The organism is Candidatus Frackibacter sp. WG13, assembly GCF_900114655.1.
Lineage (GTDB): Bacteria > Bacillota > Halanaerobiia > Halobacteroidales > Acetohalobiaceae > Frackibacter.
Genome location: NZ_FOTT01000023.1, coordinates 1 through 49567, shown reverse-complemented (window position 1 = coordinate 49567; position 49567 = coordinate 1). Strand labels below are relative to the sequence as shown.

The 49567-nt window shown below is 33.6% G+C and carries 47 protein-coding genes and 1 riboswitch; of the genes, 5 read left to right on the top strand and 42 right to left on the bottom strand.

The window, feature by feature from the left end; translation table 11 throughout:
* Nucleotides 1–369 precede the first annotated feature (369 nt).
* Together BM077_RS11330 and recO are read right to left on the bottom strand one after the other, a co-directional pair.
* Complete coding sequence (locus BM077_RS11330) at nt 370–750, bottom strand: DUF4342 domain-containing protein (RefSeq protein ID WP_089750438.1); 381 nt, start codon at nt 748–750, stop codon at nt 370–372.
* A gap of 14 nt (nt 751–764) precedes the next feature.
* Nucleotides 765–1523, bottom strand: coding sequence for a DNA repair protein RecO (gene recO, locus BM077_RS11325; protein WP_089750435.1), 759 nt, complete (start codon nt 1521–1523; stop codon nt 765–767).
* A 196-nt stretch (nt 1524–1719) separates the two neighbouring features.
* On the opposite strand from recO, the gene BM077_RS11320 reads away from it, so the two are divergent.
* Complete coding sequence (locus BM077_RS11320) at nt 1720–3075, top strand: PIG-L deacetylase family protein (RefSeq protein WP_089750433.1); 1356 nt, start codon at nt 1720–1722, stop codon at nt 3073–3075.
* Between the two features lie 21 nt (nt 3076–3096).
* The gene (locus BM077_RS11315) at nt 3097–4944 is read left to right on the top strand and encodes a patatin-like phospholipase family protein (RefSeq protein ID WP_089750431.1); all 1848 of its coding nucleotides are present in this window, start codon (nt 3097–3099) and stop codon (nt 4942–4944) included.
* Between the two features lie 86 nt (nt 4945–5030).
* A riboswitch (cyclic di-GMP riboswitch) is annotated at nt 5031–5107 on the top strand.
* 191 nt (nt 5108–5298) lie between these two features.
* Here the strand turns inward: BM077_RS11315 and BM077_RS11310 are convergent.
* The 36 genes from BM077_RS11310 to BM077_RS11135 all read right to left on the bottom strand — a co-directional run bounded on the left by BM077_RS11310 (nt 5299) and on the right by BM077_RS11135 (nt 43839).
* Nucleotides 5299–5733, bottom strand: a complete 435-nt coding sequence (locus tag BM077_RS11310; RefSeq protein ID WP_089750429.1) for a hypothetical protein — start codon at nt 5731–5733, stop codon at nt 5299–5301.
* A gap of 246 nt (nt 5734–5979) precedes the next feature.
* Entirely contained in the window at nt 5980–7599 is a 1620-nt protein-coding gene (locus tag BM077_RS11305; RefSeq protein ID WP_089750428.1) for an HD-GYP domain-containing protein, read from the bottom strand.
* 240 nt (nt 7600–7839) lie between these two features.
* A complete protein-coding gene (locus BM077_RS11300) occupies nt 7840–8034 on the bottom strand; it encodes a DUF3006 domain-containing protein (protein WP_089750426.1) in 195 nt (64 codons plus the stop codon).
* A 13-nt stretch (nt 8035–8047) separates the two neighbouring features.
* Nucleotides 8048–9280 (bottom strand): MBL fold metallo-hydrolase, encoded by a 1233-nt coding sequence (locus BM077_RS11295; protein WP_089750423.1) that lies wholly within the window; start codon nt 9278–9280, stop codon nt 8048–8050.
* A gap of 155 nt (nt 9281–9435) precedes the next feature.
* Entirely contained in the window at nt 9436–12552 is a 3117-nt protein-coding gene (locus BM077_RS11290; RefSeq protein WP_089750421.1) for an efflux RND transporter permease subunit, read from the bottom strand.
* Nucleotides 12552–13847: an efflux RND transporter periplasmic adaptor subunit gene (locus BM077_RS11285; RefSeq protein ID WP_089750419.1), complete on the bottom strand. Its 1296-nt coding sequence runs from the start codon at nt 13845–13847 to the stop codon at nt 12552–12554. The genes BM077_RS11290 and BM077_RS11285 overlap by 1 nt, the downstream gene beginning before the upstream one ends.
* A gap of 41 nt (nt 13848–13888) precedes the next feature.
* The gene (locus BM077_RS11280; protein WP_089750417.1) at nt 13889–15214 is read right to left on the bottom strand and encodes a TolC family protein; all 1326 of its coding nucleotides are present in this window, start codon (nt 15212–15214) and stop codon (nt 13889–13891) included.
* Between the two features lie 18 nt (nt 15215–15232).
* The gene (locus BM077_RS11275) at nt 15233–15817 is read right to left on the bottom strand and encodes a TetR/AcrR family transcriptional regulator (protein WP_095206365.1); all 585 of its coding nucleotides are present in this window, start codon (nt 15815–15817) and stop codon (nt 15233–15235) included.
* A gap of 222 nt (nt 15818–16039) precedes the next feature.
* Entirely contained in the window at nt 16040–16753 is a 714-nt protein-coding gene (deoC, locus tag BM077_RS11270; RefSeq protein WP_089750415.1) for a deoxyribose-phosphate aldolase, read from the bottom strand.
* An 82-nt stretch (nt 16754–16835) separates the two neighbouring features.
* A complete protein-coding gene (era, locus tag BM077_RS11265; protein WP_089750413.1) occupies nt 16836–17741 on the bottom strand; it encodes a GTPase Era in 906 nt (301 codons plus the stop codon).
* A gap of 51 nt (nt 17742–17792) precedes the next feature.
* Nucleotides 17793–18248, bottom strand: a complete 456-nt coding sequence (locus BM077_RS11260; protein WP_089750411.1) for a GNAT family N-acetyltransferase — start codon at nt 18246–18248, stop codon at nt 17793–17795.
* A gap of 3 nt (nt 18249–18251) precedes the next feature.
* Nucleotides 18252–18662, bottom strand: a complete 411-nt coding sequence (locus BM077_RS11255) for a cytidine deaminase (protein WP_089750409.1) — start codon at nt 18660–18662, stop codon at nt 18252–18254.
* 40 nt (nt 18663–18702) lie between these two features.
* Entirely contained in the window at nt 18703–19305 is a 603-nt protein-coding gene (locus BM077_RS11250; RefSeq protein ID WP_089750407.1) for a DUF502 domain-containing protein, read from the bottom strand.
* 50 nt (nt 19306–19355) lie between these two features.
* A complete protein-coding gene (locus BM077_RS11245; RefSeq protein ID WP_089750405.1) occupies nt 19356–20630 on the bottom strand; it encodes a hemolysin family protein in 1275 nt (424 codons plus the stop codon).
* Between the two features lie 30 nt (nt 20631–20660).
* Nucleotides 20661–21089, bottom strand: coding sequence for an rRNA maturation RNase YbeY (ybeY, locus tag BM077_RS11240; protein ID WP_089750403.1), 429 nt, complete (start codon nt 21087–21089; stop codon nt 20661–20663).
* A complete protein-coding gene (locus BM077_RS11235) occupies nt 21073–23253 on the bottom strand; it encodes an HD family phosphohydrolase (RefSeq protein WP_089750402.1) in 2181 nt (726 codons plus the stop codon). Before BM077_RS11235 ends, ybeY begins: the two co-directional genes overlap by 17 nt.
* Before the next feature lie 23 nt (nt 23254–23276).
* Complete coding sequence (locus BM077_RS11230; protein WP_089750400.1) at nt 23277–24233, bottom strand: PhoH family protein; 957 nt, start codon at nt 24231–24233, stop codon at nt 23277–23279.
* Nucleotides 24234–24239: 6 nt separating this feature from the next.
* A complete protein-coding gene (gene yqfD / locus BM077_RS11225) occupies nt 24240–25475 on the bottom strand; it encodes a sporulation protein YqfD (protein ID WP_089750398.1) in 1236 nt (411 codons plus the stop codon).
* Between the two features lie 14 nt (nt 25476–25489).
* Entirely contained in the window at nt 25490–25777 is a 288-nt protein-coding gene (yqfC, locus tag BM077_RS11220; RefSeq protein WP_089750396.1) for a sporulation protein YqfC, read from the bottom strand.
* Between the two features lie 113 nt (nt 25778–25890).
* Complete coding sequence (locus tag BM077_RS11215) at nt 25891–26424, bottom strand: hypothetical protein (RefSeq protein ID WP_089750395.1); 534 nt, start codon at nt 26422–26424, stop codon at nt 25891–25893.
* 25 nt (nt 26425–26449) lie between these two features.
* Nucleotides 26450–27442 carry a flotillin-like protein FloA gene (floA, locus tag BM077_RS11210; RefSeq protein WP_089750392.1) on the bottom strand — a complete coding sequence of 331 codons (993 nt, stop codon included), beginning with the start codon at nt 27440–27442 and terminating at the stop codon, nt 26450–26452.
* Between the two features lie 100 nt (nt 27443–27542).
* On the bottom strand, nt 27543–28847 hold the full coding sequence (locus BM077_RS11205) for an NfeD family protein (RefSeq protein WP_089750391.1): 1305 nt from the start codon (nt 28845–28847) through the stop codon (nt 27543–27545).
* Between the two features lie 99 nt (nt 28848–28946).
* Complete coding sequence (locus BM077_RS11200) at nt 28947–29393, bottom strand: GatB/YqeY domain-containing protein (RefSeq protein WP_089750389.1); 447 nt, start codon at nt 29391–29393, stop codon at nt 28947–28949.
* A 23-nt stretch (nt 29394–29416) separates the two neighbouring features.
* Complete coding sequence (locus tag BM077_RS11195; RefSeq protein WP_089750386.1) at nt 29417–29761, bottom strand: histidine triad nucleotide-binding protein; 345 nt, start codon at nt 29759–29761, stop codon at nt 29417–29419.
* Between the two features lie 139 nt (nt 29762–29900).
* Nucleotides 29901–31208, bottom strand: a complete 1308-nt coding sequence (gene mtaB / locus BM077_RS11190; protein WP_089750384.1) for a tRNA (N(6)-L-threonylcarbamoyladenosine(37)-C(2))-methylthiotransferase MtaB — start codon at nt 31206–31208, stop codon at nt 29901–29903.
* Nucleotides 31208–31957, bottom strand: coding sequence for a 16S rRNA (uracil(1498)-N(3))-methyltransferase (locus tag BM077_RS11185; RefSeq protein WP_089750383.1), 750 nt, complete (start codon nt 31955–31957; stop codon nt 31208–31210). Before BM077_RS11185 ends, mtaB begins: the two co-directional genes overlap by 1 nt.
* Before the next feature lie 4 nt (nt 31958–31961).
* The gene (prmA, locus tag BM077_RS11180) at nt 31962–32843 is read right to left on the bottom strand and encodes a 50S ribosomal protein L11 methyltransferase (RefSeq protein ID WP_089750381.1); all 882 of its coding nucleotides are present in this window, start codon (nt 32841–32843) and stop codon (nt 31962–31964) included.
* A gap of 57 nt (nt 32844–32900) precedes the next feature.
* Nucleotides 32901–34031 (bottom strand): molecular chaperone DnaJ, encoded by a 1131-nt coding sequence (dnaJ, locus tag BM077_RS11175; RefSeq protein WP_089750379.1) that lies wholly within the window; start codon nt 34029–34031, stop codon nt 32901–32903.
* Between the two features lie 103 nt (nt 34032–34134).
* The gene (dnaK, locus tag BM077_RS11170; RefSeq protein WP_089750377.1) at nt 34135–36012 is read right to left on the bottom strand and encodes a molecular chaperone DnaK; all 1878 of its coding nucleotides are present in this window, start codon (nt 36010–36012) and stop codon (nt 34135–34137) included.
* Between the two features lie 213 nt (nt 36013–36225).
* Nucleotides 36226–36822, bottom strand: a complete 597-nt coding sequence (grpE, locus tag BM077_RS11165; protein WP_089750375.1) for a nucleotide exchange factor GrpE — start codon at nt 36820–36822, stop codon at nt 36226–36228.
* Nucleotides 36823–36846: 24 nt separating this feature from the next.
* Nucleotides 36847–37893 (bottom strand): heat-inducible transcriptional repressor HrcA, encoded by a 1047-nt coding sequence (gene hrcA, locus BM077_RS11160; protein ID WP_089750373.1) that lies wholly within the window; start codon nt 37891–37893, stop codon nt 36847–36849.
* A gap of 165 nt (nt 37894–38058) precedes the next feature.
* Nucleotides 38059–39195 carry a radical SAM family heme chaperone HemW gene (gene hemW, locus BM077_RS11155; protein ID WP_089750371.1) on the bottom strand — a complete coding sequence of 379 codons (1137 nt, stop codon included), beginning with the start codon at nt 39193–39195 and terminating at the stop codon, nt 38059–38061.
* A gap of 73 nt (nt 39196–39268) precedes the next feature.
* Nucleotides 39269–41074 (bottom strand): translation elongation factor 4, encoded by a 1806-nt coding sequence (gene lepA / locus BM077_RS11150; RefSeq protein ID WP_089750369.1) that lies wholly within the window; start codon nt 41072–41074, stop codon nt 39269–39271.
* Between the two features lie 103 nt (nt 41075–41177).
* Nucleotides 41178–42356 (bottom strand): stage II sporulation protein P, encoded by a 1179-nt coding sequence (gene spoIIP, locus BM077_RS11145; RefSeq protein ID WP_089750367.1) that lies wholly within the window; start codon nt 42354–42356, stop codon nt 41178–41180.
* A gap of 114 nt (nt 42357–42470) precedes the next feature.
* A complete protein-coding gene (gene gpr / locus BM077_RS11140; protein WP_090003538.1) occupies nt 42471–43481 on the bottom strand; it encodes a GPR endopeptidase in 1011 nt (336 codons plus the stop codon).
* 22 nt (nt 43482–43503) lie between these two features.
* Nucleotides 43504–43839 (bottom strand): phage holin family protein, encoded by a 336-nt coding sequence (locus BM077_RS11135; RefSeq protein ID WP_089750364.1) that lies wholly within the window; start codon nt 43837–43839, stop codon nt 43504–43506.
* Between the two features lie 221 nt (nt 43840–44060).
* On the opposite strand from BM077_RS11135, the gene rpsT reads away from it, so the two are divergent.
* Nucleotides 44061–44327 carry a 30S ribosomal protein S20 gene (gene rpsT / locus BM077_RS11130; RefSeq protein WP_089750362.1) on the top strand — a complete coding sequence of 89 codons (267 nt, stop codon included), beginning with the start codon at nt 44061–44063 and terminating at the stop codon, nt 44325–44327.
* Between the two features lie 43 nt (nt 44328–44370).
* On the opposite strand, the gene holA is transcribed toward rpsT, so the two are convergent.
* Complete coding sequence (gene holA, locus BM077_RS11125) at nt 44371–45399, bottom strand: DNA polymerase III subunit delta (RefSeq protein WP_089750360.1); 1029 nt, start codon at nt 45397–45399, stop codon at nt 44371–44373.
* A 205-nt stretch (nt 45400–45604) separates the two neighbouring features.
* Here holA and BM077_RS11120 point away from each other — a divergent pair, with 205 nt between their 5' ends.
* Together BM077_RS11120 and BM077_RS11115 are read left to right on the top strand one after the other, a co-directional pair.
* The gene (locus BM077_RS11120) at nt 45605–45904 is read left to right on the top strand and encodes an alpha/beta-type small acid-soluble spore protein (protein ID WP_089750358.1); all 300 of its coding nucleotides are present in this window, start codon (nt 45605–45607) and stop codon (nt 45902–45904) included.
* Between the two features lie 58 nt (nt 45905–45962).
* Complete coding sequence (locus BM077_RS11115; RefSeq protein WP_089750355.1) at nt 45963–46262, top strand: alpha/beta-type small acid-soluble spore protein; 300 nt, start codon at nt 45963–45965, stop codon at nt 46260–46262.
* Nucleotides 46263–46431: 169 nt separating this feature from the next.
* Here BM077_RS11115 and BM077_RS11110 read toward each other — a convergent pair whose 3' ends face one another.
* Genes BM077_RS11110 through BM077_RS14225 form a run of 3 tightly spaced genes read right to left on the bottom strand, consistent with a single transcriptional unit; the run spans nt 46432 to nt 49552 of the window.
* Nucleotides 46432–48768, bottom strand: coding sequence for a DNA internalization-related competence protein ComEC/Rec2 (locus tag BM077_RS11110; protein WP_089750354.1), 2337 nt, complete (start codon nt 48766–48768; stop codon nt 46432–46434).
* Nucleotides 48768–49427, bottom strand: a complete 660-nt coding sequence (locus BM077_RS11105) for a ComEA family DNA-binding protein (protein WP_089750352.1) — start codon at nt 49425–49427, stop codon at nt 48768–48770. The genes BM077_RS11110 and BM077_RS11105 overlap by 1 nt, the downstream gene beginning before the upstream one ends.
* Before the next feature lie 32 nt (nt 49428–49459).
* Nucleotides 49460–49552 (bottom strand): hypothetical protein, encoded by a 93-nt coding sequence (locus BM077_RS14225; protein ID WP_445082267.1) that lies wholly within the window; start codon nt 49550–49552, stop codon nt 49460–49462.
* Nucleotides 49553–49567: the final 15 nt, after the last annotated feature.

The window sequence follows — 49567 nt, the reverse complement described above, 5'->3', positions numbered from 1 at the left end:
TATCTTCTTTTAACGCTCTAGAAATTTCACTTAATAAAACAGTTTGGTTTTCTAATAGTCCATATAGTACCTGAAAGACAAATTTAGATTTAGGTTTAGATAACTTTTTAGTAATTTTTTTAGAAAAACTTGATAATTTCCTTTTCAATTGGTATATAAGTTTGGTATAATTAATCATAGGTGGAATTCCTCCTTTTTGGTTTTGGTGTCCAACCTAATTATACCAAAAAACGGAGGTAATTTCACCTTTTTTGCGTAATCTGTGGATAATCTATTTTAATCAATTGTTAAGGTTAATTGTCCACAATTTTAGGTGTTGATAATTTTCATATTATTTACTTTAAAAAATGGGGAAACTCTATTTATTAATTATGCTTTTCCATATTCTACTTCTAATGTATACTTCCCAGCTACGGTAATTAACATTCCTAAGACCGCTAAAGGTGGGTAAATCATCGTGCCTAAGACCCCAACGGTTACGGGGATGCTAAAGATTATCTCTTTACCTTTCTTAACCTTAATTTTGGTTATATTCCCCCGTTTGATTAGCTCTTTAATCTTTTCGATTAAATTATTCCCAGCTACATGAAATTCTTTTTTACGTTCTACCTTATCTTCTTCTATCTTAACGATGGCTTCTACAACATCACCATTGGCTTTGATCAGAGCTTCTTTAGCAACTTTATAGCCTACTCCTGTTCTTTCTCTGATTACGTCTATTTTTTCTAATTTTTCATTAGTTTCTTCCATGATTTCACCTCACTCTAAGTTTCTACTATAGTTAAGGTTTTGATAAAATCTAAACTCTTTAATTTCTTCTCTATAATAGACTGTAGGTAATTAGGTAGTATCTTTGCTAATTCTTTCTTCGATCTATTAGGAACTTTTAATCTATCTAGCTTCTTATAATCAATAGTAAGCAGACGTTTCATAATTGCTGCTGTTCCTTTACTAAGCCGCATAGCGTACTGATCAACTTTAGAACATTGAGGACAGATTAATCCTCCGGCTACTGAACTAAATCTAAGCTGTTTAACTTCTGCTAACTCCTTATCACATTCTACACAGATATCAATTACTGGACGGTATCCTAATAAGTTTAGTAATCTCAATTCAAAGAAACGAGTTATTATTTCTAAATCCCCGCCATCATTTAAAAGATGAAGTGTAGCTAATAGCAGAGCAAATACTGATTCATTCTTTTCTTCCTCAACTGTAAATTCGTTAACAACTTCTGCTAAATAAGATGCATAGGCCATCTTAAAAAGATCAGACCGCAATTTAGCAAATGAATTTTTAATTTCACATTGACTGATTGTTGATAATGATTTACCTTGATAGAGTAAGAGATCATTATAAGTAAATAGCTCTACTCCTCCAGCCAAGCGACTCTTTGTCTTGCGGGCACCATTAGCCACTGCTTTTACTTTACCATAGTCTCTTGTATATAGAACGATTAATTTATCTGCTTCATCAAATTCATAATGTCTTAAAACGATAGCATCTGTCTTATAGAGGGACATTTTAAATCAATCCTTTATATTATTAGTCATTCTAATCTTTTCTGCATCAAATGTCAAATCCCTCTTTTTTATGGTTGTACATTCTTAATATTGCCTAATTAAAGATTGATTATTCTATTAATTATTCTCTTATTCGCAGGAGTTTATATTCCTTGCAATAAAGAATATAATAAAGCAAAGGAGGCAAGATAAAAGCATGACTATTTCTAATTTAGACGATTTTCATGAATTAAAGTTAAACGAAGATGAAGATAGCATCTTAATTTTAGCACCCCACTGTGATGATGAAGCTTTAAGCTGCGGAGGCATTATTCAAGACGCTTTGGATAAAGATATAGCTGTGCAGGTAGTTTTTTTGACTAATGGTGATGGTTTCCGCTGGGGAGCTGTCAGGAATTTTTTGCGTCCTTTTCTTTCTCATAAAAGCTTTAAAAAATTTGGTGAGTTAAGACAGCAGGAATCAATTAAAGCATTGCAGACTCTTGGCTTACCACAAGAGAATATCTATTTTTTAGGCTACCCCGACCGAGGAATAAGCTTCTTATGGGGAGAGTATTGGCATGATGAGAAGGTTTATCTTTCTCGATATACGCAAACAGTTAATAACCCTTATACACTTGCTTATAAACAGGAACAACCATATACCGGTCGCAATATTATTGAAGATTTAGTTGAGATTTTAATTAAGCATCAACCAACTAAGATATTTGTTTCTTCTACTTTTGATGAGCATTCCGACCACTGGGCAGCTTATAATTTTCTTTATTATGCGTTGGCTAAAATTGAATTAGATAAGAAATTACTAAAAAAACCTGAAATCTATCAATATCTTACTCATCGCGGTAAATGGCCTCTGCCTAAAGGTGAAGATATGAAACCACCTAAAGCTTTAATCGATAATATTGCTGAGTGGAGCAACTTTCAGCTCACTGATGACCAAAAGAATAATAAAGAAGAAGCTATCCGAAAATATAAGTCACAGCTGAAAGTAACAAAAAGATACTTACTTAGTTTTGTTAAAGATAATGAGATCTTTATCAAGGATAATCCAAAAAAATTTAATACTGAATCAGAAATTAGTTCTATTAAACTACCTTCTTATAACGCTTCTTATCGATATCAAGAACCAGCTAGCGATAATAAAAATAGACGCCGTTTTCCAGGCGGAGATATTGTCGAAGGTGAATTAAGCTTGAATAAGAGTAAATTAGTATTAAATTTAGAGATGAAAATAGATTTCACTCATAAATATAGCTTTAAATTTCATTTGCATCTTCTAACTAAAGAAGATAATAATGACATGAGACATACTTTAGACTTTGCTGTTACTACTAAGAAAGATTCAAATGAGGCTTCAATAAAAATGATGCCTTTTCAAAGTAATAGATTAAACTTTGACAAAATGGCTGTTAAGAAAGATAAGAATAGATTAAAGGTTGCTATTAATATTCCTAAATTAGCTAGTGGTGAGTATATATTCTTTAATGCTGAAAGTTATTTTAAGAATAGACCAGTAGATAGAACTGCTTGGAAGATTATTAAGATCAATTAATATACAGAAGGAGTTTTTTAAATGAATAAGTTTAGATTGATTAGTATTCTATTATTAATTATATTAACACTTTCTACTTTTAACATCTATGCTGCTAATAATAATCCTCAAATTAAATATAAGAAGATTAAAGCAGGACAAGATACTTATGTTATTGAAAAGAATCCTCGCTTTAATAATCTAAAACATCCTCGTGTAGCTATAGTTCTAGGTGGTGGTGGAGCAAGAGGATTGGTACATATTGGAGTCTTGAAAGCTTTAGAAGAAGCAAATATCCCTATGGATATGATTGTGGGAACTAGCATGGGCGCTATTATCGGTACTATGTATGGTAGTGGAATTCCGATTGACCAAATTGAAGAAATAGCAACCAAAGCAACTTTTTTTAATATGTTCAGTCTTAATTTTCCTTCTACTCAATCCTTATTAAAGACAGTTGAGATTAATCATGCATTAGAGAGATTAGCACCTACTAAAAGATTAGAAAATTTTCCGATTCCAACTGCCCTGCTCAGCTTTGATTTGAATAAAGGAGTTAAATATGTCCATACCTCAGGAAGAATTGCTAACACTATTCAAAGCTCATATGCTGTCCCATTTTATTTTCCGGTCCAACAAAAAGGAAAATTCTCATTAGTAGATCCTGGAGTTGTAGAGTTGACTCCGGCTAAGACAGCAAAAGTCTTAGGTGCTGATCTAATTATATCATCGACTGCTATTGATGAACTACCATATGATAATTATAATAATTCAGTTCGATCTTTAATTCGAACGATCCAACTATTACAAAAGAAAAATTCAGCACCAATTACTAAAAAATACTCTGATGTAATAATTAGAAATAAAGTCGGCGAATACTCTTTTATGGATTTTCAATTAGCAAATAGACTGATTCAAATAGGATATAAACAGGCAAAGCAACAGCTTCCTAAGATTAAAGAGACTTTAAAAGAGAACCATGTCTCCCTTGCCAAAAATAGCAGTAATAATAGAAAACCATTGAATATGACACAGATATTAAATGATTTTAAGTATAACCGTCTAATTTTAGATCCATTTATCGTTAAACCGCTCTTCTACTTTGGTAAAGATAATTCGGTCTTTAAACAGAATCTATTTAAAGATGAATTTATGGACCCTCAATATGGCTTTGAAATAAAGAAAGGTAAACTAGATGTCTTACTCCTAAATACTAAAGATAGAAGAAGCGATTTAGAAGCTCAAGTTAGAATCAAAAAAATAACTCCATCTCTCGATCTAATTGCCAAAAGCAGGATGAAAACAGATCAGAATGATTGGGAGCTTACTTTAAAACATTACGCTAAGAACTACACACTTAGTTTAGGAAGAACGAATCGTAATCAGCAAAACTTCAATCTTATAAAGAATGAATATGACCTAAATCGCAATAATATAAACTTTAAAGGAGAAAGTACTCTATTAATTTCACCAGAATTTGATGATTATAAAGTATTAACTTCTCATCAACAACTGTTTAAAATAAGTAGCATTTGGAGTTTAAAGCCAAAGATAGTATTCAATAATACTAATCTTCTTTCATCACCCACTATCTATCGCGGGACCGAACCAGCTGATACTGTTGAATTTCAAGCAGCCATTGATGCCATCTATACACATAATTTTTTACATTCGATAGAATTTATGCAGATAATACAGATCACTGATATAGGTTTTTATATCTTTAGTGATTATCAAAGTTCTGACACAGAATCAACGGCGTTTGGAATCGGCTCTAAAATGAATTTAAATCTATTAGGAGTAAAACCAATCCATCTAGGAGTCTATACCTCTCGTGACCGCAAAACTGATGAATCTAAAGTGGGATGGGATTTAAATTTTGTTTTTTAAAAAAATCATGATTATTCTTAGAAAATACTTGACTTTCATGTCAAAATATGCTAATATATATTTAACAAGTAAATAATACTGTTTACTTTTGTCAAAGGCAAACTCGTTGCGAAACGAGGACGCAAAGCTATGGGTCTCATTGGAAGACTGCCAAGCTGCCAAAGGTAAGTGCTGTTATGTTATTAACCTTTCTGCACTAACCCTATGGTGGTGTAGAAAGGTTTTTAAAATTAGTAAATAAATTTTCCCCCTTAAATTATAAGATATACTCAAAGCTATCTTGCAACCTCCCTTTCAATCACTAAAAAAGGAACCTGTTAATAGCAGGTTCCTTTTTTATGGGGAGTCCTATCTTTAATTTTTAGCTTCAACTTTGAACTCCTTCTTTGTACTTATCAAGTCTTTACCTTCATTCTTAATATTAATCTCTGCTGTATACTTTCCTGGTTTTAAGTTCTTAGCTATACCAACTACCCGTTGATTTCTAAGTGGTAAGATTCTATCGACACCCTCTGGTAGATTAAGAGCAACTCGTTCCACAAACTTACCTTCTGCATCCTTAATAATTAGATCAGTCTCAGGCTCACAGAAAGCATTTCCGCTATTATAAAGATCAAGTGAGAGTAGATGTCCAGTCGCTACTGATTGTGCATGCAAACTCTTCACCTCTAAATCATAATTCTGCTCTTGACCTACTAATACTGAAACTGGTACTTCTTTCTCCGTTGTCAACTTCTTTGATTTAGGATCATAAGCACGTAAAACAATATTACCGTGATAATTCTGCAATAAAGAATCAACATCAATGAATTATACGCCAAAATTAACTTTTTAGCCGACCATTCTCTGTTTAATTATGCCTATAACTAATTTACTATATTTTATATCATTTACATTAATTTCATTCTTATTAATATAATTTAGGGCTATAAGTAAATAGTCCTGCTAAAAAATAAAATAAATTGAAAAAAATGTATTTATATTCTCAAATAAATAGTCGATACACCAAATTGATATATCGACTACACTTCAATACTATTCAAAATTAACAATAAACTTAATAAATTTCTCTACATATTTAGGATCAAATAATTCACCGCTATATTCATTAAGCTTTTTAATCGCTTTCATTTGAGTCATGGTTGTAGTATAATACGTTTCTTTGTCTAGCTGATAATAGATTCCATGAGTTATTGCATCATAAAAATCTATAATGTGTATAATCCTAGATAAGAGCGGAATTTCTCTTCCTTGTAAACCTTGGGGATATCCACTTCCATCCCAATTCTCATGATGATGATAGATATAGTTAGCAATCGCATTTAACTTACGAAAGTTACTAGCTATCTCATAGCCAACACTGCTGTGTGATTTGAATTTCTCCCATTCCTTTTCATTTAATGGACTATCCTTTATTAATATTGTCTTTTCAACAGTAAACTTACCTATATCATGAAACTTTGCTAATAAAGCTAAACGCTCTATCTGTTGTTCTGTTAACTCTAACTCTTTCCCAAATTTCTTAGCTAAATCTACCATTCTAGAGGCATGTCCCACAATTTCATAGTTACTATCTTCTAGTTTACATAATAAAGCCTGTAATAAAGGATTACTAGAACAGTTCTTATGCTCAAATTTATCTTGATACATCTGTGCCTCAGCTTTGTCAAATATTTCATTCAAATCTTGTCCTATTTCTTCTTTTGTAGCACTACCTAAGGCAATATTGGGTGGAATCGGTTCAAAATCTGATCGCTCACAACTACTTTTAATCCTACTTATAATTCTCTCTGTTTCCTCTTGCCCAGTTTGAGATAAGATGATCCCAAATTCATCTCCACCCCACCTTGCCACTATATCTTCTTCCCGAGTGCATTCTTTAATTACTTCAGCAATCTTCCGTAATAACTGATCACCTACTTGATGACCAAAGATATCATTAGTCAGCTTTAATCCATTAGCATCCCCTAGAATTATACTTAAAGGCAACTGTCGTGGTACATCTAAACGTTTAAGCTCTTCCTCATAAAATTTACGATTATAGAGTTTGGTGACCGCATCATGATAATTCATATACTTAACCTTATCTTCGGCTTGCTTCCTTTCAGTAATATCAATGACTGAAACAATACTCTTATTACTATTAGGCATCATATTTACTTGAATTAATGCATATTTGTAATTACCACTATTATCTAAAAGCTTAATTTCATATTTATCCGGAAGCGCCTTATCACTTTTTCTTCTCAAGTTATGATAATTAACTAACTTCTCTATATCTTCTTCTTCGGCTATAAAGTCCTTAAAACTTCTACCTATTACCTCTTCTGGAGTATAATTTAATAACACCCCTGCTTTTTCATTAATCATTGAGATCTTTGTGTCTTCATCAATAATAACAATTGCTGTCCCTGCATTTTCAAAGAGAAACTTATGACTATGTAGAGCACGATGAATAAGAGAGTAAAATATAGTTGCAGTTATCAGGATATATGCCCAACTTTTAATTGTCTGAAATTTGTTAGTTATTATCTTTTCCTGAATTAAAATATTTATCAATTCATCCGAAAATAGAATCCATAAACTACCTGTAATTATATAAAGACTTGTAATCTTAACCTCATCATTGACCTGTATATTGCTATTTAACTTCATTCTCTAGTCTTACTCCTCTCATTCATATCTATACTACTTGAATTATATTTATACCACCTTTACCTTATTTATTACATACTAACAAAAAATTACCTGCCTTTTATTCAAAATTTATGAAAAAAATACCAATAACCTTATCATCTTAATACTTTCCCCTTCCACTTAATAAAATAAGATATCCTTAAACAGATAGTTTTAAGGATATCTTATAACAATTAAAAGTCCTTATTTTAATTATAATTATTCTGTAAATAATTGATCACTTAAATTCTTCATCTCCTCATTACGTTCCTTAGTACTCTCTTTATCAACAACAATCTTGATTACATCACCTTCTTTAGCCTTAACCGGTAATGCTTCCTTAGGAATTGTAAAAGTAGTATTATTATATTCAATCACCGCTATATCCCCTTCAAAACGATCAATAATTAACATCATTCTTCCCCCTTTAGTATCTAGATAGCTCTGACACTAAATTATGATTTTCATCATAAAGTGCTGCAGCATCACCACCATTATTCCACATATACCTCTCTGTCCAAATAATCATATTAGTTCCAGACTTAGCCCTTCTACCACTAGTCACCTTATAAGTCTTTCCTGCTTTGATTATACTCCGGTCTGGAAAGGTAAATTCTTGGTTACCTCGAATACTTACCAAGTTCCAATTAGTAAGATTAATATTCTTCTTACTATTATTCTTGATTACTACTATTTCTTCTTTTAAATCAAGCCTTATTAAGTCAACTTTACTCTTCCTATTATCCATACTACTATCCCCCAACTTAAATTCTGTTTGTTCTTGATTAAAAGTAATCTTCTGTCCGTCACTAACTGCTATAATCGTTCCTTGTTTATCTGTGCGATAAATTTTAACTCCATAATCCTTCAACCGCTGCAAAGTAAAAGACGACGGATGACCATAATCATTATCGCTTCCTACAGAAATAATACCATGCTTAGGCTTGACTGCTTCTAAAAACGATTGTGTTGTAGAACTACTACTACCATGATGCGCCACCTTTAATAAGTCAGATTCCAGGTTAAATCCAGCATTTAATATATCCTTTTCTGCTTCCGATTCCATATCTCCTGTAAAAAGAAATGAATTATTACCATATTTAATCTTAGTTACTACTGACCAATTGTTAAGTTCATCATGCTCTTTAACCGGGCCTAATAACTTCACTTCTAGCTCATCTGTATTAATTAATTCCTTACCGGCTTGAGCAGTGACAGACTTCTTTCCTTTTGCTTTAATCGCCGTTAATAATTCTCTATATGTCTCAGTTGTATGATTAACTTGGGGCATATATACCTTGCCAGTCTCGAAATTATTAATTACATTATCTAATCCTCCAATATGGTCTTCATGAGGGTGGGTCCCGATTAAATAGTCAATTCTATCAATCTTTAGCTGATTAATATAGTCAACTACCATTTGCCCATCATCATTATTGCCGGCATCAATTAAGATACTCTCTTCGTTAGGCAACTGAACTAAAATAGCATCAGCCTGCCCTACATCAATAAAATGAATAGTTAGCTTTTCCGACATTCCATCGGATAAACGAGTTGGAAGTTTAGAAGATTCTTCACCACAACCAGTAATAATAGTGATTAATAGTAACATTATCAAATTAAGGATTATTAGCTTTTTATTTAAATTAAATTTCCTCATATTAACTACTCCTATTTAATCTGTTTTTTAATATCCTACCTATATATTACCTTTATTAATATACTATCTCAACAGATAGATAATATTCTCCTTCCCCTAAACAGAGAAATTCTGAGACTTATAATTATAAGCCTCAGAATTTAATCTAATTCTATCTAACCTGCTATCTTATCTTTCACATTACTAGGTATAGCAATTACAATTTCCTTAACTCTTTCTAAAGTCAGATACAAAGTAGGGATTACTAATAAAGTTAAGAAAGTTGCTGTTGTTAAACCGCCAATTACTGCAATTCCCATTGGTGCCATTCCTTCAGAACCGCTACCCCAACCAGCGGCTACTGGAATCAAACCTAAAATTGTTGTGAAAACCGTCATTAATACTGGACGTAATCGAACAGGCCCTGCTTCTAATATAGCTTCTCTTCGATTTAAACCTCTACTACGAAGAATATTAATATAGTCAACTAAGACGATAGCATTATTAACTACTATTCCTGCTAACATAATGATTCCAATCATTGAAGTAGCACTAAGTGTTTCTCCAGTTAAGAATAAAGCAGTTAAAACACCGATCAGTGTCAATGGTAGAGTCAACATTACTATAAATGGATGTAGTAATGATTCAAATTGAGAAGCTAAAACCATATAGACTAATATAATGGCTACTATCAAGGCCATACTTAAATTCTTAAATGTCTCTTTCATATCTTCATTTTCACCACTATATTCAATTCTATAATTATTTGGCAGCTCAATATTAGATTCTACTCTATCTCTTATACTCGCCACAACACTACCTAAATCATTGCCCTTAAGGTCACTGTAAACACTAACATAACGTTCTTGATCTTCACGGTTAATACTTGTTGGACCTTCTGTTTTAACTATTTTAGCTACAGAGTCTAAAGAAATAAATTGACCTTTAGAATTCATAATCTTCATTAGGCTGAGCTGTTCCATATTAGTTCGATCTTCTTGAGCTAGCCTCACTTCAATATCAATAGTGTCTCCATCTGTAGTTCCATGATATTGGGTTGCTGTTCTCCCATTAACATAACTTTCAATCGTTTTCCCAATCTGATTTATCCCTAAACCTAAATCTGCTGCTCGTTTACGGTCTATATCAAGATTGATTTCAGGTTTTCCTACATCTACAGAACTGTATACATCTCTAGTATCTTTTACTTGCTTAGCTTCTTCTTTAACCTGTTTAGCTAGCATCTCTAGTCTATCTAGATTATCACCAAAGATTTTAATTTGAAGTGGAGAACCACCTCCGCCTCCGCCTAACATACTAGCTTCAGCAAACCTTATCTCAGCTCCTGCAATTAATGGAAGTTTCGAACGAATTGCTTCTTGAATTTCACTAGTACTTCTTTCACGCTCCTCTTTGTCTGTTAAGCGAACCATAAACATAACTTCATTAGAACCACTAGTACTTCCTCTACCTCCACTATCTCCTACTAAACTGAAGGCTACCTTTACTTCTGGCACTTGAGCAATTACCTCTTCTATCTTCTTAGCTTCTTGATTAGTAGTATTTAAATCAGTACCTACTGGTAACTCTAACATAATTCGGAATGCATTCCGTTCCGAACTAGGCATAAATTCTTTTCCGATTAATGGGAAGAGAGCTAATGAAGCAACAAATAAGATTACTGTCAAAGTAATCACTGTTTTACGATGACTTAAAGACCAATCTAACATATTTCGATAAATATTTAATACTTTATTAGCAGCTCTAACAGCCATCCCCTCTTCTTCAGTCTCTTTTTGACTCGTTTCTGCACTATTGTAGCTTAATAATTTAGCTGACGCCATCGGCACAAAAGTAACAGCAATAATAAATGATGCCAATAGAGCAAAAGCGATCGTCATCGAAAATGGTCCAAACAGTTCTTTGGCGATTCCTTCGATAAAAGAAATCGGAACAAAGACAGCTAAAGTAGTCATCGTAGAAGCAAAGACTGCAGTTCCTACCTCACTACTTCCCTTCTTAGCCGCTTGAATCGGTCCTGCTCCTTCTTGACGTAAATGTCGGAATATATTCTCTAAAACCACAACTGAGTTATCAACTAACATTCCAACACCTAAAGCCAAACCACCAAGCGTCATCAAATTAAGAGTATAGCCACTATAATACATTAAACCAAAAGCGGCAATAATTGTTATTGGAATAGCCATACTAATAATAAATGTACTACGGAAGCTTCTTAAGAATAAGAAAAGAACAATTACTGCAAATAACCCACCAAGTATTACATTCTCCTGAACGGTATTGATAGACTTCTTAATAAATTCTGACTGGTCACGAGAAATCTTGATATTAATATCCGAAGGTAGTTCTTTCTTTATCTTTTCTAACTCTTTTTTTGCTCGATTAATTACTTCAACAGTATTAGCACCAGACTGTTTAGTAACCATTGCTCCTACAGTCGTCTCCCCATTAAGACGAACATAGACATTCCTATCTGCATATCCATCTTCAACTTCAGCAACGTCCTTGACTTTAATTGGCTTCTGTTGGCGCATTGCAATAATTACATTCTTTATATCTTCAATATCTTCGAACTGTCCTTCGGTTCTTAATAGATACTCTGTTGGCCTTTCTGTAATTTCACCACCAGGTAGATTTATATTCTGCTGACGTAATGCACTCGTCACTTGATTAATAGATAGATTATACCCTTCTAGCTTCTGACGGTCAATATTAACATTGATCTGACGATTCTCTCCACTTACAATTGAAGCCGAAGCTAAACCGGGAATCCTCTCTAATTTATTCTTGATATGCTCTTCAGCATACTCTTTTAATTCTATTTCGCTCCGCTGATCAGATGAAATCCCTAAGATTAAGATCGGAATTTGATCTAAATCTACTTTTCGAACTATTGGCTCTTCAGCTGCATCAGGTAATGCTCGTTTAATTAAACTAACTTGCTCTCTAACATCAACCGCTGCCATGTCCATATCGGTTCCCCAATCAAACTGCAATGTTACTTGTGAAAGACCTTCTCTAGATGTCGAACTTATTGTATCAATATCATCTACTGTCGCTAATCCTTCTTCTAGTGGTCTAGTAACTGACTGTTCTATCTCTTCAGGGGCAGCCCCTGAATACTGAGTAGAAACCGAAATAACCGGTATTGTCATATCAGGAAATAGATCTACACTTAAGCGGGTAAATGCAATTCCACCTAAGAATACGATAATTAAGATTAGCATCACTGTTGTTACAGGACGATCAACTGAAAAGTCCGATAATTTCATTAAGCGTCACCCCACTCTGTAATCTTAACCTCAGTACCAGGTTGCAGATTAGCAGGGCCACGAACAATAACCTTTTCGCCTAACTCTAAACCTTCATAAATTACAACTTGATTATTATTAGAAGGTCCTATTTCTATCTCTTTACTCTTTACAATACCATCTTTAACAACTAAGACACGTTTAGTTCCATCTTCTCCTCTAACCGCTGCCTTAGGAATTACTAAAACATCCGTCAATCTATCGACTAAGATCGTACTATTTGCAAACATACCTGGCTTTAATAACAACTCTTCATTAGCAAGTTGAACTGTTACCTTTAAACCTCGATTTGACGGATTCACTGTAGGTGCTAATATACTAACTCTACCTGTAAAAGTCTTGTTAGGATAACTATCAACCTTAACTACTGCCTTCTGACCAACCTTAACTTGCGATAATTCAGTAGTAGATATGCTACCTTCAAATTCTATCGGACTTAACTGAACTATTTTAGCTACTGGCTTACCGACTGAAGCCATCTCCCCTAACTCAATCTGTTTTTGTGCAATAACTCCTTTAACCGGACTTTCGATTGTCGTCTTATTTAATTGAGTCTTAGCAGAATTCAAGGCTGCCTGTGCCTGTTTTACTTGTGCTCTTGCTACTGCAATCTTCTCTTGGCGTGGTCCTTTTTTCACTAATTGTAATCTCTGACGAGCAGATTTTAACCCTGCCTTAGCTACTTCATACTTGCTTTTAGCAGAGTCATACTTGCTTTTAGAAATAACATTTTGTTCATATAGATTCTTAAATCTTTCAAAGTTCTTACTAGCGTTATCCAATTGAGCCTTTGCTTGTTCTAATGATGCTTCTGCTTGTTTAATCTCTTCTATTCTAGACCCTGCTTCTAGTTCTTCTAACCGTGCCTTAGTAACTTCTAAATTTGCTTCCGCTTTTTCTACCTGAGATTTTTGAATTGCTTGGTCTAGTTTTAGTAGTAATTCATTTTGTCTTACTTTGTCACCTTCTTCAAAACTTGCCTTGCTAACGACTCCAGATAATTCTGGCACTAAGTCTACTTCTCTATAGGCTTTCAATTCACCGGTAAGATTCATATCTATTTTTATATCTTTTCGTTTTGCCTTAGTTATTTCAACTACTAATTGATTATTATCTTTAGAGTCTTCTTGTTTAACACTTTCTGCTTTCTTTGTATCAGAATTTGCCATTGCCTGTTTATTTGAACTACAGCCTGAAACAACTAAACTTAAAATGAGTATACTAACTAATAATAACATCGAACTTTTCTTATTCATCTATTCCTTCCTCCTTGAACATACGATTAAATTACATTTACTTAAAATTCTAATCCTGAATTATTCAGAGATAGATAAGAAATACCTAATGACTTTAATAATCCAGCTTGACTTACATTATAATCATAGATACGCTTTTGATAAGTATTTCGTGCTTCACTAAGACTTACTTGAGCATCAATAACTTCAGTATTAGTAGCTACTCCTTCTTTATATCTTAATTCTGCTAATCTTAAATTCTCTTTAGCCATTTCTATTCGTTCTTGAGCCGTTAATACTTGTTTACGATTGACTTCTAAGTTCAATAATTTCTGTCTAATTTCTAGATCAATCGCTTGTTCTTGTTGATGAAGAGCGGATTTAGCAGCTTTTAAATTCTCTTTAGCCTGCTTGACTACGGCACCACTTTCACCACCATCATATAATGACCACTTCATATTTATCGTTGCTCGCCAAGAATTATTATTAGGCAGAAAATCTGAACCGCTACTTTCCGAAGTACCAATTAATGCTAAGCTAGGATCATTGTTAGTCTCAGCTAACTCTATCCCTTGACTAGCCTTCTTTACTTCATACTTTGTTGCCAATAAGTCAGCTCTATTATTTAATGCATAGTCTAAAGCTTCCTTTAAAGATAGTTCTACTTTAGGAATATTAACTTCTTCTACTAATTTAATCTTTTTGTTACCATCGATCTCTAATAGATTCTTTAACTCTTCTTTAGCTAATTGTAAGTTATTCTTAACTTGTAAGAGCCTCCCTTCTATCTCACTCTTTCTAACTTTCGTTTGTAATACGTCTGTCTTTAGAACAGTGCCAGCCTCAAAATAAGCCTTAGCAGTCTTTAAATGTTCATTCATCTGATTCAATGACTCCTCAGTCACTTCAACCACATTTTTGGCTTCTAGCACTCTATAATAACTTTGAGTAATATTATAGGCCAAAGCTTCTTTCTGTGCTTCATACTTTTCTTTTAACTTTTTCCAGTCATATGTACTCTGTTCAACCTGTAATTTAACTGGTTTACGATAAAGCAAATATCGCAGACTGATACTATGATTGAAACTATTTTTTGACTTCATTGTTACTGGTGGCTCTTCAAACCGTGTATAACTTGAATTTAAATTAAGTCCTGGTTTTAAAGCAGCTTCTGCTTTATTAATATTGAATCTAGCAGCATTTACTTGTGCTTTCATCTGTTGTAAAGCAGAATTATTCTGCCAACCTTTTTTAATGCTCTCTTTCAAATTTAAAGTTATAACCTTACTATTTTGGTCCTGTACCTCATTAGCAAATGCAATATTAGAAATTAAAACAAATGATAATAATATAATTAAAGATACTAATTTCTTATGTTGCTGGATCAATATTATCCCTCCATATTATTATTTATTATGAACCCCCTGCATAAATAAATCATAAATTATATCAACGACCTCTACTACAGATGGGTCCTTCTTTTCACTATTTAGATAATTTTCAAAACCAAACGCATGAATAATACCTAACAATGCTATTACCGCATCCTCAGCAGATATATCCTTTAAAATACCATCCTCGATTGCCTTTTGAATGACCTTCGATATCTTATCTCTATGTCTATTCCTTAATCTCCCCATCTCTAACTTAAAATCTTCATCCATTCCAGCAAAATCATAAATAATAGATTTAGCTAGGTCCTCTTCTTCTGCAAAGAAACTTAATTTTCGGAAGATAATCTCTTTAATCTGGCTTTCAAAATCTTCACCCTTCTGTTCTCCTTCATTAATTCTTTGATGAAGAGATTCGAACTTGGAAACAATTAAAGATTTAAATAGATCACGCTTATTTTCAAAATAGAAATAGATTGTACCTTTAGCTACTCCTGCTTCATTAGCGATTTCGCTAACAGTTGCTTTAAAAAATCCTTTTTCAGCAAAGACTTCTGCAGCAGCATCTAAGATCAATCTTTCTTTATCATTAAGTTCCACTAATTTACCCCCCCTCTTCTATGTACAACTTGCATTGACTGACCGTTCAGTTCATATTATATAAAAATTTTAATTCGATGTCAAGATGTTTCAATAATATTATATAAAAATTTTAATTCGATGTCAAGATGTTTCAATACTTTTGATGCCCCATTAAAAAATAAACCTTATTCCCTCTAAAAATTTCATGAGGAATAAGGTTTATTTTATCTGAGTTTAAGCTTAATATCCTTCTTCTTCACTATCGTCTTCTTCTCTTCTTTTACCATCAACAATATCAATGCCACTACTAGCACCTATTCGATTTGCTCCTGCGTCTAGCATGTCTAAAGCATCATCAAAATTCCTGATACCACCAGAAGCTTTAACACCGATAGAACGTCCTACAGTCTTACGCATCAAACTTACATCTTCTGTAGTAGCACCATCTGTTCCAAAACCAGTCGAAGTCTTAACAAAATCAGCTTTAGCTTCTTTGGCTAGTTCACAGACCTTTACTTTCTCTTCATCGGTTAAGTAACAAGTCTCAATAATTACTTTAGTTAGCACATCCTTAGTTACCCCTGCTATCTTAGTTGCATCAACTACTGCTTTAATATCTTCATAGACAATATCAAATGCTCCAGATTTAATAGCACCAATATTAGCCACCATATCTATCTCTTGGGCACCATTTCTAATTGCATTCTTAGTTTCAAAGGCCTTTACTTCCTGAGTACTAGCCCCTAATGGAAAACCGATTACTGTACATACTTTAACAGAAGTCTCTTTCAAAAGTTCACTAACTAAAGGCACAAAACTAGGATTAACACAAACTGAAGCAAATTTATATTCTTTTGCTTCTTCACACTTCTTCTTTACCTCTTCAACAGTTGTATTAGCACTTAAAATAGTATGATCAATCATCTTAGCCATATCTTTCGGTTTAATTGCCATATTATCAACCTCCAAGCTTAATCTTTAATTTTTAAATATTTATATATAACCTTATACTAGTCTTTGTAAAGAGGTACTCCAATTACCCTCGATAGCCTAACATCTTTAAAGCATCCTCCTTTTCTCTCCAATCTTTTCTAACTTTAACCCATAAGTCTAAATAGATTTGACTACCTAATAGGTCCTCTATATCTTTTCTAGCTCTTTTACCGATCTCCTTTAATCTCTTTCCATTTTTCCCAATAATAATTCCTTTTTGTGAATCTCTTTCTACATAAATATTAGCATTAATATCTACTAAGTCTCTATTTTTACGTTTCTTCATCTGCACTATCTCAATTGCTACTGCATGAGGAACCTCTTCTCTTGTTAAATACATAATCTTTTCTCTGATTAACTCAGCAATTATAAATTGTTCAATTTGATCGGTAATCATATCTTCTGGATAATATTTAGGTCCCTGTGGCATTATCTCAATCATCTTATTAATTAATTGGTCAAGATTCTGTTTATATTTAGCCGATAAAGGAATTAAATCAACGTAATCTCCTAACTGATTACCTTCTTCAATTATATTTGCTAGTTCTGGCTTCGAAATAGAATCTATCTTATTTAAGACTAAAATTATCGGTGTCTGCAACCCTTGTAACTGATTACTAATCTTCTTCTCTAACTTGCGAATCCCTTTTTGACAATCAACCATAAATAAGATTAAATCAACTTTCTTTAATGATTTGTAAGCAACATCGACCATATACTCTCCCATTTTATCTTTAGGTTGATGAATACCCGGCGTATCAATGAAGATAAGTTGAGCATCATCTGTAGTCAAAATGCACTGGATTTTATTACGAGTCGTCTGTTGTTTAGGAGTAGTAATTACTATCTTTTCACCAATTAATTTATTGATTAACGTCGATTTACCTGCGTTAGGTCGACCTATAACCGTTATGAATCCCGATTTAAACCCTTCTTTTTCATCTAGCATATCATGTTGATCCTCCACCTCTTATAAATTTAATTTTATAATCTTATAATCTTATAGATTTAACTTCATAACTAATCGTGGTTCATTCCTACCATACTCTTCGTCTCTATATTCTTCCTTTTTAAACCCAAACTTATCCTTATAAATATGATAAGCGCCTTCATTATTAGGATCAACTGTTAGTTCTACTTCTTTAAATCCAGCTTTCTGCAACCATTGTAAGACATAATCGAATAATTTACTCCCTAATCCTTGGTTCTTATATTCTGTTTTGATCGATAGGCCAAAAAGATATGCTAACTGCCGATTATCAAAATCAAGCATCACTTCCATTAATCCAATCGGCTCATCATCATTATAAAGTACAAAGACCTTACCATGATTAATAAAGGGAACTAGATGCCATTTGTTTAGTCCTCCAGAACCAAAGGCCTCTTTTTCTAATGCTACTAATTTATCTAATAACTCTTGATTATATTGTTGCAAAATTTCAATATAATAAGCCATTTTTTATTCTGTGTCCTCCTCTAGCTTAAAAGACCCCCATAGTAATTCACTAATACTCTTTATTAAAGTATCACCTTCTAAATTAGTCATAACTATCTCTAAATCATCATCACCAAATTCAGATATTACTTGGCGGCATGCTCCACAAGGCGAACAAGGTCCTTCTGTATCACCGACAACTGCTATGGCTTTTAGCTTAATCTCCCCTCTTTCAGAAATTGCTTTAAAGATAGCAGTTCGTTCTGCACAGTTACTTAAACCATAAGAAGCATTTTCAACATTACAACCAGTATAGATTTGGTCATCTTCAGTTAATATTGCTGCTCCTACAGCAAAATTGGAATATGGTACATAGGCCTTCTTTCTCGCTAGCTTAGCCGCTGCAATTAATTCTTGATAAATAGTATTATCCACTGTTGTATCGACTCCTTTCTATACTACTTTATATTTAGAATTAGCCTTCTATTCTTTTCTTATTAGGTACTACAGTACCACCAGAAATAATTAACTTCAAACCTTCTTCTACATTCATATCTAAATACGTAATATCTTCTTTTGGCACCAACACTAACATACCTGAAGTAGGGTTAGGAGTAGTGGGAACAAAGATATTAATAACCTCTTCATCGGTATTGCTTTGTACTTCTCCCATCCCTTCGCTAGTTAAAAAACCTACTTGATAGAGACCTTTACGAGGATACTCTATCAAAACTACCTTCCTAAAGGCCGTCTTATTTTTTAAAAAGAGAGCATCAATTAACTGTTGCACTGTTAAATAAATATTCCTCACCAAAGGAATCTTAGTTAATATTCTCTCTCCATAATCTATTAACCTCTTCCCTAATACATTAGTACCTATAGCACCAACCCCTAATATGAAGCCAATAGTAAGCAAAAAACCTAAACCATAGATTGATCTGCCGATCACTAATTCTACTAAGGGTCTTAAGACACCATCTACAGCATTAAAGATACTAGTTACTATGTAAACTGTTATAATCAGTGGTAATAATATAATTAATCCGGTAATTAAATAATTTCTGAGACTCTTTAACACTTCAATGTCCTCCTCTCTCCCTACCTACCCTTCTATTTCTCTTCCTCTTCCTATTTTTCATCAACTACTTCAAGCTTTTCTTTAATAATCTTCACCTTCGATATACGCCTTTGTACAGTATCTTTAACAATTAAGGTCAAATTTTCAAATTCTATCTCTTCACCCTCTTCAGGAACATATCCTAAAGTACTTAAAATAAAGCCACTAATCGTTTCATAATCCTCCTCAGGTAAATCAATATTTAAAACTTCATTAATTTCATCTATATCAACCCTAGCATCTACCAAAATCTCTGTTTCCGAAATGACTTTAATCTGTCTTTCTTCAACATCATATTCATCCTGAATATCACCAACTATCTCCTCTAGAAGATCTTCAATAGTAACCAAGCCTTCTGTCCCACCATATTCATCGAGAATGATAGCCATATGAATCTTCTCTTTTCTTAATTCAGTTAATAAACTATCTATCTCTTTAGTCTCTGGCACATAATACGCAGGACGCATAATCTTCTTAATCTCCATTTCACCATCTTGATTTAAAAAGTTTAATAAGTCTTTAGCATAAACAATTCCGACTATATTATCAACCGTTTCGTTATAAACTGGAACTCGTGAATAGCCGAGGTCAATGATCAACTCTACCAATTCCTCAATCGGTGTATTGATCTCAATACAGACCATATCTATCCTAGGAACCATAATCTCTTTTACGATTGTGTCATCAAAATCAAAGATGCTATTTATCATTTCTCTTTCATCAGATTCGATTACTCCTTCTCTTTCGCCTACATTAACAAACTTCTTAATCTCTTCTTCAGTTACAAATGGTTTCTTTTGGCGCGGAGTTCCACCAACAGCCCTAATAATAAAAGAAGTAATAACTGTCAAAATTTTAATAAATGGTGTAAGAACATAAGAAAACATCTTTATATATTTAGCTACCCATTTAGATGCTAATTCTGCATTCTGACTTGCAAAAGATTTAGGAGTAATCTCACCAAAGATTAAAATAAAGAAAGTAACTACACCAGTTGCAATCCCTACTCCCTTATTACCAAATAAATCAATAGCCAAAGCCGTTGCAATCGATGATGCAGCAATATTTACTAAGTTATTACCTACTAAAATAGTAGTTAATAATCTATCTGGTTGTTCTAGTAATTCATCTACAGTCTTAGCCTTAGAGTCTCCTTCTTGTAACATATGTTTTATCTTAACTCGATTAACTGACATCAATGCAGTTTCTGAACCAGAGAAAAAGCCAGATAGAATAAATAAGAATCCTAAGGCTATCAATTCTGCGCTCTGCAACAGATTTCCCATTTAAGCCCCTCCTAATATAAATCAAACGCGTTATTCACGATTTAAATTAAGCTTTTTAAGTACTTCTTTCTCTTTGCTTCTCATTACTTTTCTCTCTTCTTCTTGGTAGTGATCATGACCTAACAAATGTAACATGCCATGAACTGTTAAAAAACCAACCTCACGTTCTAAAGAATGATTATATTCATTAGCTTGCTTCTGAGCACGTTCTAAAGAAATAATAATATCTCCTAGTAATTCTTCATCCAAAGGAAATGATAACACATCCGTCGGTTCATCTTTATCTCTATATTTTGCATTCAATTCTTTAATATATTCATTAGTTACTAAAGCAACACTGACTTCTTTAGCATCAATTCCTTCTAATTTAGCAGTTTCATTAATTACTTTTTTGATTAACTTTTCTATTTTGGTTGTCACTTCAATCTCTTCTTGCAGATTATTAATCAGAATTTCCATTTAGGTTAGACTCCTTCCGCATCTCCTCAGCTAAATTCTCTGGGTATTCTACTCTATTATGAAAGATACCGGTCAGGACATTAACAAAAGCTGTAGCAATTCGGTCTAAATCTTTGAGTGTCAAATCTGATTCATCTAGCTGTCCTTTATCTAATTTACTCTTAATTAATTGCCTTACTAAAGCTTCAATCTTCCCAGGATTAGCCTGCACTTCCGCTTTAGAACGAACAGCAGCTTCAACAATATCGGCTAACATAACTAAGGCCGCTTCTTTATTCTGCGGTCTAGGACCTTTATATCTGAAATCTTCCTCTTGTACATTTTCGTACTTATCGTCATTCGCTGCTTCTTGATAAAAGAAAGAAACTAAACTTGTACCATGATGTTGTCGAATAATATTAGTTATATTTCTCGGTAAGCCATACTTTTTAGCCAACTCTACACCGTCTTTAGCATGAGAGGTAATGATTAAAGTACTTAAATTCGGTGATAACTTACCATGTGGATTATCCTGGCCTAACTGATTCTCTGTAAAGAAATAAGGGCGTTTAATCTTACCTATATCATGATAGTAAGCACCAACTCTAACTAATAATGAATCAGCTCCTACCTCATCAGCAGCGGCTTCAGCTAAGTTCCCTACAATTACACTATGATGATAAGTCCCTGGCGCTTCAACTAATAACTTCTTAAGTAATGGTTGATTCGGATTTGATAACTCTAATAACTTAACCGGAGAAGTAATTCCAAATGTATTCTCTAAATATGGCAATAACCCATTAGTTACTACCGCCGCAGTTATCCCGTTTAGTATACCCATCATTATTAATTTTAATAGATCTAATAAGGCAATCGGTGGACTACTTAACTCAAAAGATAAAATAGTTAAAGCACTAGCTCCACTTACATAAAAACCTGCTCTTACTAGGTCAGAACGTTGGCTTACCTTTGAAACACTATAAACACCCGCTAAACCGCCAATTACAGCTACTGCAGTCTCTGCAATCCCGCCTCCAGTTACTAAGCTTACTAAAAATCCGAGAGGAATAGTAACCATAATTGATAAGTTATAATTAACTAAAATAGCTAACAACATTGACATACCAGCAACAGGCACAAAATAAGCCGGTTTATCAATCGGAAAGAAGGTCATTATCTTGGCAAAAAGCAACATTAAGATAGGTAAAATACCTAATAGTGCCACTACTCCTTCATCATTTACTATATCAGAATAATACTGTGACACATATATCACAAATGCACTCATAAAGATAAATACAATTAAAGATAGGCCTAAAATAGCAAATACATTGACCTGCTTATGTCGTAGTCCTAATACATTTAAAATTTGAATATCTTCCTTTGTGACTACTTTCCCATGCCGAATGATTACTTCTCCTTGATGGACAGTCTTCTTAACTGGTTTAACAGCTTCTCGAGCTTTTTTCCTTCGTAGAGTTGTTGCTTCTTTATTTAAGACTAAATTAGGTCTAATTAAATTACTAGTTAGTTCTTCAATTACATATTTATAACGATTAGTTATCGATAAAGCTTGAATATCTTGCTGAATATGTTCTTTTACTTGCCCTATAGCATCACTCTTGATTCCTCTATTTAAATATTTAGTTATGATTTGATTAGTCTCTTCTTCCACATAATCTAAAGTTTTAGCATTAGCTTGTAATAAATACTTAATTGCTTTAGCTGAAACTTCGGCTTCAGTTTTAGCCTCAATCTTTTCAACCTTTTTTGACAGATCCAATGTATTCTTCTCTTTAATATCTTTATTCTCGTTTTGTTCGCTTTTAATCACACTATTATAACTTCTGACTGTTGTAAAGAAATTATCTAATCTCTGCTCTATATCATCTAAGACTGTTGCTTCTTCAACATATACTTTAGAAACAGAATTTGCTGCCTTCTCTCTCAACTCTTTAGTTCTTTCTTGGTCTACATATTCAATCGTTTTAGGTGCTACTATATCTCTAGGACTAACTTGTCCTACTTTTAAATTAACTTGATTAGGTATAAAGTCTATAGTCAAAATTAAAGTTAAAATAATAAAGACTACAATCCCCCAAATCCATCGTTTAGTAACAATATCCTGGGAAAGCTGTAGATCACTAACCGAAAACTTATCTTTAATATCATTTAAAAAACCCATTAACCACACTCCTTAAGCTGCTATTAGACTTTTGATTCATATGCTTCGATAATCTTTTGAACTAATCGGTGTCTTACAACATCTTTATTAGTCAAATAAACAAATTCAATCCCAGAAATACCAGCCAAAATCTTTCGTACTTGATTAAGCCCGGAAGTCTTTCGGCTCGATAAATCTACCTGTGTTATATCACCGTTAATTACTGCTTTAGAATTAACTCCTAGTCTAGTTAAGAACATCTTCATCTGAGCCGAAGTTGTGTTCTGAGCCTCATCTAAAATTACAAAAGAATCTTTTAATGTTCTTCCCCGCATATATGCTAAAGGAGCAATTTCAATAATCTCTTGTTCTAAGAGTTCATCTACTTTCTTTGGCCCTAATACTTCATACAACCCATCATATAAAGGTCTTAAATAAGGGTCAACCTTCTCTTGTAAATCACCAGGTAAGAAACCTAAATTCTCTCCTGCCTCAATAGCAGGTCTAGTTAAGATTATTCTCCGTACTTGATTGGTTATTAACGCATTAACTGCCATTACTACGGCTAAATAGGTCTTCCCAGTTCCAGCTGGACCAATTCCAAAAACAATATCTTGATTACGAATAGCATCAATATATACTTTCTGACCTATCGTCTTTGGTTTTATCTTTCTTCCTTTATGGGTCACTTGTACTATATCAGAATATATCCTATCTAAATTGAATTTATCTTCAACTGCTAATTTAATAGCATACTCCATTTCTCTTTCATCTAAGCTATGTTCATTAGTTACAACTTTACTTAATTCTTTAAAAAGCTTAACTACCTTTTCAACTTCTCTTTCATCATCACCTTCAATTTGAAGATAGTTGCCTCTAGCTAAAATTTCTACATCGAATTCTTCCTCTATCAACTTTAAGTTACGATCTCTTTGCCCAAAAATACGCATTGCTACTTCATTATTAACTAATTCTATCTCTTCTTGAATCAATACTGCCATTACCTCCTACTGAATATTTTCTTGTAACGCTATATTCTCTTTTGTAGTAACTAAAGCTTTAACTCTAACTATATTATTCTCCTCTTGATTAGTAGATATTAGTTTTAAATCTTTATCTAATATGACTGCATCATCATCAAGTTGAGTTAATACCTTTTGTAAAGCACGTTCCTTAGCTATTTTTTTTGCTTCAGCTAAACTTCTCTTCTCCGAGAATTCCTTGATTTTTATATATCTTCTTCTAATTATTTCGATAGGAAGATCAATATTCCTCCATGATGGTAAAGATTTAATCGTCTTCTCTACCTTGAAATAGACAAAAGGCGGCTTTTTAGGTCCAAAAATATGAAACTCCTGGTCTTCATACTTAATACTAAAGCTTTCTACCACATCGGTAGTCTGTTGTTGATAATAATCGGTTAAATTTACTTCTCCATAACTTTCATACCATACTTTAGCCTTAACTATTCCTTTAGCTACTACTTTCTCTATCTCAACCGGGTCTAGGTCTTCTTCATTTGCAACTTCTTCTTGTACTTCTGGTTCTGAATAATGCTTAATAGTACCACTAATTAACCTATCTCCTGCTTGCACTATAGTACCTTCTTCAACTACTGCTTCTCCCTCTAAAACGATTACTTCTGTAATTAAGCCTGATTTTTCAGCTACTAAATCGATAGCTTGCCCTTCAATATTCTGTCCTTCAACAGTAGTCTTCTCTACTAAATCTATTAATAATTTAGTTCCGTTAACCTTAACATCTACCCAAGCTACTTTCTCATTTTGATTAATAAGGTCTTCAACTTCTTCGGTATTTAAATTATACTTCAACATCCCATACTCAAAACCTGCTTTATTTAATAAAAAAAAGATTTCTTCTTCTTTTATATCCTCCAAACCATTAAGCTCTACAGTCCAAATGAATGATGATAAGATATAAATTGTGATGACAGCTACCACTAAACCAATTACCAAAGCATTTCTTACTTTTAACTTCTTTAAAAAAAATGGAAGACCATGTCTAGACCTTATTCTTACTGTGCAATCGGCTCTACGAATAGATTCTCTTATTCTTTTAAAATCATCCGCAACTAATTTAGCTAAGTAATGATCATCCACCTCCTTAATATCCCAAATAATAAAGTTGCTCCTAATTAAATAATTAATCAGTTTTTCTTTCTGACAACCTCGAATTTGAATTACTATATACCCGCGTAATAAATATAAGATTTTAAAGAGCATAATTAACACTTCCTCTAATGATATTTAAAAATAACATCTTGAATATGACCTTTGATTTTAACTTCAACCTTAGTTAATTCTTCGATCATTAACTCTTTTCCAGAAATAAGAACCTGTCCCTTATGAATTCTAATTCTTATTAAATTTTCTTCGTATTCAATGATACCTTTATGATTCTCTAAATGAAATTCTATGTTACCAACCATAGATATATGAGGTAAATCTAGCACTACATCCTTAGGCAATTCAAAAAGATTAGCAAATTTATTCTTAAGCTTCTCTTTAAGACTTTTATCTGGCAAGCGAATCCCTCCTAACCACTTCTTGTATTAAATTTATGTCTTAAAAATCTAATCATTACTAAAAACGAAAAAAACACTGACTATTATTAGCCAGTGTCTGTTTAAAATTATCATTATTCATTTCGATTAAGTTTAAAGCGGTATGGTCTCTTAGCTCTAGGAGGCTTTAATACCTCTGCTAACACAACCCCTTGCTCTAGCTGCTGTCGACCTAAATTATTTATATCTATTTCTTGATTCTTTTTATATTTGGTAGATTCCCTTTTCTTCTTAACCTTCTTCAACTTCTTTTTAGCTCTAGCTTTCTTTCTTCTTGCCTCTTCTTTTTTAGCTTCAATTTCTTTCATATCTATCTCTTGGTCTTCAAATAGTTCTTCGTACTTTTCTTGTTGGCTCAAATGTTTATGCTGGTTTGTAGAATTAGATTCCTTTAAGTCACCTTCTATTTTCTGGCCAGATTTATCTAGTCTTGAAGGATTCAACTCATCTAATTTTGCAGACGTTGGTCTCTTTTCTATTGAATTTGGATTTTTATCTGCAGATTGATAAGGAAAGTCTGGTTCTTCATATTGATTCTGCATCTTCTTAATTAAAGCTACTACAAGGTTATATCCAAAATAGAGGATTATCAGAACTATAAGTTCCACTTAAATCCCTCCTAATAAATCATTCTTAATTATCATTAATCTTTTCTTCTCTTTTACCATCATCTTTACCTGAAATACTTTCGCGCATCTCAGTATCGGCTTTAATATTCTGCATATTCATATAATCCATAACGCCCATCTTCCCTTCACGTAAGGCTTCAGCCATAGCTAATGGTACTTCTGCTTCCGCTTCTACTACCTTCGCTCGCATCTCTTGTACCTGCGCTTTCATCTCTTGTTCCTGAGCAACCGCCATTGCTCGTTTCTCTTCAGCTTTAGCTTGAGCTATCTCCTTATCTGCTTCTGCTTGGTCAGCTTGTAATTGAGCACCGATATTCTTACCTACATCTACATCAGCTATATCAATAGAGAGTATCTCAAAAGCTGTTCCTGAATCTAGCCCTTTATCTAAGACTGTCTCTGAAATAGAGTCTGGATTCTCTAATACTTTAGTATGCGCATTAGCTGAACCAACTGTAGTAACAATTCCTTCTCCTACTCTTGCTAAAATAGTCTCTTCACCAGCTCCACCAACTAAACGCTCAATATTAGCTCTAACAGTAACTCTAGCGTTTGCCTGTACCTGAATCCCATCCATTGCTACTGCCGTTACCATTGGGGTCTGAATTACTTTAGGATTAACACTCATCTGTACTGCTTCTAATACATCTCGCCCGGCTAAGTCTATAGCAGCTGCTCGCTCAAAAACCAAGTCAATATCTGCTCTTTCAGCAGCAATTAATGCATCAACTACCCGGTCTACATTTCCTCCGGCTAAGTAATGTGCCTCTAAACGATCTGTTCCTAAATCTATTCCAGCTTTATGTGATTTGATCATAGGCCTAACTATATTCGCTGGTGGAACTCTTCTTAGTCTCATACCAATTAAAGTCCCAATTGCTACTTTAACCCCGGAAGCCCAAGCAGATAACCAAAGTCCAACCGGAATAACATAACTGAATAATAGGAAGAAACCAACAACCAATATCAAGATTAATATAATAGGTATTCCATACATTTTAATCACTCCTCTAAGTTATAAGAATATTATCAGCTAAATAAGGTCGTTATACTCATTCGATTTTTTAAATTGTCAATTGTTAATCGTCAATTGTCAATTATAATTTCCTCACCACTATCCGCCTCCCTTGTACATCAACTACTTCAACTTCTTCGTTAGCAGCTATAAATCCTCCTTCTGTAACTACATCTAACCTCTTCTTATCAATTTCAGCTATTCCAGCCGGGCGCAGAGGTGTAATCGTCTGTCCAGCCTTCCCTATTAATGTTTCATCAGATTGATTACTAATATATCCTCCTTCTTTACTCTGTCTTTCAGAAAGTTCAATGCGACTCCAAGCTGTACTACTAATAAAGTATTTCAGTGCAATGATTATTCCCAAGATACTAGCTATACTAGAAATAGTGATTACATAGATAGCCACTTCTTTATTTTCAAAAGTAAAGAAGAGACTACCTAAAACAGCAATAATACCTCCTAGCCCAGTAATCCCAAAACCAGGCACTACTAAGACTTCTAGAGCCAAAAGTAAAACTCCAACTATAAAGAGCAAGATTAATCCAAAACCTGTTGCTCCAGCAATTAATCTCCCGGTAAAATATAGTCCTAATGATAATAAACCAATACTCCCTGCTGCTCCCCAGCCTAAGGTAATACCCTCAATAATTAAAGATAAAAAACCAACAGTTATCAAAATAGTACTGACAGCTGGATTAGAAGTAAATCTAGCTAATTTCTCTTGTAGATTAGGATGAAGTTGAATTATTTTAGTATCAGGATAGCCACCTTCTGCTAACGCTTCTTCTTTACTATTAACCACCTTATTTATAAATTCTATTCTAGCTGCTTCCTTAGCAGTTAGAGTTAATATTTCTCCTTCATCTACTAAGCCTTCTATCTCTAATTTTGCATCTACCATTGCTGCTGCTAACTTATCATCTCTACCTGTCTTTTCTGCTGTAGTCTGAAATTCCTTTCTAAAAGCCGATACTATCTTGGCATCTTTGGGTCGAGGTTCAGCAGCCCCTATGCTACTACCTGAATTCATATATACCTTATCACTAGCAATAGTAATCAAAGCCCCAGCTGACCACGCTCTATTCTCTACATAAGCAATCACAGGTAGCTTAGTATTTAAGATACTATCTCTAATATCTGTAGCTCCTTTCACCAAACCACCAAAAGTATCAATAGTTAATATAATCGCCTCTACTTCTTCTCTTTCTGCTTGTTGAATACCACGAGAAATAAACTTAGCTAAACCTAAATCAATAGTACCTTTAACCGGAATCTCATAGACAATTGGCTTTTTTGCAATTGCCGGTGATTGCAAAAAAAGACCTGATACTATAAACATTAAGATAGCAATCAGTAAATACTCTTTCTTAATTGACCGAAGCATTACTTGTCAACCCTTTCCAAACGTGCATTTTTTCACTACTTGCTAATATAAAACACTCGGTACTAACTTAGTACCGAGGATAAAATTTCTTTTATCAAGTCAAGCTTGTAATCTTTCTTTAACTACTTTATTGACTTCATTTCCGTCAGCTTTCCCTTTTACCTTAGGCATAATTGCTCCCATTACCTTACCCATATCACTCATATCTACCGCTCCTATCTCATTAATCGTTTCTTCAACTAAGTCCTGAATCTCTTCCTCTGATAATTGCTCAGGTAAATATTTATTCAATATTTCGATCTCTTCTTCCAATTCAGCTACTACATCATCTTTTCCTACTTTTTCATACTCAGGAATTGAATCTCTTCGTTGTTTAACCTCTTTAGCTAAAACAGCGACTATTTCATCATCAGATAGGTCCTTTCTTTCATCTATTTCTACATTCTTAATTGCTGCTCTAGCCATCCTAATTACTGATAGTTTCTGTTTATCTCCTTCTTTCATAGCTTCTTTCATATCAGTAAGTAATTCTTCTTGCAAAGACATACGCCTTTACCTCCTTTAATAATTTAGCCTGGTGGCCATTGTAATTGTCTACCACCTAATAAGTGAAAATGCAAATGAAAAACTGTCTGTCCTCCATCTTCATTACAATTATTCACAATTCTAAAACCGTCTTCAGCAATCCCTTCATCAGTTGCTAATTGATTTGCTACTTGATATATATGTCCAATTAATTCTTTATCTTCTGCTTCTAATTCTAAAGTTGTTGCGATATGTTTTTTAGGAACGATTAGGATATGCACCGGTGCTTGCGGTTCAATATCTCTAAAAGCAACTACCTTTTCATCTTCATATATTATATCACTCTCTATTTCATGATTAGCTATTCCGCAAAAAAGACAGTCTGACATAAACTTCCCTCCTTTTATTCGTAATTAGTTTTAATATATTCTTGATTAGGATTAAAAAGTCCTTCTTTATTGGTAAAATTAACCATTTAAGCTGTGATTTGCTCAATATAACCTTTTTGTGTTTTAATCATAACGTTATTTATTCTTCAATAGAGCCAATTAAGTAATTGTCCTCTGTGTCTACTAACTTAACAGATACTAGCTCACCTTGATAAGAGTCTCCTGCATCAACCATTACTTTTAAGTAATTATCTGTTAATCCAGTTAATAAACCAGTTCTATGGTCTCGTTCTTCTTCTATCATTACATCCAACCCTTTACCGATAAATTTATCTCTATATTCTTCAGCCATTCTTTCGCCTAGTTCTCTTAATTTCGCACTTCTTTTCTTCTTAACTCTTGAATGTACCTGTTCATCAAATTTGGCTGCTGGGGTTCCTTCTCTTTTCGAATATTTGAAGACATGTAAATCACTAAATCCAAGTTCTTTAATAAATCCATAAGTAGTATTGAAGTCCTCTTCTGTTTCACCAGGGAAACCAACCATTACATCAGTAGTAACCGCTATTTCCGGAATTTGCTCTCTAATCTGTGTTATTTTTGCTGCAAATTCCTCGGTAGTATAGTCTCGATTCATAGCCTTTAAAACTTTATTACTACCGCTTTGTAATGGTAAATGTAAGTGACGACATAATTTCTTTTCATCAGCAATCAAATCTATTAATTCTTGGCTCACTTCTGTTGCTTCTATCGAACTCAATCTAATCCGTTCTAAATCAGGAATCCTTATTAATTCTTTAATTAAACTAATTAAATCTGTAGCCTCTCCTTTTTCTTCTCCATAAGCTCCTAAATGAATACCAGTTAAAACTATCTCTTCAAATCCATTTTGAGCCAATCGTTCAGCTTCAGCTACGGCTTCGCTTAAATCTCTACTCCTAACTGTTCCCCGAGTATACGGAATAATACAGTAAGCACAGAAACGATCACAGCCATCCTCTATTTTCAGCGAAGCCCTTGTTCGCTCTTTAGATTCAGTAATTGGTATCTCTTCAAACTCTTCTGTTTCCATTACATTCTGCACAAAGTTAAGTGGTTCTTTAGCTAACCTAGCCTGTTCTATTAATTCGACTATCTCTTTGCGTCCCTCAGTTCCTACTATTAAATCTACTCCACTAACTTCTAAAACCTCATCTGGAGAGACTTGAGGGTAACAGCCAACTACTGCTACTATAGACTCTGGGTTTCTCCGTTTAGCACGTCGAGTTATCTGCCTTGATTTGCGCGCACCCTGATGGGTCACTGTACAAGTATTAATAATATATACATCGGCCTCTTCCTGGAAGTCAACCACTTTATAACCAGCTTCAGTAAAAAGATTTATCATTGACTCGGTGTCATATTGATTCACTTTACAACCTAAAGTATAAAATCCAACTCGTTTCATTATGCTCCTCCTAAATCTCCTGCTTCGTATAGAATCATACTCAATGCAGCTAATCCAGCGGTCTCCGTTCTTAAGATTCGTGGTCCTAAGGTTACTGATTTAGCTCCTAATTCCTTGGCCTTATCTACTTCTTCTGATGCAAAACCGCCTTCTGGACCAATTACAAGCAAAATTTTCTCTGGATTTAAGTCTAAATTCTGTAAATTATTCTTTAAACCATCACTATCTTCATCTTCCCAAGGAATCAAAACTAAATCATAATCCGTAATTATCTCTTCTAGATCAATAAAATCCTTCAGTTCACCAACCTTAGGAATCGTCGCCCGACCAGACTGCTTAGCTGCTTCTTCAGCTATCTTCTGCCATCTCTTCTGACGACGCTTTGCTTTACTAGGCTTTAGTTTCACTACACTTCTTTTAGTTTCCATAGGAATTACTTGGTCTATACCTAATTCAGTACATTTTTGGACTATCAAATCCATCTTCTTGCTCTTAGGTAACCCCTGTAAAAGTGTTACTTTAACTTCTGGTTCTACTTGAGCTACAAACTCATCTTGTATCTCACCTATTACTACTTCTTCACTAGTTTCTACAATTTTTATAATATATTTTTGACCCTGACCGTCAGCTACACTAATCTTATCATCAGGTTGTAAGCGAAGAGCTTTAGTAATATGTCGTACATCACTTCCAGTAATTCTAATTTGCTCATCAACTATATTTTTAGGTTCTACAAAGAAATGATGCATACTATTAACTCCTCTCCCCTATTATCGTAACCCAATCTTCCTCTTCTTTTACCTCTTTAACTATTAAATTAACGTCTATAAGCGCTTCTTTAATCTCTTCTTTCTTTTCTTTATTAATTCCAGATAAGATAAAGAGACTATCTTCATCTAATACTTCTAACATATCAGGAATTAACCTTAGAATAATATGTGGTAGTAGATTCCCTACTACTAAATCATACTTTTCATTAACTATCTCTACTAAATCCCCTTGCTTAACTACTACTTCTTCGTTAAGATTATTTAGTTTTAAGTTCTGTTTTGCTATCTTAACCGCTATGTCATCTATATCTATAGCTAAAATATCTTCTATCTCTAATAAGCTAGCAGCAACAGACAGGATGCCAGTTCCAGTCCCGATATCCAACATACTTTCTCGTCCATCACAATTCTCTTCGATAGCTTCTATACACATAGTAGTCGTAGCATGAGCCCCGGTGCCAAAGGCCATACCGGGGTCTAATTCAATTATCTTTTCTCCTGGTTTAGCTTCATACTCTTCCCAGGTTGGCTTAATTACTATTGTATCTGTTATTTTAGTCGGCTTAAAATGCTCTTTCCACGAACTACTCCAATCTTCTTCGGGAATAGTCTCTAATTCTATTCGACCGGAACCAGAGTTCAATCCATATTGATGCAAATAACCAATCTTACTCTTTAGTATAGCCAACTTAGCTTCTAAAGAATCATTAATCGGTAGATAAGCTTTAATTAATAAGTCATCATCAGAAACCTTTACTTCAAGGTCTTCTTTAACCAGGCCTTCAATGCCGATATCCTGTAAAATATTACTGATAGCCGGCAATGACTCTTTAGTTGTAAATATCTTAACCTCTCTCCATTTCATATGATTTCATTCTCCTTCATTCACAATTAGCAATCAAACATTATTGATGAGGCTAGTTTACATTCCTAAAACATCTTTTACCTTCTTAAAAAAACCTTTTTCTTCAGGATTAATCTCTTCCCCACTAATTTGCGAAAACTTCTTTAATAACTCTTTTTGTTCATTATCTAATCTCTCTGGAATTACAACCTTTACCTTTATATGCTGGTCTCCACGTCCGTTACCTCGCAAATGAGGGATCCCTTTATTTTTTAAACGGAAAGAAGTTCCTGGTTGGGTTCCTTCAGGAATCTTGAACTTTACCTTGCCATCTAAAGTTGGTACCTCTATCTCATCTCCTAAAATAGCCTGCACAAAATTAATCGGCACCTCACAAAGAACATCGTCGCCTCTTCGCTTGAATAATTTATGTGAACGCACATTGATTACTATATATAGGTCACCAGCTGGACCACCATTTTCTCCAGCCTCACCCTCACCTTGCATTCTTAAACGCGAACCACCTTCTACTCCTGCGGGAACATTAACGGTAATATTTCTTCTTCTTCTTACTTTACCTTTTCCATTACACTTAGGACATGGGTCTTTAACAAATTTACCATCTCCATGGCAACGATCACAAGTTCTTGTCTGTACAAACTGTCCAAAAGGAGTTTGCTGTTTAAATCTGACTTCTCCTGTACCATTACATTTAGCACAAGTCTCTACGTCGCTATCTGATTGGGCTCCGCTCCCATTACACTTATCACATTCTTCTGTCCGTGGAATCTTAATCTCTTTTTCGGTCCCAAAAGCAGCTTCTTCGAAATCAATAGTTAAGTTATATCTCAGGTCAGAACCCTTGCGTGGTGCATTCCTGCGCTGCTGTCTACTACGACCTCCACCACCAAAGAACATATCAAATATATCGTCAAAACCACCAAAACCGCCACCTTGGCCAAATCCACCTTGACCAAAGCTTTCTTGGTCTACACCAGCATGACCATACTGATCATACCTTGCTCTTAAGTTTTCATCACTTAAAACTTTATAGGCCTCAGAAACCTCTTTAAACTTCTCTTCAGCATTAGGATCATCACTTACATCGGGATGATACTTTTTCGCTAACTTACGATAAGCACGTTTAATCTCTTTGTCACTTGCTTCCTTACTAACACCTAAAACCTCATAATAATCTTTCTTACTCATAATTTAAATTCCTCCACCTCACGGTTTAGTAATCTATGGACATAAACAAAGCCAAAGCCAGGTAGGCTTTGACTTTGTATTACTACTGCCTAATCAAATCCAATTATTCATCATCAACCTCTTCATAATCAACATCAACTACATCTTCATCATCATCAGTTTCTGTTTTTGCTCCACCAGCAGCTCCTTGTGCCTGTTGCTGAGCTTGCTGCTGCGCTTGGGCTTGAGCATACATCTGCTGGGTTAATTCATGTAATTCATTAGTTAAGTTCTCTTTCTTTTCATTGATAGTATCAACATCTATTTCATCTGGGTCAATATTGCTCATATCAATATCCTCTAATACTGCTTCTAATTCTTCTTTAGCAGCTTCAATATTACTTAATACAGACTCATCTACTCCTTCACCAGCTTCTTCAATCGTCTTATCAACCTGGTGCACTAAGCTATCAGCTTCTGTAACTGTCTCCACTGCTTCTCTTCGCTTCTTGTCCTCTTCCGCATGGGCCTCAGCTTCATTTACCATCTTTTCGATATCATCTTCTGATAATCCAGTATCCGATTTAATGGTAATCTGCTGTTCATTTCCAGTACCTTTATCTTCAGCAGAAACATGTACGATACCATTAGCATCAATATCGAAAGTAACTTCAATCTGTGGTACTCCTCTAGGAGCAGGTGGAATATCAGTTAATTGGAAACGACCTAAAGTCTTATTATCTTTGGCCATCTCTCTTTCACCCTGTAGCACATGAATATCTACTGCTGTCTGATTATCAGCAGCTGTACTGAAGACTTTACTTTCCGAAGTAGGAATTGTGGTATTTCTATCAATTAATCTAGTGAAGACTCCACCCATAGTCTCAATTCCTAACGAAAGCGGAGTAACATCTAATAGTACTAAATCATCAACATCTCCAGCTAATACTCCCCCTTGAATCGCTGCTCCAAGAGCTACACACTCATCAGGGTTAATTCCTTTATTTGGTTCTTTACCGACTTCTTTTTTAATTGCTTCTCTAACAGCAGGAATTCTTGTTGAACCTCCTACTAATAGTACCTGGTCTATCTCACTCTTACTTAAGTCAGCATCAGCTATCGCCTGTCGAGTCGGCTTCATTGTCTTTTCAACTAAATCAGAAGTCATCTTTTCAAACTGTGATCTAGTAATATCTACATCTAAATGCTTAGGACCAGTTTCAGTTTGAGTAATAAACGGTAAGTTAACATTAGTACTTGCTACTCCAGATAACTCAATCTTAGCTTTTTCTGCAGCATCCTTTAACCGCTGTAATGACATCTTATCATCTCTTAAGTCAATACCATGCTCTTTCTTAAACTCTTTTGCTAAGTAATCTATAATCTTTTGGTCAAAATCGTCTCCTCCAAGCTTATTATTACCGCTAGTAGCAATAACTTCGAAGACACCACCACCAAGCTCTAGGATAGAGATATCAAAAGTTCCTCCTCCTAAGTCATAAACCAAGATAGTCTGATCACTTTCATCATCTAATCCATAAGCTAAAGAAGCAGCTGTCGGTTCATTAATGATTCTCTCTACTTCTAACCCTGCAATCTTGCCTGCATCTTTAGTTGCTTGGCGCTGAGCATCACTAAAATAAGCTGGAACTGTAATTACAGCTTTTTCAACCTCTTCGCCTAAGTAATCTTCAGCATCTCGCTTTAATTTCTGCAAGATCATTGCAGAAACCTCTTGTGGCGTATATTCCTTATCATTCAATTCTTCTTTATGATCAGTTCCCATATGACGCTTAATAGAAATAACAGTTTGGTCTGGATTAGTAATTGCTTGCCGCTTAGCAGCTTCACCTACTAATCGTTCTCCTTTTTTAGAATATCCAACTACTGAAGGTGTAGTTCTACTTCCTTCTGCATTAGGAATAACTGTTGGTTCTCCTCCTTCAATCACTGCTACACATGAATTCGTAGTTCCTAAGTCAATTCCAATTATTTTACTCATCCTAACATCATCCTCCTTTAATAAGTGTCAAATTAAATATATTTTATCCATTCAGAACAAAGACTCATTCTGAATATATTAATTGTAATCTAAACCTGAACATGTTGTAATAAACAGACCATTTATATTATATGTAATCAAGAATGATTCTGTTCCTTAAAGTCAGCCAGAGTTAAAATCAACCCTGGCTGTATATTCATATACTTAAATACTCTATTCAGCAACTTTAACCATTGCCGGTCTTAAAACCTGGTCATTAAACAGATAGCCTCTCTGTAGCTCTGCAGTAATAACGCCTGACTCATATTCATCACTCGATTCTTTCATTACCGCTTCATGTAATTTAGGATCAAATTCTTCCCCTACAGTCGGAATTGTTTCGACTCCTTCTTCCCCTAAGGCTTTAAATAACTGCCGCGAAACCATTTCCATTCCATCTAAAAAATCAGCTAAATCTTGATCACTATCTGTAGTGGCTAGAGCACGATCAAAGTTATCTATAACAGGTAAAATTCCACTAATAAATTCTTTATTAGCATTTGAGCGTAATCTTTCTTTTTCTTTCTGAACTCGTTTCTTATAATTAGCAAATTCAGCCTGCAATCGCTGTAATCTATCTATATAATTCTGTTTTTCAGCTTCACTCCTCTCTAATTCTTCCTTTAATTCATCTAATTCTTCTTTTGGAATCTCAACAACTTCATCTTTTTCATTATCAGCTTCATCTTCAACTACATTTAAGTCTTGCTTCTCCTTCTGATCATCCTCCAAATCAACCTCTTTCTTCTTAGCTGCTTGTTCAGCACCCATTACCAATCACCATCCCACTTCAACTTATTTATTTTGTTCGGTTAACATATTACTTAACACCTGAGCCACAAGTTGAACCACCGAAACAACATTTGAATAGTCCATTCTTGTCGGCCCTAATATTCCAATCTTACCTATAGATCTATTATTTAATTGATAAGTAGCAGTAACCATACTACAATTCTTAATCTCATCAAAGTCATTTTCCTGACCAATTGTAACCTTTACATTTGATGTATCATCTGATATATTCCCCAAAATATTATATAATAATTCTTCTCTCTCTAAGACTTGTAATACCGTCTTAACCTTATGAATATCATTAAATTCTGGTTGTTCCAAAATATTAGTCGTTCCACCTAAATAAACCTTTGCTTTACTAATACCAGGATTAATCAATCCTTGGTATAAAACATCTAACTGTCTATTTTCTAAACCGTCAAGCCGATTAACTAAAGTACTCTCTAATTCATTTAATAGTTCCTCATTAATCTGACTTAAAGTTAATCCCTGTAATCTTTCATTTAAATAACGAGTAATCTGTTGTAATTCAGAATGATTTAAACCTTCTGGCATAGAAACTACTCTGTCTTGTACGCCAATATCTGTGATAATAATCAACAGAACATGCTTAGTATCAATAGGCACTAATTTTAAACTACGAAATACACTATCTTTCAAATGAGGACTCAAAATCAGAGACGTATATTGTGTTAACTCTGATAACATATCTGAAGTCTGTTCAATTATCTCGTGTACTTCGGGGGCCTTTGATTCATAGTTCTCCTTAATAGCTTTTTGTTCTTGTTTAGAAAGTTTCTGCAATTCCATTAATATATCTACATAAAATCTATACCCTTTGTCCGAAGGAATACGTCCTGCTGATTTATGAGGTTTCTCTAAATATCCCATCTCCTCTAAATCAGCCATCTCATTTCTGATAGTTGCCGAGCCAACACCAAATTCATAACGACGAGCCAGAGTCCGTGATCCAATCGGGTCAGCAGTCATTACATACTCATTAATAATAGCCTTCAATACCTTCTTCTTACGCTCCGTCATCTTCAACATTGACTCTCACTCCCTAGTGTTAGCACTCGATAAGTCCGAGTGCTAATAATAGCTATAATTAAAATATCACTTACCCTATCATTTGTCAAACTGAATCAAAGGTTATTATTTTAAATTAAATTTAAAATACTCCAAAATACTAACAAATACTCTAGCACTTCCTTCTCATAGAATAAACTCAGCTAAGACATCATTTGCTAATACTAGACCTCTCTCAGTAAGAGAGATGCTATCTCCCGTAATTTTTATTAAGTTCTGATTGTTTAAATCATTAATCTCTTTACTATAAATACTATAGATACTCTCACCAAAACGTTCCTTAAACTTAGTAGTTGAAATTCCTTCCTTCAATCTTAACCCCATAATCATAGTCTCAATAATCTGATCTTCTCTATCTAAATGATTAATCTCTTTAATTGGCAACTTACCAGCTGTAATCATTTCAATATATTTAGTAATAGATTGTAGATTACTGCCTCTTACTTCTCCATCATAAAAATGAGCTCCTGGCCCTAAAGCTAAGTAAGGTTCATTTCGCCAATAGATTTGATTATGTTGTGACCTATAACTAGGTTTAGCAAAATTAGAAATTTCATAATGTTCATAGCCATTTTTAGTCAATAATTCTCTTGTTAATTGATACATTGCTAAATCTAATTCTTCAGAAATCGGCTTTAATGATCCTGCTTTCATCTCTTTAGCAAACTGAGTACCAGCTTCAATCTTTAAATTATAGGTAGATAGATGTTCAGGTTCTAATTTTAAGGCTTCCTTCAATGTCCGCTGCCATTCTCTTATGGCTTGGCTTGGTAAAGCAAAGATTAAGTCTAAATTAATATTAGAAAAGCCAACCTCTCTAGCTAAATAATAGTTTTCCTCTGCTTGTTGTATAGTATGAATCCTACCTAATCGTTTTAAAACTTGATTATCAAAGGCTTGTACACCAAAACTTAAACGATTAACCCCAGCTTCTTTTAATAATCTTAATTTAACTCTATTAACCGTACCAGGATTAGCCTCTATACTTATCTCAATATTATCCTTCATCTTAAAATTATCTCGTAAAATCATTAATAACTCCGAAAGAGTATCTCCATCAAAGCAAGTAGGAGTTCCCCCGCCGATAAAGACACTCTTTAATACTGGTCCTTCATACTTATTTGCAAGCATTCTTACTTCTGTAAATAATGCTTTTAAGAATGAGTCCGCTAAATCCGCTTTCCACTCTCTTGAATTAAAATCACAATAGTAACATTTACTTTTACAGAAGGGTATATGAATATAAAGACCGTACTCTTTCATAGTTTAGACTTCCTTTAACTATTAGTAGATAAATAAATTTTTAATTAGATTCTAATCATAATTAATTGCTAGTTTAATCATTAATTTCAAGAATAGCCATAAATGCTTCCTGAGGAATCTCTACACTTCCTACCTGTTTAGCCCGTTTCTTACCTTCTTTCTGTTTCTCTAATAATTTTCTTTTGCGACTAACATCTCCACCATAACATTTCTGCAATACATTCTTTCTTTTGGCTCTAATCGTTTGACGAGCAATGACTTTTCTGCCTATAGCTGCTTGTAAAGGAACTTCAAACATCTGTTTAGGAATAAATTCTTTTAACTTTCTAGTCAGTTCTTGTCCAATCTGATATGAACTATCACGGTGAACAATACAGGAAAGAGCATCAACAGGGTCTTTATTAACTAAGATATCTAGTTTAACTAAATCTGCTTCCCTATAGCCAGCAAACTCATAATCAAAAGTAGCATACCCTCGTGTTACTGATTTAAGTTGATCAAAAAAGTCTAAAACAATCTCATTTAACGGTAAATCATATACTAACTTAACTCTAGTTTCATCTAAATACTGCATATCCTTAAATTCGCCACGACGTTCTTGGGCTAATTCCATACCTGCCCCTACATATTCATCTGGCAACATAATAGTAGCTGTTACAACCGGCTCTTCAATAAAGTCTATATACTGTTTTTCTGGCATCTTAGCCGGATTTTCAACCTCAATAACTTCGCCGTCTTCTTTATGCACTTTATAAATTACACTAGGTGCTGTCGTAATTAGATCTAAGTTATACTCTCTTTCTAATCTTTCTTGAATAATCTCCATATGAAGTAATCCTAAGAATCCACATCTATAGCCAAAACCTAATGCCTCAGAAGTCTCTGGCTCAAATGTTAAAGAAGCGTCATTTAGCTGTAACTTTTCTAAAGCATCCCGTAACACTTCATAATCATCACCTTCTACTGGATAGAGTCCACAAAAGACCATCGGCTTTGCTTGTTTGTAACCAGGTAAAGGTTCTTGAGCCGGATTATTTGCATCAGTAATAGTATCTCCTACTTGTGAATATTTAACATCCTTAATCCCAGCAATCATATAACCTACTTCGCCAACTGATAATTTATCTCTAGACTGCATATGAGGAATAAAAGTCCCTACTTCTTCGACTTCAAACGTCGTCTCCGTTGCCATCATCTTAATCTTCATTCCCGGCTTAATGTTACCTTCCATAATCCTATAATAGGCGATAACTCCTTGATAAGGATCATATAATGAATCAAAGATTAAAGCTTTAAGCGGATTATCTTCATCACCTGACGGCGGCGGTACTTCCCGTACAACTGCCTCTAAGACCTCCTCCATACCAATCCCTTCTTTAGCACTAGTTAAGATAGCTTCATCTGGATCTAATCCAATATCTATTAACTCTTCCTTAACTCTATCTGGATTAGCACTTGGTAGATCAATCTTATTAATAACGGGAATAATCTCTAAATCCGCTTCTAAAGCCAAATAAATATTAGCTAATGTCTGTGCTTCTACCCCTTGAGCAGCATCAATAACTAATAATGCCCCTTCACAAGCAGCCAAACTTCTAGAAACTTCATAAGTAAAATCGACATGACCTGGTGTATCTATCAAATTTAAAATATATTCTTCTCCATCATTAGCTTTATAATCCATTCTTACAGCTTGAGCTTTAATAGTAATTCCTCGTTCTCTTTCTAAATCCATACTATCTAAAAGCTGTTCTTCCATCTCTCTTTCTGTAACTGTTTCGGTATGTTCTAATAATCTATCTGCTAAAGTAGATTTTCCGTGATCAATATGTGCTATAATAGAAAAGTTTCTAATCTTATTCTGATTAATCTTACTCAATTTCCTGCCCCCTTTTGCTACTTAGGTTACCTTTACAATTATAACACTGATTTTTATATTTATCAAACATAAGAACGACTAATAATTAAAAGCAGGCTATTAACTAATCACTTATTTTATCAGCTAATAAAGAGGCAATCACATTAGCCATTAAACGAGCAGACCGCTTTACTTCTGGAAGTGTATTACTAACCCCCCCAAATTCTAAAAGTAAAGCATGGGGATGAAGATCTTGATTATAACGCCGATTATCAATTACTTTTACTTTCCTTAATAAACCTGGGTACACCCTATTCATCTTATTAGCTAACCTGTTTGCAAATGCCAAATTTCTTCGCCAATTAGGATGAGATAAACCATAGCTAGGAGTTGCTTTAGCAACCACAATCATTACCTTAGCAACCTCCTGGCCATTAATAGTAGTTGTAATCACATTCTTATCTTTTATTGCTAAAGCATCACGATGAATATCAAAAATCATCTCTAGATTCGGATTCTGTTTAACCATTTTTTGCGCAACATTTCGAGAACGAATATATGATTCTCTATATACTGCATCATTAACTTTGGTTGACTGTATTGCTTGAACACCATACTTATTATTAAGTTTTTGTACTAGTTCTCTACCTACTATAGCTATATCTCCTTTAGTTCCTGGTGCTGAATGACCATTAAAAACACTAACCCCATAACTTTCTGAAGTATGAGTATGATAAACTCCAACTAAAGTCTTGTTATAAAAAGCTTGAATCTTATCAGATTGTTCGGTTTGAGAAAATCTTAACTCCGGTTTTTGAGCTTGTCTCTTTTTATCAAATGAGGAAGACTTTCTTTTTTTAGGTAAGTTAGGAAATAAATCTGAATTAACAACTTTTGTTGGCGAATCATTACTTAAGGCTGATTGAGGTCCTAGAGCCGCACTTAATATACTGATCGGGTCACTTACTTTAATTCCAATTAAGAACTCTGAAGTTAAATTAATTAAATCAGTAGGCTGTTTCAAGAGATAAAACAACGATTTCTGTTGTTGGTTACTTCCTAAGATTGGTAAAGCATGTTTGAAGAATCGTTTAGAACTTTTAACATTTAATTTTAAAGCTGATGATAGAGAATCTATTAATTCTTTACGTGACAACTGTTCTTCAATTTCAAATTGAAAATTAGCAACCGGTAAGGGCTTTTCATTCTTCAATGGAAGAAACTTTATTACTCCTAATATTATAAGTAAGATTAGTCCAAATATGAATAGCTTTTTAAATTTCTTATTAAATATAAATATCATTAACTCTTCACCCCACTCTATTATTGATATCTATGCAAAAATAAAGAAAATATACCTAAAATTAATATAAAATTAAAGAAGCTCTGGTTAATTAACCAGAGCTTCTTTAATCTATTATTGTAAATAAAGCGAGACATTCTCTTGATTAATATCAGGGTGAAGAGCAATGTTTAGTCCACCAGCAATAACTCTTCCTACATCTCGAATTAATTTATCTATCCCTCTCGGGGCCATAATCAAATCACCTAAATAAGGCTGCAAGACTTGTTGAATGATCTGTTGCTTTTGTTTATCATTAATCTGTTGTAATCTATTCTGCATTTGTGTACCCGCTATATTTTGATCTTGCATTAACTTATCTATTGTATCATTAACTATAGTAACAGAATTTACAACTGTAGGTACACCTACCGCAATAACTGGTACTCCCATATCTTCTTGCGTTATCCCTATCCTTTGATTGCCAACCCCAGAACCAGGATAGATTCCTGTATTACTAATCTGTATAGTAGATGCTAAATGATGAGTCTCTCTAGCTGCTAAAGCATCAATAGCAATTACTAAATCGGGATGAACCTTATCAATGACTCCTTTTAATATTTCAGCGGTCTCAATACCGGTTAATCCCAACACTCCCGGTGCCAAAGCACAAACGGGCCTCATCCCTTGGCGTGCATCTGCTGGTGCTGCATCGTAAAGATGTCTAGTTACTAATAAATGATGTATCACCCTTGGTCCTAAAGCATCTGGAGTTGCATTCCAGTTGCCTAATCCAATCACTAAAATAGTAGGTTCTTGTTCTAAGCTCTTAGTTAATCCTGGATAATTTACAAGGGTATTTATCTCTTTAGCCATTACACCGCTCAAATATTCGTGTAATTGCCTTTCTCCTTGCTGTAATTCCCTAGTTTCGATAGTTATATAATCTCCTGGTTTTTTACCAATAGCCTGAGCAGCTCTATCATTCATTACTCTAATTCTAGTTATTTTAGCATGCTCTACTTCTTCTTCATCTAACCTTACCCCTTCTAACTCTTGTCCAGTTCTCTGCATTGTTAAGTTACGTGACTCAACTGCTAAGTCTGTAAGTAAATGCAGATCGAATGGGGAGTTTTTCTGTTCCATAAACTACCTCCTAACAACCAGATTATCGTAATTCTGTTGGTACAAAGGCATCCACAATACCAATTACTAAAGCTGCTAATAAAGCTCCCACTATAGTCACTGCCATATTAGCAACCACAAATTGAGTGAAATAAATAACTGTAGCAGAAGTAACAAACCCAATAATTCCTCTGCTTTGTGGGGAGATGTCCTCTCCTAATACAGCTTCAATAGCATATCCTATTACTGCAATAACAATAGCTGCAATCAATGCATTAGTAAATCCAACTATCTCAAACCCTGGCAAGAAATATCCTACCGCTAATAAAACAAAGGCTGAAACAATGAATCTTACAATAGCTCCTAACCAACCTTGCATTATCTCACCTCCCTCATATTTTAGTATTATTATGATAACCGATTCTAATTTTTATATTCAAAAACGAAATTATCCTTGCATTTTTCTATTACCTATGATAAAATTTTTCATGTTATCCCTGTAGTTAACCTATTGTTTTATATGTTTCTTATATAATTTTTACTTAGATTTACAATTTTACTTAATTATTTATTGTCAATTTAAAGGGAGGTGACCGATTAATGCCAACTAGTAAATCAGCAACTAAGAGAGTCAGAACTACTGCAAGGAAAGCTAAAAGAAATAAAGTAAGTAAAGATGCACTTAAAGATGCTATTAAAGATTTTGAAGCAGCGGTAGAAGAGAATAATGTTGAATTAGCTGAAGAAAAGTTAAACGAAGCTAAAAAGGTAATTGATAAATCCGTAACTAAAGGAATTCTTCATAAGAATAATGCAGCTCGTAAAAAGTCTAAACTTGAACGAAAGTTTAATGAAATTGCTAGCTAGTAAAAAAATCCTCCTAATATTAGGAGGATTTTTTTATTTAGCTTTAACTAATCGCTTCATTAACTACTTGTTTAATATTCAAAATTAACAACTCTAATTCTAACTCCTTATCCTGACCAGTCACTAACTTTATATTACTCTCCAGTATCATTTCTAAAATCCTTTCTAATTCTAAAATTGAAAAATTTCTGCTCTGTTTGATACACTTTTTAATCGGATAAGGATGTTGATTCAGTCTATTAGCAATCGATTTGGCTGTCTTACCTTTTTGATATAATACCTTTGTCTGCAAAATTAATCTAATCTGTCTAGCTATCATCATTAATAGACCTATCTCGGATTGACCATCAGCTATTATCTGATTTAATAATTTTAAAGCTTGGCCATAATTGCGCTTCCCAATACTATCAACAAAATCAAATATTATATTCTCTTTTAATAAACGATCTTTACTAATAATCTTCTTTGTCTTTGATAAAGTTATCACCTTGTCATCACCTATGAAAGTAGCTATCTTCTCTAACTCTGTACTTAATCTTTGTAACTCATTATTAAATGTACTTTCTAATAGCTTAATAGCTGGCCTTTCTATCTCTTTTCCTAATTGAGAAGCTCGGTTTTCAATCCATTCATCTAAAGATTTATACTTTAAACTCTTAAATTCTAATACTTCACCTAATTTTTTAAACCGTTTATATAACTTAGTTCGCTTATCAGGTTGATTAGAAGTCTTCAATAATAAAATAGTAGTCTCCGGAAAATCAGTTAACAGTTCTTCTAATCGTTCCTTTTCATCTTTCTTAAATTTATTAGTAAATATTCTATTAGAGTCAAATATAACAACTCTCCTTTCATTCATAAAAGGAAGTTGATTAACCGAATTAATTAATGAAGATATAAATTCACCCTCATCATTAATAAAGCTAAGATTGAAATCTTCAAGCTCATCATTAACAAAATTTTCAATAAATTTTTTAGTAAATTCTTCGATTAAATAATACTCATCACCAAATAATAAATATATATTCGATAATTCATTAATATCTTGATTTAAAATTTTTTCGTTCTGCATCTTCTTCACCTCTAACTTCTTATTCTATACATTATTTTTAATTCCTTGCTTAAACTTTATTCTTTTTGTTATCTAAAAAATTCATAATCAATTTACCACTCTTTTCTTAAAATAGAATAGAATTAAGAAGCTGCTTATATGTTCTAGTATACTTCCTTCGCCCACGATAAATAATAGTACTACAACAGTAAAGGAGGTGAAAATAATGAGCACTAGAAATAATAGTAATCAATTAGTTAATCCGATGGCTCGTCAAGCTTTAGATAAGTTTAAAATGGAAGCTGCACAGGAGCTTAATATTAGAGATGAATATAAATCTGGTTATTGGGGTAACTTGACTTCTCGTGAGTGTGGTGCTGTTGGTGGTCAGATGGTTAAAAAGATGATTGAACATGCTCAAAACCAAATGGCTAATGGCACTAATGTAAATGCTCCTACTTCTTCACAAGATGCGCAAAATATCAATTTAGGTAATAAAGTTGGAGATTTCAAGCCGCAACAATAGATATAGATTAAATGTTAAAAAATAAAATAAATACTGCTTTAATAAGGAGGCAAAAATAATGAGTACTAGAAATAATAGTAATCAATTAGTTAATCCGATGGCTCGTCAAGCTTTAGATAAGTTTAAAATGGAAGCTGCACAGGAGCTTAATATTAGAGATGATTATAAGTCTGGTTATTGGGGTAACTTGACTTCTCGTGAGTGTGGTGCTGTTGGTGGTCAGATGGTTAAGAAGATGATTGAATATACTCAAAACCAAATGGCTAATGGCACTAATGTAAATGCTCCTACTTCTTCACAAGATGCGCAAAATATCAATTTAGGTAATAAAGCTGGAAACTTCAAACCTCAACAATAAATTAACCTCTCTTACTGAGCGGGTATCACATATCCGCTCAGTAAAAATAAATAATTCTATACATAAAAGCTTAACTATAAAATAATAACCAATCGCATTGAAGCAGTTAATAACTTTGCAAAGTTATTAACTGCTCCGCCCAAGTGATTTAATTAATCCTTAATAATTTTCATTTCTTTTCTAACCAATAATACCTACCGTTACTTTTGATTACTATTGCGTGTTTATTTTTTGTCATTAGAATATCTGAGCCTATCTTATACAATCGATCTTTCACTTGTAAGTCTGGTAGATTATATTGATTATTCTTACCTACTGATATTACGGCTAATTTGGGCTTAACTTGTGCTAAAAATAGTTGACTACTTGATGAATTACTACCATGATGACCTACTTTTAAAATTTCACTATTTAATTTAATACCTCTTTTAACTAAATTCTTTTCTACTTCCCTCCCTGCGTCACCTGTAAATAATACTTGAAAATCACCATAATCAATTTTAACTAATAAAGAATTATTATTAGATTCAATAATAGCTCCTGAATAATGATAAATATTAAAATTGATTTCCCCCACATTTAGCTTTCTAAAATCATTAATCATATAATAATCAATCTGCTTTGATTTTAAGACTTTAAAAACGTTTCGTACTAACCGATTCTTTACTTTAGGTTCAGGAAATAATACTACCCTAACATCGAATTCCTGCAAAACTTTCAATAATCCTTTTACATGGTCTTGATGGAAGTGGGAAATAATCATCAATTCTATATCTCCAATACCATTTCGATATAAAAAATTTGCCATTTCATCTTCATTAAAGCCACCATCAATTAAAATATCTTCTCCTGTAGGTAAGGATAGATAAGCAGCATCGCCTTGCCCCACATCTAAAAAGATAAGTTTTAACTCTTCATTTAATATAGAATGTCCGTGTAATAACAATAAGACTAATAAAATAACCATTATAGAGATAGTGATTCGCTCTTTACATCGACTATAATAAGGAATAATATTATAAGTTATTATTTCTTTAAATTGATATAACAGAAAATAATACAAAGCTATTAATAGATAATGTGGTTTCACTAGCTTAAAAGTTAAGAAACTAAGATTCTTTAAAGAATCAATTACACCTAGTAAGATAATTATCAATAACATACTAATATTATTTAATAATTGAGCAAATACCAAATGAAGATGACCTAATAAAACAGCTATGAAACCACAAAAGATAATTAAACTGACCAACGGCATAACCAGTATATTCCCTAAAATTGGTATTAAAGAAACCTGATTAAAGTAATAGACTAAGATTGGAAAAGCTACTAACTGTGCTGCTAAGGAAACTGCTAAACTAGTCGCTATTATATTAGGTATAAATGATAAACGTCTCTTTAAAACTGGCATTAAATAGATAATACCATAAGTAATCAAAAACGATAACTGAAATCCAGGTTGAAATAAATAATAAGGATTAATCATCAACATCATTATTGCAACTAAAGATAAGAGATTACAAATATTTATCTTACGATTAAATGTACTTCCTAAAATATATAAAAGGACTACTAATCCAGCTCTAACTACCGATGCTTGTCCTTTAGTAATAATTATATAGATACTTATTAATAGTAATCCACCGATATTAGCTATCCATTTTGGTAATCTTAGTCCTTGGGCAAAGCTATTCAAAATTAAAATCAATAAACCAATATGAAAACCAGAGATAACCAAAAGATGATTAAGGCCTAAATTCTTAAAGTTTTCCTGAATCTTTAAAGGGATCTGTTCTTTATCACCTAATAAGAATCCTCTCAACAAAAAATCATAAGGACGGTCAATAGTTTGATTGATAATTCTGCTAGCATTCTCCCTAAGCCGCAAGATCATCTTTACTAATTGATTACCACCTTCTCCCTTAAGTTTAATCTCTCTTATTCCTGCCTCTGTTATTAAAGCATAGACTTGCTTATTCTTTAAATAACTACGATAAGAGAAGCCACCAGGATTTCTATTAGTAGGTGGCAAAGTGATTTGACATTTAATCTTTAATCTATCACCATATTTATATTCTTGTCTATTACTTCTAAGCTTTAATAAAATTTTACCATATTTGATTTTGTTAATATTATTATCCAACTTAACAAAGTTTGGTTCTAAAATATATTCATACTCTTTAGCGCCACTCTGTGAAGAACTAAGTACCTGACCTTGAATCGTTACTTCTTGTCTTACAAAGTTTGTTATAGAGCTTGATGACTTATATTCTACCTCTAAAGCCTCTACTTGCATTATACCTAATAATAGAATCAAAATTAAGACTATTACTTTAGTTAGCTGCGACTCATAATACCACAAAATTATCGTACTTATGAGTGTTAATATTAAACTAATGAGTATTACTTCCCAATAAAGATTGATCTTAGTTCCTAGAATAATTCCTAACCCTAAAAATAATAGTATAACTAAAAAAGGTGTCTTCATCTCACTAAATTTCTTCATTAGAGCGTTAACTGCTCCTTATTACGTTGAAAGGTCTTTTTGCCTATACCTGAAACCTTCTTCAACTCCTTTAATTGATTAAACTCCCCATGTTGATTACGATATTTAATAATTCTTTCAGCTAGCACAGGGCCAACACGGTATAATTTCTGTAATTCTTTCTTAGATGCAGTATTTATATTGATCTTATTTCTTTGGTGACTTGCTTCAAAATTACTTTTTAATTGCAAAGTCGTATCTTTATTAGAGCCCGCTCTTGCTTTATTAGGAATAATTACCTTCTCCCCGTCCTTTAATTCAACAACTAAATTTATCCTATCAAGATCAGCTTCATCAGTCGCTCCTTCTGCTTTCTCTATTAATTGATATACTCTACTTCCTCTTTTAAGTTTATAAACTCCAGGTTGTTCTACTGCTCCTCCTATCTGCACCAAAATCTTTTCACTCTTTTCATTCTTACTAGTTAGTTCTTTCTTGCCATTATCTTTTTTAGCTAAAGCTTTAGCAATACTCTGTTGTGTTTTAGCCTCATCTACTACAAAACCTTCTTTCTTTTCCTCTCCTTTTAAATATTTGACACCTATAATTCCACTTCCTAAAATTAGAGTAACTATAATTACTAATAAGATCATCTCTTCTTTCTTAGTAAATCTAAACATTATACTACCTCCTTCCTGTTATCCTAAAACTTCTATTCGCTTACCAAATCCTGCCCGGGGTCAACCACCTTTATCACCCCAGCGTAAGCGCAGTTTAATTTTGAAGTCTCTAATACAGTTGGAATGCCGGTGATTGTTAC

Coding starts and splice junctions, on each gene's coding strand:
- BM077_RS11330 (WP_089750438.1), bottom strand. CDS start 750: ATGGAAGAAACTAATGAAAAATTAGAAAAAATAGACGTAATCAGAGAA.
- recO (WP_089750435.1), bottom strand. CDS start 1,523: ATGTCCCTCTATAAGACAGATGCTATCGTTTTAAGACATTATGAATTT.
- BM077_RS11320 (WP_089750433.1), top strand. CDS start 1,720: ATGACTATTTCTAATTTAGACGATTTTCATGAATTAAAGTTAAACGAA.
- BM077_RS11315 (WP_089750431.1), top strand. CDS start 3,097: ATGAATAAGTTTAGATTGATTAGTATTCTATTATTAATTATATTAACA.
- BM077_RS11305 (WP_089750428.1), bottom strand. CDS start 7,599: ATGAAGTTAAATAGCAATATACAGGTCAATGATGAGGTTAAGATTACA.
- BM077_RS11300 (WP_089750426.1), bottom strand. CDS start 8,034: ATGTTAATTATTGATCGTTTTGAAGGGGATATAGCGGTGATTGAATAT.
- BM077_RS11295 (WP_089750423.1), bottom strand. CDS start 9,280: ATGAGGAAATTTAATTTAAATAAAAAGCTAATAATCCTTAATTTGATA.
- BM077_RS11290 (WP_089750421.1), bottom strand. CDS start 12,552: ATGAAATTATCGGACTTTTCAGTTGATCGTCCTGTAACAACAGTGATG.
- BM077_RS11285 (WP_089750419.1), bottom strand. CDS start 13,847: ATGAATAAGAAAAGTTCGATGTTATTATTAGTTAGTATACTCATTTTA.
- deoC (WP_089750415.1), bottom strand. CDS start 16,753: ATGGCAATTAAACCGAAAGATATGGCTAAGATGATTGATCATACTATT.
- era (WP_089750413.1), bottom strand. CDS start 17,741: ATGCTAGATGAAAAAGAAGGGTTTAAATCGGGATTCATAACGGTTATA.
- BM077_RS11260 (WP_089750411.1), bottom strand. CDS start 18,248: ATGGCTTATTATATTGAAATTTTGCAACAATATAATCAAGAGTTATTA.
- BM077_RS11245 (WP_089750405.1), bottom strand. CDS start 20,630: ATGGGAAATCTGTTGCAGAGCGCAGAATTGATAGCCTTAGGATTCTTA.
- ybeY (WP_089750403.1), bottom strand. CDS start 21,089: ATGGAAATTCTGATTAATAATCTGCAAGAAGAGATTGAAGTGACAACC.
- BM077_RS11235 (WP_089750402.1), bottom strand. CDS start 23,253: ATGGGTTTTTTAAATGATATTAAAGATAAGTTTTCGGTTAGTGATCTA.
- BM077_RS11230 (WP_089750400.1), bottom strand. CDS start 24,233: ATGGCAGTATTGATTCAAGAAGAGATAGAATTAGTTAATAATGAAGTA.
- yqfD (WP_089750398.1), bottom strand. CDS start 25,475: ATGCTCTTTAAAATCTTATATTTATTACGCGGGTATATAGTAATTCAA.
- floA (WP_089750392.1), bottom strand. CDS start 27,442: ATGTATGGAATACCTATTATATTAATCTTGATATTGGTTGTTGGTTTC.
- BM077_RS11205 (WP_089750391.1), bottom strand. CDS start 28,847: ATGCTTCGGTCAATTAAGAAAGAGTATTTACTGATTGCTATCTTAATG.
- BM077_RS11200 (WP_089750389.1), bottom strand. CDS start 29,393: ATGTCTTTGCAAGAAGAATTACTTACTGATATGAAAGAAGCTATGAAA.
- BM077_RS11195 (WP_089750386.1), bottom strand. CDS start 29,761: ATGTCAGACTGTCTTTTTTGCGGAATAGCTAATCATGAAATAGAGAGT.
- mtaB (WP_089750384.1), bottom strand. CDS start 31,208: ATGAAACGAGTTGGATTTTATACTTTAGGTTGTAAAGTGAATCAATAT.
- BM077_RS11185 (WP_089750383.1), bottom strand. CDS start 31,957: ATGCATCATTTCTTTGTAGAACCTAAAAATATAGTTGATGAGCAAATT.
- prmA (WP_089750381.1), bottom strand. CDS start 32,843: ATGAAATGGAGAGAGGTTAAGATATTTACAACTAAAGAGTCATTGCCG.
- dnaJ (WP_089750379.1), bottom strand. CDS start 34,031: ATGAGTAAGAAAGATTATTATGAGGTTTTAGGTGTTAGTAAGGAAGCA.
- dnaK (WP_089750377.1), bottom strand. CDS start 36,012: ATGAGTAAAATAATTGGAATTGACTTAGGAACTACGAATTCATGTGTA.
- grpE (WP_089750375.1), bottom strand. CDS start 36,822: ATGGGTGCTGAACAAGCAGCTAAGAAGAAAGAGGTTGATTTGGAGGAT.
- hrcA (WP_089750373.1), bottom strand. CDS start 37,893: ATGTTGAAGATGACGGAGCGTAAGAAGAAGGTATTGAAGGCTATTATT.
- hemW (WP_089750371.1), bottom strand. CDS start 39,195: ATGAAAGAGTACGGTCTTTATATTCATATACCCTTCTGTAAAAGTAAA.
- spoIIP (WP_089750367.1), bottom strand. CDS start 42,356: ATGATATTTATATTTAATAAGAAATTTAAAAAGCTATTCATATTTGGA.
- gpr (WP_090003538.1), bottom strand. CDS start 43,481: ATGGAACAGAAAAACTCCCCATTCGATCTGCATTTACTTACAGACTTA.
- BM077_RS11135 (WP_089750364.1), bottom strand. CDS start 43,839: ATGCAAGGTTGGTTAGGAGCTATTGTAAGATTCATTGTTTCAGCCTTT.
- rpsT (WP_089750362.1), top strand. CDS start 44,061: ATGCCAACTAGTAAATCAGCAACTAAGAGAGTCAGAACTACTGCAAGG.
- holA (WP_089750360.1), bottom strand. CDS start 45,399: ATGCAGAACGAAAAAATTTTAAATCAAGATATTAATGAATTATCGAAT.
- BM077_RS11120 (WP_089750358.1), top strand. CDS start 45,605: ATGAGCACTAGAAATAATAGTAATCAATTAGTTAATCCGATGGCTCGT.
- BM077_RS11115 (WP_089750355.1), top strand. CDS start 45,963: ATGAGTACTAGAAATAATAGTAATCAATTAGTTAATCCGATGGCTCGT.
- BM077_RS11110 (WP_089750354.1), bottom strand. CDS start 48,768: ATGAAGAAATTTAGTGAGATGAAGACACCTTTTTTAGTTATACTATTA.
- BM077_RS11105 (WP_089750352.1), bottom strand. CDS start 49,427: ATGTTTAGATTTACTAAGAAAGAAGAGATGATCTTATTAGTAATTATA.